The sequence below is a fragment of the Veillonella sp. S13053-19 genome (assembly GCF_002959835.1).
GTDB lineage: Bacteria > Bacillota > Negativicutes > Veillonellales > Veillonellaceae > Veillonella > Veillonella rogosae.
On record NZ_PPDA01000002.1, the window covers coordinates 113,234 to 170,904 of the forward strand.

The 57,671-nt window shown below is 40.9% G+C and carries 51 protein-coding genes and 8 tRNA genes (1 of these 59 cut by a window edge); 6 read left to right on the forward strand and 53 right to left on the reverse strand.

The window, feature by feature from the left end; genetic code table 11:
• The 9 genes from rpsJ to VEHSUH06_RS00700 all read right to left on the reverse strand — a co-directional run.
• A protein-coding gene (rpsJ, locus tag VEHSUH06_RS00660; protein WP_004695100.1) for a 30S ribosomal protein S10 crosses the window boundary here: on the reverse strand, window positions 1-143 show its beginning. The gene continues 169 nt to the left of window position 1, outside the view; 143 of the gene's 312 nt are visible here — the first part of the coding sequence; it begins with the start codon at window positions 141-143; the stop codon falls past the left edge of the window.
• Between the two features lie 181 nt (window positions 144-324).
• Window positions 325-1,512: an elongation factor Tu gene (gene tuf, locus VEHSUH06_RS00665; RefSeq protein WP_009351099.1), complete on the reverse strand. Its 1,188-nt coding sequence runs from the start codon at window positions 1,510-1,512 to the stop codon at window positions 325-327.
• A 50-nt stretch (window positions 1,513-1,562) separates the two neighbouring features.
• The gene (gene fusA / locus VEHSUH06_RS00670; RefSeq protein WP_105097400.1) at window positions 1,563-3,638 is read right to left on the reverse strand and encodes an elongation factor G; all 2,076 of its coding nucleotides are present in this window, start codon (window positions 3,636-3,638) and stop codon (window positions 1,563-1,565) included.
• A gap of 15 nt (window positions 3,639-3,653) precedes the next feature.
• Window positions 3,654-4,124, reverse strand: coding sequence for a 30S ribosomal protein S7 (rpsG, locus tag VEHSUH06_RS00675; RefSeq protein WP_004693556.1), 471 nt, complete (start codon window positions 4,122-4,124; stop codon window positions 3,654-3,656).
• Between the two features lie 52 nt (window positions 4,125-4,176).
• Window positions 4,177-4,551, reverse strand: coding sequence for a 30S ribosomal protein S12 (gene rpsL / locus VEHSUH06_RS00680; RefSeq protein WP_004693554.1), 375 nt, complete (start codon window positions 4,549-4,551; stop codon window positions 4,177-4,179).
• Window positions 4,552-4,627: 76 nt separating this feature from the next.
• Window positions 4,628-4,873 (reverse strand): ribosomal L7Ae/L30e/S12e/Gadd45 family protein, encoded by a 246-nt coding sequence (locus VEHSUH06_RS00685; protein ID WP_105097401.1) that lies wholly within the window; start codon window positions 4,871-4,873, stop codon window positions 4,628-4,630.
• A gap of 401 nt (window positions 4,874-5,274) precedes the next feature.
• Window positions 5,275-9,477, reverse strand: coding sequence for a DNA-directed RNA polymerase subunit beta' (rpoC, locus tag VEHSUH06_RS00690; RefSeq protein WP_105097402.1), 4,203 nt, complete (start codon window positions 9,475-9,477; stop codon window positions 5,275-5,277).
• 29 nt (window positions 9,478-9,506) lie between these two features.
• Window positions 9,507-13,661, reverse strand: coding sequence for a DNA-directed RNA polymerase subunit beta (rpoB, locus tag VEHSUH06_RS00695; protein WP_105097403.1), 4,155 nt, complete (start codon window positions 13,659-13,661; stop codon window positions 9,507-9,509).
• A gap of 330 nt (window positions 13,662-13,991) precedes the next feature.
• Entirely contained in the window at window positions 13,992-15,407 is a 1,416-nt protein-coding gene (locus VEHSUH06_RS00700) for an aspartate ammonia-lyase (protein WP_043005780.1), read from the reverse strand.
• A 239-nt stretch (window positions 15,408-15,646) separates the two neighbouring features.
• On the opposite strand from VEHSUH06_RS00700, the gene VEHSUH06_RS00705 reads away from it, so the two are divergent.
• Window positions 15,647-17,284, forward strand: a complete 1,638-nt coding sequence (locus VEHSUH06_RS00705) for a glycosyltransferase family 39 protein (RefSeq protein WP_105097404.1) — start codon at window positions 15,647-15,649, stop codon at window positions 17,282-17,284.
• Between the two features lie 67 nt (window positions 17,285-17,351).
• On the opposite strand, the gene rplL is transcribed toward VEHSUH06_RS00705, so the two are convergent.
• The 24 genes from rplL to hcp form a co-directional block, all read right to left on the reverse strand.
• The gene (gene rplL / locus VEHSUH06_RS00710) at window positions 17,352-17,720 is read right to left on the reverse strand and encodes a 50S ribosomal protein L7/L12 (protein ID WP_009351212.1); all 369 of its coding nucleotides are present in this window, start codon (window positions 17,718-17,720) and stop codon (window positions 17,352-17,354) included.
• Between the two features lie 70 nt (window positions 17,721-17,790).
• Window positions 17,791-18,288, reverse strand: coding sequence for a 50S ribosomal protein L10 (gene rplJ, locus VEHSUH06_RS00715; protein ID WP_009351171.1), 498 nt, complete (start codon window positions 18,286-18,288; stop codon window positions 17,791-17,793).
• Window positions 18,289-18,462: 174 nt separating this feature from the next.
• The gene (rplA, locus tag VEHSUH06_RS00720; protein ID WP_005377180.1) at window positions 18,463-19,173 is read right to left on the reverse strand and encodes a 50S ribosomal protein L1; all 711 of its coding nucleotides are present in this window, start codon (window positions 19,171-19,173) and stop codon (window positions 18,463-18,465) included.
• 76 nt (window positions 19,174-19,249) lie between these two features.
• Complete coding sequence (rplK, locus tag VEHSUH06_RS00725) at window positions 19,250-19,675, reverse strand: 50S ribosomal protein L11 (protein WP_004693535.1); 426 nt, start codon at window positions 19,673-19,675, stop codon at window positions 19,250-19,252.
• A 101-nt stretch (window positions 19,676-19,776) separates the two neighbouring features.
• Window positions 19,777-20,313, reverse strand: a complete 537-nt coding sequence (gene nusG / locus VEHSUH06_RS00730; protein WP_009351135.1) for a transcription termination/antitermination protein NusG — start codon at window positions 20,311-20,313, stop codon at window positions 19,777-19,779.
• A 12-nt stretch (window positions 20,314-20,325) separates the two neighbouring features.
• Window positions 20,326-20,547: a preprotein translocase subunit SecE gene (gene secE / locus VEHSUH06_RS00735; RefSeq protein ID WP_105097405.1), complete on the reverse strand. Its 222-nt coding sequence runs from the start codon at window positions 20,545-20,547 to the stop codon at window positions 20,326-20,328.
• 41 nt (window positions 20,548-20,588) lie between these two features.
• A complete protein-coding gene (gene rpmG, locus VEHSUH06_RS00740; RefSeq protein ID WP_004693530.1) occupies window positions 20,589-20,738 on the reverse strand; it encodes a 50S ribosomal protein L33 in 150 nt (49 codons plus the stop codon).
• A 318-nt stretch (window positions 20,739-21,056) separates the two neighbouring features.
• A complete protein-coding gene (locus tag VEHSUH06_RS00745) occupies window positions 21,057-23,294 on the reverse strand; it encodes a nitric-oxide reductase large subunit (RefSeq protein ID WP_105097406.1) in 2,238 nt (745 codons plus the stop codon).
• Window positions 23,295-23,469: 175 nt separating this feature from the next.
• On the reverse strand, window positions 23,470-24,657 hold the full coding sequence (gene tuf, locus VEHSUH06_RS00750; RefSeq protein ID WP_105097407.1) for an elongation factor Tu: 1,188 nt from the start codon (window positions 24,655-24,657) through the stop codon (window positions 23,470-23,472).
• Window positions 24,658-24,870: 213 nt separating this feature from the next.
• A tRNA-Met gene (locus VEHSUH06_RS00755) sits at window positions 24,871-24,947 on the reverse strand.
• A 5-nt stretch (window positions 24,948-24,952) separates the two neighbouring features.
• Window positions 24,953-25,028: transfer RNA gene (locus tag VEHSUH06_RS00760), tRNA-Thr, on the reverse strand.
• Between the two features lie 32 nt (window positions 25,029-25,060).
• A tRNA-Met gene (locus VEHSUH06_RS00765) sits at window positions 25,061-25,136 on the reverse strand.
• Between the two features lie 5 nt (window positions 25,137-25,141).
• Window positions 25,142-25,226, reverse strand: a tRNA-Tyr gene (locus VEHSUH06_RS00770).
• Between the two features lie 10 nt (window positions 25,227-25,236).
• Window positions 25,237-25,312, reverse strand: a tRNA-Thr gene (locus VEHSUH06_RS00775).
• 311 nt (window positions 25,313-25,623) lie between these two features.
• Window positions 25,624-26,088, reverse strand: a complete 465-nt coding sequence (gene brxF, locus VEHSUH06_RS00780; protein WP_105097408.1) for a BREX-3 system P-loop-containing protein BrxF — start codon at window positions 26,086-26,088, stop codon at window positions 25,624-25,626.
• Between the two features lie 28 nt (window positions 26,089-26,116).
• Window positions 26,117-27,535: a hypothetical protein gene (locus VEHSUH06_RS00785; RefSeq protein WP_105097409.1), complete on the reverse strand. Its 1,419-nt coding sequence runs from the start codon at window positions 27,533-27,535 to the stop codon at window positions 26,117-26,119.
• Entirely contained in the window at window positions 27,532-28,185 is a 654-nt protein-coding gene (hypB, locus tag VEHSUH06_RS00790) for a hydrogenase nickel incorporation protein HypB (RefSeq protein WP_105097410.1), read from the reverse strand. Before hypB ends, VEHSUH06_RS00785 begins: the two co-directional genes overlap by 4 nt.
• 15 nt (window positions 28,186-28,200) lie before the next feature.
• Window positions 28,201-28,542 (reverse strand): hydrogenase maturation nickel metallochaperone HypA, encoded by a 342-nt coding sequence (gene hypA, locus VEHSUH06_RS00795; RefSeq protein ID WP_005385455.1) that lies wholly within the window; start codon window positions 28,540-28,542, stop codon window positions 28,201-28,203.
• The gene (locus VEHSUH06_RS00800) at window positions 28,535-29,362 is read right to left on the reverse strand and encodes a bifunctional 5,10-methylenetetrahydrofolate dehydrogenase/5,10-methenyltetrahydrofolate cyclohydrolase (protein WP_105097411.1); all 828 of its coding nucleotides are present in this window, start codon (window positions 29,360-29,362) and stop codon (window positions 28,535-28,537) included. The genes hypA and VEHSUH06_RS00800 overlap by 8 nt, the downstream gene beginning before the upstream one ends.
• Window positions 29,363-29,480: 118 nt before the next feature.
• Complete coding sequence (locus VEHSUH06_RS00805) at window positions 29,481-31,448, reverse strand: penicillin-binding transpeptidase domain-containing protein (RefSeq protein WP_199179702.1); 1,968 nt, start codon at window positions 31,446-31,448, stop codon at window positions 29,481-29,483.
• Window positions 31,448-32,866 carry a CCA tRNA nucleotidyltransferase gene (locus VEHSUH06_RS00810; RefSeq protein ID WP_105097413.1) on the reverse strand — a complete coding sequence of 473 codons (1,419 nt, stop codon included), beginning with the start codon at window positions 32,864-32,866 and terminating at the stop codon, window positions 31,448-31,450. Before VEHSUH06_RS00810 ends, VEHSUH06_RS00805 begins: the two co-directional genes overlap by 1 nt.
• A gap of 70 nt (window positions 32,867-32,936) precedes the next feature.
• Window positions 32,937-33,809 (reverse strand): L-serine ammonia-lyase, iron-sulfur-dependent, subunit alpha, encoded by an 873-nt coding sequence (gene sdaAA / locus VEHSUH06_RS00815; protein WP_105097414.1) that lies wholly within the window; start codon window positions 33,807-33,809, stop codon window positions 32,937-32,939.
• Between the two features lie 11 nt (window positions 33,810-33,820).
• On the reverse strand, window positions 33,821-34,483 hold the full coding sequence (sdaAB, locus tag VEHSUH06_RS00820; RefSeq protein WP_105097415.1) for an L-serine ammonia-lyase, iron-sulfur-dependent subunit beta: 663 nt from the start codon (window positions 34,481-34,483) through the stop codon (window positions 33,821-33,823).
• Between the two features lie 239 nt (window positions 34,484-34,722).
• The gene (gene hcp, locus VEHSUH06_RS00825) at window positions 34,723-36,288 is read right to left on the reverse strand and encodes a hydroxylamine reductase (RefSeq protein WP_105097416.1); all 1,566 of its coding nucleotides are present in this window, start codon (window positions 36,286-36,288) and stop codon (window positions 34,723-34,725) included.
• A gap of 270 nt (window positions 36,289-36,558) precedes the next feature.
• On the opposite strand from hcp, the gene VEHSUH06_RS00830 reads away from it, so the two are divergent.
• On the forward strand, window positions 36,559-37,284 hold the full coding sequence (locus tag VEHSUH06_RS00830) for a Crp/Fnr family transcriptional regulator (RefSeq protein ID WP_105097417.1): 726 nt from the start codon (window positions 36,559-36,561) through the stop codon (window positions 37,282-37,284).
• 99 nt (window positions 37,285-37,383) lie between these two features.
• Here the strand turns inward: VEHSUH06_RS00830 and VEHSUH06_RS00835 are convergent, their stop codons facing one another.
• From VEHSUH06_RS00835 to VEHSUH06_RS00850, 4 genes are all read right to left on the reverse strand, one after another.
• Entirely contained in the window at window positions 37,384-39,282 is a 1,899-nt protein-coding gene (locus VEHSUH06_RS00835) for an LPO_1073/Vpar_1526 family protein (RefSeq protein ID WP_105097418.1), read from the reverse strand.
• A 9-nt stretch (window positions 39,283-39,291) separates the two neighbouring features.
• Entirely contained in the window at window positions 39,292-39,843 is a 552-nt protein-coding gene (locus VEHSUH06_RS00840; protein ID WP_105097419.1) for a TIGR01440 family protein, read from the reverse strand.
• A 224-nt stretch (window positions 39,844-40,067) separates the two neighbouring features.
• Window positions 40,068-40,628, reverse strand: a complete 561-nt coding sequence (locus VEHSUH06_RS00845) for a Fe-S-containing hydro-lyase (RefSeq protein ID WP_009352515.1) — start codon at window positions 40,626-40,628, stop codon at window positions 40,068-40,070.
• 19 nt (window positions 40,629-40,647) lie between these two features.
• Complete coding sequence (locus tag VEHSUH06_RS00850) at window positions 40,648-41,490, reverse strand: fumarate hydratase (RefSeq protein WP_105097420.1); 843 nt, start codon at window positions 41,488-41,490, stop codon at window positions 40,648-40,650.
• A gap of 738 nt (window positions 41,491-42,228) precedes the next feature.
• On the opposite strand from VEHSUH06_RS00850, the gene VEHSUH06_RS00855 reads away from it, so the two are divergent.
• The 4 genes from VEHSUH06_RS00855 (at window position 42,229) to VEHSUH06_RS00870 (ending at window position 43,501) form a co-directional block, all read left to right on the forward strand.
• Window positions 42,229-42,304, forward strand: a tRNA-Asn gene (locus VEHSUH06_RS00855).
• 4 nt (window positions 42,305-42,308) lie between these two features.
• Window positions 42,309-42,383: transfer RNA gene (locus tag VEHSUH06_RS00860), tRNA-Glu, on the forward strand.
• Window positions 42,384-42,386: 3 nt separating this feature from the next.
• Window positions 42,387-42,462 (forward strand) — tRNA-Val (locus VEHSUH06_RS00865).
• Window positions 42,463-42,583: 121 nt separating this feature from the next.
• Complete coding sequence (locus tag VEHSUH06_RS00870; RefSeq protein ID WP_105097421.1) at window positions 42,584-43,501, forward strand: hypothetical protein; 918 nt, start codon at window positions 42,584-42,586, stop codon at window positions 43,499-43,501.
• 46 nt (window positions 43,502-43,547) lie between these two features.
• Here VEHSUH06_RS00870 and atpC read toward each other — a convergent pair whose 3' ends face one another.
• The 16 genes from atpC to VEHSUH06_RS00950 form a co-directional block, all read right to left on the reverse strand.
• Window positions 43,548-43,955 (reverse strand): ATP synthase F1 subunit epsilon, encoded by a 408-nt coding sequence (gene atpC / locus VEHSUH06_RS00875; RefSeq protein WP_105097422.1) that lies wholly within the window; start codon window positions 43,953-43,955, stop codon window positions 43,548-43,550.
• Between the two features lie 3 nt (window positions 43,956-43,958).
• Window positions 43,959-45,383 carry a F0F1 ATP synthase subunit beta gene (atpD, locus tag VEHSUH06_RS00880; protein WP_105097423.1) on the reverse strand — a complete coding sequence of 475 codons (1,425 nt, stop codon included), beginning with the start codon at window positions 45,381-45,383 and terminating at the stop codon, window positions 43,959-43,961.
• An 18-nt stretch (window positions 45,384-45,401) separates the two neighbouring features.
• On the reverse strand, window positions 45,402-46,256 hold the full coding sequence (gene atpG / locus VEHSUH06_RS00885) for an ATP synthase F1 subunit gamma (protein WP_009352465.1): 855 nt from the start codon (window positions 46,254-46,256) through the stop codon (window positions 45,402-45,404).
• A gap of 3 nt (window positions 46,257-46,259) precedes the next feature.
• Window positions 46,260-47,798, reverse strand: a complete 1,539-nt coding sequence (gene atpA, locus VEHSUH06_RS00890; protein WP_105097424.1) for a F0F1 ATP synthase subunit alpha — start codon at window positions 47,796-47,798, stop codon at window positions 46,260-46,262.
• A 16-nt stretch (window positions 47,799-47,814) separates the two neighbouring features.
• Complete coding sequence (atpH, locus tag VEHSUH06_RS00895; RefSeq protein WP_009352269.1) at window positions 47,815-48,366, reverse strand: ATP synthase F1 subunit delta; 552 nt, start codon at window positions 48,364-48,366, stop codon at window positions 47,815-47,817.
• A gap of 4 nt (window positions 48,367-48,370) precedes the next feature.
• On the reverse strand, window positions 48,371-48,868 hold the full coding sequence (gene atpF, locus VEHSUH06_RS00900) for a F0F1 ATP synthase subunit B (protein ID WP_009352521.1): 498 nt from the start codon (window positions 48,866-48,868) through the stop codon (window positions 48,371-48,373).
• Window positions 48,869-48,886: 18 nt separating this feature from the next.
• Entirely contained in the window at window positions 48,887-49,114 is a 228-nt protein-coding gene (atpE, locus tag VEHSUH06_RS00905; protein ID WP_004695064.1) for a F0F1 ATP synthase subunit C, read from the reverse strand.
• Window positions 49,115-49,134: 20 nt separating this feature from the next.
• Complete coding sequence (gene atpB / locus VEHSUH06_RS00910; protein ID WP_105097425.1) at window positions 49,135-49,833, reverse strand: F0F1 ATP synthase subunit A; 699 nt, start codon at window positions 49,831-49,833, stop codon at window positions 49,135-49,137.
• A gap of 170 nt (window positions 49,834-50,003) precedes the next feature.
• Window positions 50,004-50,372, reverse strand: a complete 369-nt coding sequence (locus tag VEHSUH06_RS00915; protein ID WP_105097426.1) for a Tat pathway signal protein — start codon at window positions 50,370-50,372, stop codon at window positions 50,004-50,006.
• Between the two features lie 10 nt (window positions 50,373-50,382).
• On the reverse strand, window positions 50,383-50,577 hold the full coding sequence (locus VEHSUH06_RS00920) for an AtpZ/AtpI family protein (protein WP_105097427.1): 195 nt from the start codon (window positions 50,575-50,577) through the stop codon (window positions 50,383-50,385).
• A gap of 1 nt (window position 50,578) precedes the next feature.
• Window positions 50,579-51,721 carry a non-hydrolyzing UDP-N-acetylglucosamine 2-epimerase gene (gene wecB / locus VEHSUH06_RS00925; protein ID WP_009352506.1) on the reverse strand — a complete coding sequence of 381 codons (1,143 nt, stop codon included), beginning with the start codon at window positions 51,719-51,721 and terminating at the stop codon, window positions 50,579-50,581.
• A gap of 57 nt (window positions 51,722-51,778) precedes the next feature.
• Window positions 51,779-52,930 carry a glycosyltransferase family 4 protein gene (locus VEHSUH06_RS00930; protein WP_105097428.1) on the reverse strand — a complete coding sequence of 384 codons (1,152 nt, stop codon included), beginning with the start codon at window positions 52,928-52,930 and terminating at the stop codon, window positions 51,779-51,781.
• Between the two features lie 34 nt (window positions 52,931-52,964).
• Window positions 52,965-54,323: a PFL family protein gene (locus VEHSUH06_RS00935; protein WP_009352253.1), complete on the reverse strand. Its 1,359-nt coding sequence runs from the start codon at window positions 54,321-54,323 to the stop codon at window positions 52,965-52,967.
• An 8-nt stretch (window positions 54,324-54,331) separates the two neighbouring features.
• Window positions 54,332-54,607 carry an ACT domain-containing protein gene (locus VEHSUH06_RS00940; protein WP_105097429.1) on the reverse strand — a complete coding sequence of 92 codons (276 nt, stop codon included), beginning with the start codon at window positions 54,605-54,607 and terminating at the stop codon, window positions 54,332-54,334.
• A gap of 186 nt (window positions 54,608-54,793) precedes the next feature.
• Entirely contained in the window at window positions 54,794-56,431 is a 1,638-nt protein-coding gene (locus VEHSUH06_RS00945) for a phosphoglucomutase (protein WP_105097430.1), read from the reverse strand.
• A 203-nt stretch (window positions 56,432-56,634) separates the two neighbouring features.
• A complete protein-coding gene (locus VEHSUH06_RS00950; RefSeq protein WP_105097431.1) occupies window positions 56,635-57,567 on the reverse strand; it encodes a YitT family protein in 933 nt (310 codons plus the stop codon).
• Between the last annotated feature and the right edge of the window lie 104 nt (window positions 57,568-57,671).

Here is a 57,671-nt window from a genome sequence, read left to right on the forward strand (position 1 = left end):
TTCTTTTCTGTTGGCAATGGAATCGGACCAGAAACCATAGCGCCATTTCTTTTTGCAGTGTCTACGATCTTAGCAGCGCTTTGATCGAGAGCTTTGTGGTCGTATGCCTTAAGGCGAATACGGATTTTTTGCTGTTTAGCCATTATTAATAATTCCTCCTGTCGTCCATTTCGTGAATGGGCTGCTCCATAGAAATTCTCCTCCGCAGAGGCAACCTTCTACTTCATAGTTTAAAAACACAACACGAGAGCGGCATTAGCTGCCGCTCTGAGTGCTGCATGTATTGTGCTCAACGCATCACTACGATGAGCATAAAAGGTTAAATTAACCTTCGATTGCTGTTACTACGCCAGCGCCTACTGTGTGGCCACCTTCGCGAATCGCGAAACGAAGACCTTCTTCAATAGCGATTGGTGTAATCAATTCGATGTTCATTGTTACGTTATCGCCAGGCATACACATTTCTACACCTTCAGGAAGGTTTACAACACCTGTTACGTCTGTTGTACGGAAGTAGAATTGTGGACGGTAGTTGGAGAAGAATGGAGTATGACGGCCACCTTCTTCTTTAGTCAATACGTAAACTTCTGCTTTGAATTTTGTGTGTGGTTTGATGGAACCTGGTTTAGCCAATACTTGACCACGTTCGATGTCTTTACGGTCAACACCACGAAGCAATGCACCTACGTTGTCACCTGCTACTGCAGAATCCAACACTTTACGGAACATTTCAAGACCAGTTACTACGTATTGTTCAGCTTTTTCTTTCAAGCCTACTACTTCGATAGTATCGCCAACGTTTACTTGACCACGTTCAACACGGCCAGTTGCTACTGTACCACGACCAGTGATTGTGAAAACGTCCTCTACAGGCATCAAGAAAGGTTTGTCAGTATCACGAACTGGTGTTGGGATGTAGGAGTCTACAGCGTCCATCAAGTCGTCGATTTTAGCTACATATTGAGCGTCGCCTTCCAAAGCTTTCAAAGCGGAACCTACAACGATAGGTACTTCGTCGCCAGGGAATTCGTAGGAGGAAAGAAGTTCTCGAACTTCCATTTCTACTAATTCGATCAATTCTTCGTCGTCAACCATGTCAGCTTTGTTCAAGAATACTACGATTGCAGGAACACCAACTTGGCGAGCCAACAAGATGTGTTCGCGAGTTTGAGGCATAGGGCCGTCAGCTGCGGAACATACCAAGATAGCGCCGTCCATTTGAGCCGCACCAGTGATCATGTTTTTAACATAGTCAGCATGGCCTGGGCAGTCAACGTGTGCATAGTGACGGTTAGCAGTTTCATACTCAACGTGTGCAGTGTTGATTGTGATACCGCGTTCACGTTCTTCTGGAGCTTTATCGATCATGCTGTAATCTTGGAAGTCAGCTTGGCCTTTTTCAGCCAATACTTTTGTGATTGCAGCAGTCAAAGTAGTTTTACCATGGTCAACGTGACCGATTGTACCGATGTTAACATGCGGTTTCGTACGTTCAAATTTTTCTTTAGCCATTTTAAATTATCCTCCGAGGAAAATAGTAATTCTATTAATCTAATGTAAGATTAACCGTTTTTCTTTGCTTGAATTTCTTCAGCAATTTTCTTAGGAACTTCTTCGTAATGATCGAATGTCATGGAGTAGTTACCGCGACCTTGAGTTTTAGAACGAAGGTCTGTTGCGTAACCGAACATTTCGCTCAATGGAACATATGCTTTGATATGTTGGTTGCCATTACGAGCTTCCATGCCGTCCATGCGACCACGACGGGAGTTCAAGTCACCGATAACGTCGCCCATGTATTCTTCAGGAACGTCTACTTCTACGGACATGTATGGTTCAAGCAATGCAGGATCTGCTTTGCGAGCACCTTCTTTAAAGCCCATGGAACCAGCGATTTTGAAGGCCATTTCGTTGGAGTCAACGTCATGGTAGGAGCCGTCAAATACGATAACTTTGATGTCAACCATTGGATAACCAGCGATAACACCAGATTCCATAGCTTCTTTAACACCGTTTTCTACAGGTCCAATGTATTCACGAGGAATTGCACCACCTACGACCTTATTTTCAAATTCGAAGCCAGCGCCTGGTTCTTGTGGAATCAATTCCAACCAGCAGTGACCATATTGACCACGACCACCAGACTGACGTACGAATTTACCTTCAGCTTTAACAGCTTTACGGATAGTTTCGCGATATGCTACTTGAGGTTTACCTACGTTACAATCTACTTTGAACTCACGGTTCATACGGTCAACGATGATATCCAAGTGAAGTTCGCCCATACCGGAGATAATAGTTTGACCTGTTTCTTCATCAGTACGAACTTTGAAAGTAGGATCTTCTTCTGCCAAACGAGCAAGAGCTGTACCCATTTTTTCTTGGTCAGCTTTTGTTTTAGGTTCAACAGCAACGGAGATAACTGGTTCAGGGAATTCCATGGATTCAAGGATTACAGGATTCTTTTCATCACACAATGTGTCGCCTGTAGTAGTATCCTTCAAGCCAACCGCCGCAGCGATGTCACCAGAGTATACGCGTTCGATTTCTTTACGGGAGTTAGCGTGCATTTGAAGAATACGGCCGATACGTTCTTTTTTACCTTTAGTGGAGTTGAAAACGTAGGAACCGGATTCCAATGTACCGGAGTACACACGGAAGAACGCTAATTTACCAACATAAGGGTCAGCCATGATTTTGAATGCCAATGCGGAGAATGGCTCTTCATCGGAAGAAGGACGAGTTGTTTCTTCTTCAGAACCAGGAATTACACCTTTAATAGCTGGGATGTCGATTGGAGCTGGCATGTAATCGATTACAGCGTCCAACAACATTTGTACACCTTTGTTTTTGTAGGAAGAACCACAAAGAACTGGGAACAATTGGTTAGCAATAACTGCTTTACGCAATGCTGCTTTCAATTCTTCTTCAGTGATTTCTTCGCCTTCCAAGTATTTCATCATGATATCGTCATCTGTTTCAGCGATAGCATCGATCATCATTTCGCGACGAGCTTCTGCTACTTCTTGATATTCAGCTGGGATATCAGTGATTTCAAATTCTTTACCGTCATCGGATAAGTAAATTTCAGCTTTCATAGTCATCAAGTCGATGATACCTTTGAAAGTATCTTCAGAACCGATTGGCACTTGAATAGCTACGGAATTTGCACCTAAACGGGATTTCATCATGTCAACTACGTTGAAGAAGTCAGCACCTACAGTATCCATCTTATTTACATAAGCGATACGAGGTACGCCGTAGTTAGAAGCTTGACGCCATACTGTTTCGGATTGAGGTTCAACGCCACCTTTAGCACTGAATACCGCAACAGAACCGTCAAGTACACGTAGAGAACGTTCTACTTCTACAGTAAAGTCAACGTGACCAGGAGTATCGATGATGTTGATACGATGTTCTTTCCATTGACAAGTTGTCGCAGCAGAAGTGATTGTGATACCACGTTCTTGTTCTTGCTCCATCCAGTCCATCGTAGCAGCGCCTTCATGTACTTCGCCGTTCTTATGAACGATACCTGTATAGTAGAGGATACGTTCTGTAGTTGTTGTCTTACCAGCATCGATGTGGGCCATGATACCGATATTACGAGTTTTTGCTAAGGAAAACTCTCTTGCCACAGTTGTCACCTCTTATTACCAACGATAATGAGCAAATGCTTTATTAGCTTCTGCCATTTTATGAGTATCTTCTTTTTTCTTGATTGCAGCGCCTGCATTGTTGAAAGCGTCCATCAATTCGCCTGCTAAGCGTTCTTTCATAGTGCGTTCACCACGAAGACGAGCGTAGTTTACAACCCAACGAATACCGAGGGTTTGACGGCGATCAGCACGAACTTCAACTGGAACTTGGTAGTTCGCACCACCGATACGGCGAGCACGTACTTCAAGTACAGGCATAACATTTTTCAATGCTTGATCAAAAACTTCCATTGGGTCTTGACCCATTTTGGAACGAATAATTTCGAATGCATCATATACGATAGTTTCAGCAATGCCTTTTTTGCCATCGTACATAACTTTGTTAATGAAACGTGTTACTAATTTGCTGTTGTACACCGGATCTGGAAGTACATCACGTTTCGGAACAGGGCCTTTTCTTGGCATGTTCAATTCCTCCTTTATACTGATGTGTGTTAGTTTCGTTTAATGGCTAAAATTATTTTTTAGCTTTTTTCGCGCCGTATTTGGAACGACTTTGCATACGATTTTGTACGCCAGCTGTATCCAATGCACCACGAACGATGTGATAACGCACACCTGGAAGGTCTTTTACACGACCGCCTCTGATAAGTACAACACTGTGTTCTTGTAAATTGTGACCAATGCCTGGGATGTAAGCAGTTACTTCAATAGCGTTTGTCAAACGTACACGGGCAACTTTACGAAGCGCGGAGTTTGGTTTCTTTGGAGTAGCTGTGTACACACGAGTACATACACCACGTTTTTGTGGAGATTCTTGAAGCGCTGGAGCTGTAGATTTTTTAGTCAAGCTCATGCGACCTTTGCGTACTAGCTGATTAATTGTTGGCATTTGGGCACCTCCTTTCCAAATTTGAGATTTATAATTGATCCGTCATAACAAAGTGTTACATCGGATATTACCGAAATTAACGAAGGATACCTACCGCTGTGGCCCGCACCTTAATGCGACACGCACGACCGAGGTCATCCATAGTGTGCTTATCATTCACAGGTATGCCCTGTGCTTCACAAGCAGTTCGTATAGGTTCAACTACACTTTCATCACTATCATGTCCAACGAACACATAGTTTACAGTTCCTTTAGCAATGTTTTTCAACGTTTGCTTGGCACCGATTGTTTTGTTCATCGACTTCAGATGGGCAATGTCCATAGTAAAATTCTCCTTACGAAACTATGCTACTTAGGCATACTAGCCCCTGAGCACTATGTAAGTATATCAATTACACTAGCCATTGTCAAACGTTTTTCAAGGGTTAACACCGCTATACAACTGCATTTTATATGTACACGTTTCCGTGTGTTTCATAATGTCGAATCATATAAATCTATTTCTAATTTTTATACAATATTCCGTGATTTTAACTCATTTTTATACATAATATTAATATTATGTCTATTAATCACATTTCATGTATGCATAATTGATATAACACAAGTATAAGTAACCGAATTTTATATGTATTTTATTTAAAGTGCAACTATTATAAGTGAATTGTAATTATATATAAAAAGAGCGCGCCCTAAGGCACGCTCTTTTAATACCCCTATAGATTATTCTTCTACAGCTGGTTCTTCAGTAATATCAATAATTTCAGGTGTGTTTTTCACAACCTCAATTTTGCGGTAACGGCTCATGCCAGTACCTGCAGGAATCAATTTACCGATAATTACATTTTCTTTTAAGCCCAATAATGGATCGATTTTACCTTTGATTGCAGCGTCGGTAAGAACACGTGTTGTTTCTTGGAAGGACGCAGCAGACAAGAAGGAATCCGTTGCCAAAGCGGCTTTTGTAATACCCAATAACGTGCGTTTGCCTGTAGCAGTTTCACGACCATTAAGAGTAAGACGACGGTTTTCTTCGTCAAAGGTATTAACGTCGACCATATCCCCTGGAAGCATATCTGCATCGCCAGCTGTTTCAATTTTAACTTTATGAAGCATTTGACGAACGATAACTTCGATATGTTTATCGTTAATTTCTACACCTTGAGATTTATATACTTTTTGTACTTCGTATACGAGGTAACGTTGAGTAGCTTCAGTACCCATTACGCGCATAATATCGTGAGGGTTGATAGAACCTTCAGTCAAACGAGCACCCAAGGATACAACATCACCGTCTTTAACGATAATGCGGAAACCATAAGGGATGAGGTAATCAAGTTCAATACCGTCTTCACCAGTAATAAAGATTGTATTTGTACCTTTTTTACCTTCGTTAGGTACAACGCGAACTGTACCTTCGTTTTCTGCGATGATCGCATTACGTTTTGGTTTACGCGCTTCGAACAATTCTTCGACACGTGGCAAACCTTGCGTAATATCGTCACCTGCGACACCACCAGTATGGAATGTACGCATTGTTAACTGTGTACCAGGTTCACCGATGGATTGGGCTGCAATAATACCTACTGCTTCACCAACTTGAACTTGGTTACCAGTACCTAAATCGCGACCATAACACTTGCGACATACACCATACGGGCTGCGGCAAGTCAATACGGAACGGATTTTAACTGTTTCATAGTGTTTTACAACTTCATCAGCCAATGGTTCTGTGATTTCACCGTTAAGAGGAACGATAACTTCACCAGTTTCCTTATTAACTAATTCTTCAGCTGCAATACGACCTACGATACGATCTTTTAACGGCTCAATAACACCAGTACCTTCAACAATTGCTTCCACTTCGATACCGTGGATTTCATTGTTGCGTACTTGTACTTCTTTTACATCGGAGTTAAGAATCGCTTCGATGCCTTCTTCAGTGAGGCGTGTATCAGCAGGGAAGATTTCTACGCCTTCGCTATCAACGATGGCATGTACAGTATCCTTGTTCAACATATTTTGAACCATAGTTTCTTTTAATGTTGCACGGATGCGTTCATCGCTTTCACCAAGAATAATTTTTTGAACCAAATTAGTATGGTTGATATCACTATCAGAACCTAGATGCGCACCACGCAATGCAACAGATGTTACACCGGATTCTGCAATATCTGCCAAGCATTGTTCGTCTAAGATAGTTTCAGCAGGAACAACAAGTTCGCCTGTTTCTACGTTCACTACATCTTTATCTAGAACACGACCAATGAGTTTGTCTTTCAACAATTCCAAAGCTTGACGCGGAGATGTAGCCAAACGAGCACGTTCACGAACGAGATCGATACCTACAACATCACAATCGTCCTCACGAACGATAACATCTTGAGATACGTCAACAAGACGACGAGTCAAGTAACCGGAGTCAGCTGTACGAAGAGCTGTATCGGCCAAACCTTTACGAGCACCGTGAGAGGAAGTAAAGTAATCCAATACAGTCAAGCCTTCTTTAAAGTTTGCTTTGATTGGTAAGTCGATGATACGACCAGATGGATCGGCCATCAAACCACGCATACCAGCAAGCTGACGGATCTGTTGTTTGTTACCACGGGCACCAGAGATAGCCATCATGTAAACAGGGTTGAAGCCATCTTTGTCGCGCGCCATATTATCCATCATGGCATCAGTAACATCATCTGTTGCTTTTGTCCATAATTGGATTGTTTTGCGGTAACGTTCTTCTTCTGTAATAAGACCACGACGGTACATACGAGATACTTTTTCTACCTCTTGTTCCGCTGTGTCTAATAAGCCAGTTTTAACTTCTGGTACTTTAATATCAGCAATAGCTACGGTCATACCTGCGCGACGAGCGAAGGAGTAACCTAAGGATTTAATACGGTCCAAAAGTTCTGCAGTTTTTTCATTGCCAAACAATTGGAAGCATTGGTCAACCAATTTACCAACTGTTTTCTTATCCATAACCTTACCTAATGTGTAAGTGCCATCTTCGTTTTGTGCATATTGCCATAATTCAGGGAACAATGCATTGTTAAAGATCAAGCGACCTGCAGTCGTTTCAACGCGACCGTAGCCAGGCATACGGATATAGAGAACATCTTGCAAGCCGATGACACCTGCTTCATAAGCAAGCATTACTTCATCATAAGTAGCAAATGTTTTAGCATTATCTTTAGTATTTTCACGTACTACTGTTAAGTAGTATGTACCCAAGATCATATCCTGAGATGGTACCGCTACTGGTTTACCATCTTTAGTGGACAAGATATTGTGGCTAGAAAGCATCAATGTACGAGCTTCTGCTTGTGCTTCTACGGACAATGGTAAGTGACACGCCATTTGGTCACCGTCAAAGTCGGCGTTGAAGGCTGTACATACTAATGGATGCAATTTGATAGCACGGCCTTCCCAAAGAATTGGTTCGAAGGCTTGGATACCAAGTCTATGCAATGTAGGGGCACGGTTCAAGAGAACTGGATGTTCTTTGATTACCTCTTCCAAGGATTCCCATACGCCAGGGCCAATTCTTTCAACTTGGCGTTTAGCAGCCTTGATGTTGGATGCTTGACCGCGTTCTACCAAACGTTTCATAACGAATGGTTTGAACAATTCCAATGCCATTTCTTTTGGCAAACCACATTGGTGCATTTTAAGTTCAGGACCTACTACGATTACGGAACGACCGGAGTAGTCAACACGTTTACCGAGCAAGTTTTGACGGAAACGACCTTGTTTACCTTTAAGCATATCGGACAAGGATTTTAACGGACGGTTACCAGGACCTGTTACAGGACGACCGCGACGACCATTATCGATCAATGCGTCAACAGCTTCTTGAAGCATACGTTTTTCGTTGCGCACGATAATATCAGGAGCACCTAAGTCTAACAAACGTTTCAAACGATTGTTACGGTTGATAACACGACGGTATAAATCATTGAGGTCAGATGTAGCAAAACGACCACCATCTAATTGAACCATTGGGCGCAATTCAGGCGGGATTACAGGTACGATGTCCATAATCATCCACTCAGGGCGGTTGCCAGATTGACGGAATGCTTCTACTACTTCTAAGCGACGAACTGCACGAATTTTACGTTGACCACTAGCAGTGTTCAATTCTTCACGCAATTCAGCATTCAATGCTTCAAGATCAAGTTCTGCTAAGAGAGCTTTTACAGCCTCAGCACCCATGTCGATACATACGAAGAGAACCTCTTCTGCAGCACCTAATTCATAGCGCTCTTCACGAGTTAATTCTTCGTATTCTTTATCTGCTTCTGGGATTGTTGCATCATCGCGAAGAGCTGCATTGTAGCGCTCTTTGCGTTGTGCTTCACGAACAATAGCTAAACGTTCATTGCGTTGAGCTACGGTTTCGATTACGACGGATTTACCACCGATAGTGTAACCGTCTTCGTTAAATTGAGCTTCATATTCGCGGTATTCTTGCTCGGACAATAATTGACGTTTTGTCAACGGAGTACCAGCCGGATCTACTACGATGTAGGAAGCAAAGTATAATACGCGTTCCAAGGAACGTGGGGATACGTCAAGGATAAGGCCCATACGGGATGGGATACCTTTGAAGTACCAAATGTGAGATACAGGAGTGGCCAATTCAATATGACCCATACGTTCACGACGTACTTTCGCACGTGTAACCTCTACACCACATTTGTCGCAGACTACGCCTTTATGGCGAATGCGTTTATATTTGCCGCAGTGACATTCCCAGTCTTTTGTTGGTCCAAAAATGCGCTCGCAGAATAGACCATCACGTTCTGGCTTCAACGTACGGTAGTTAATAGTTTCAGGTTTCTTAACTTCCCCATGAGACCAAGCTAAGATCTGCTCTGGAGAGGCTAAACCGATTCGCATGGAATCGAATTCATTTACGTCTAGCACTACTATCGCTCCCTTCCTTATAGATAGTTTTAGTCTTCATCGTTAGAGGAGTCGCCCATTGGGAACGCCAATTGGCTAAGGATATCATCTTCACCGCCGTTGTCAGCTGGTGCTTCTTCCTCTACTTCTGGTTCTACTACAGTTACTTCGTCAGTTTCTACTGCACTGCCTTCCATAACTTCTTCAATACCAGTTTCTACCACTTCATCTTCGTCATCAAGTTCTTTCATAACAACTTCTTCTTGATCTTCATTCAAGATTTTTACATCAAGACCAATACTTTGAAGTTCTTTGAGCAATACCTTGAAGGACTCAGGTACACCTGGTTCAGGGATGTTTTCGCCTTTAACGATTTTTTCGTATGCTTTCACACGACCAACAACGTCGTCAGACTTAACAGTTAATAGCTCTTGAAGTGTATAAGCTGCGCCATAGGCTTCGAGAGCCCAAACTTCCATTTCCCCGAAACGTTGACCACCGAACTGAGCTTTACCGCCCAATGGTTGTTGTGTAACAAGGGAGTACGGACCTGTGGAACGAGCATGGATTTTGTCGTCAACCAAGTGATGGAGTTTAAGCATGTAAACGTAACCAACAGTTACGTGGTTATCCATAGGTTCACCAGTACGACCATCGTACAATACTGTTTTACCATTTTCAGGACGACCAGCAATTTCTAATGTTTCGAATACGTCTTTTTCGTGTGCACCGTCAAATACAGGTGTAGCGATATGAATACCTGCTACATCTGGTGTTGGCATGCCATATTTTTCGAAGTCATAGCCAAGACCTTCCAACTCTTTGCGGATTTCAATGCGTTTTTCTTCAGCAGAGTGAATATTGTTAAGAGTAGTCTTAACTTTATTGATTGCTTCTAATTCCTCTACAAGTACAGGATCCATTTCTGGAGCATCCTCTTCAGAGTCAAAGAATTCTACATGAAGTGCATTGTATTTTGCTTCAATAGCTTTAAGTTCTTGGTAACGAGCTTCGCCGCCCATAGCATCCAATTTCTTTTGTGCTGCTTTTTCTACATGTTTAAGAATTTCAGTTTTCAAAGTAATGATTTGTTCATTCTCTTCGAAATGGCTTACTGTTACATCTTCTGCAATTTTTGCTTCCAATGCTTCGATTTGAGCATAAAGATCGCGGATTGCATCAATTTGTTCCCAGTAAGATGCATCAGTGCGAGCTTCTTTCAACACATTTTTAATGTGAAGGTCTGTAGCTTTAATTTTCATACCTAAGCCTTGAACAGCCCAACCCAAGTGAGTTTCAAGAACCTGACCGATATTCATACGAGAAGGTACGCCCAATGGGTTCAATACGATTTGTACTGGAGTACCATCTGGAAGGAATGGCATATCTTCTTTTCTCATAACGCGAGAAACGACACCTTTGTTACCATGACGGCCCGCCATTTTATCGCCTTCGTGAATCTTACGTTTTTGAGCGATGTATACGCGAACAAGTTTATTTACACCTGGTTGTAGTTCGTCGCCGTTTTCACGAGTGAAGACTTTAACGTCTACTACTTTACCAGATTCGCCATGAGGTACGCGCAAGGATGTGTCGCGAACTTCACGTTCTTTGTCGCCAAAGATAGCGCGCAATAAACGTTCTTCTGGAGTAAGTTCAGTTTCGCCTTTTGGTGTAGCTTTACCTACTAGGATATCGCCAGGATGTACTTCTGCACCAATGCAGATAATACCTTCTTCATCTAAGTTTTTAAGTGTGTCGTCACCAGTATTAGGCAATTCACGAGTAATTTCTTCAGCACCTAATTTAGTGTCGCGCGCATCACATTCGTACTCTTCAATATGAATGGATGTGTAAATATCTTCTTTGCAAAGTTCTTCACTAAGCAAGATAGCATCCTCGTAGTTATAACCTTCCCAAGGCATGAACGCTACAAGAACGTTATAACCTAACGCCAATTCACCGCCATCAGTAGCAGGACCGTCAGCCAATACTTGGCCTTTTACAACATGGTCGCCACGATTAACGATTGGTTTTTGGTTAAAGCATGTGGATTGGTTAGAACGAAGGAATTTATTTAAGCGGTATGTATCAACACGACCATCGCTATCGCGAAGTACGTGGATTTCATTACCCCAGCAACGTACAACTTTACCAGCTTCACGTGCAAGTACGCAAACGCCGGAGTCAGTCGCTGCTGTATATTCCATACCTGTACCAACAAGTGGAGCTTGTGCACGCAAGAGTGGTACCGCCTGACGTTGCATGTTCGCACCCATCAAGGCACGGTTAGCATCGTCATTTTCAAGGAATGGAATCATAGCTGTACCAATGGATACAACTTCTTTTGGACTTACGTCCATATAGTCAACCTTATCAGGTGTAACTTCTAATACGTCATGACCACGACGACAAGCTACATGTTCAGTTGTGAAGTAACCTTCCTCATCAAGTGGAGAGTTCGCTTGGGCAATTGTCATGCCTTCTTCTTCATCTGCTGTCATGTATACTACGCTGTCAGATACGCGTACTTTAACTACTTTATCAGCATCAGCACCTTTGCCATATACTTTTTCTACTTTACGGTAAGGAGCTTCGATGAAACCGAACTCGTTTACTTTCGCGTAGTTAGACAAGGAGTTGATCAAACCGATGTTTGGACCCTCTGGAGTCTCGATTGGACACATACGGCCATAGTGAGAATGATGCACGTCACGAACTTCGAAGCCTGCACGCTCACGAGATAAACCGCCAGGACCAAGGGCAGATAAACGACGTTTGTGAGTTAATTCTGCTAATGGGTTTGTTTGGTCCATGAACTGGGACAACTGGGAGGAACCAAAGAATTCTTTGATTGCAGCCACTACAGGACGAATGTTAATCAAAGCTTGAGGCGTAATAGATTCGATTTCTTGAATTGTCATACGTTCACGAACAACACGTTCCATACGAGTCAAACCAATACGGAATTGGTTTTGCAACAATTCACCTACGCAACGAAGACGACGGTTACCCAAGTGGTCAATATCATCTGTGTGACCTGCACCATCCATAAGGTTGAGCAAGTAAGAGATGTTAGCGATCATATCTTCCCGTGTTACTGTGCGGTGATCGAATGGCAAGTTGCAGTTGTTACAAATTACTTTAGACTCTACACCATCGTTATTTACGATGTAGAATTCAGCAAAACCTTCGCCATCAAATACATGGCTATTTGCTACGATATCAAGTTGTTCTTCCCCAACTTGTACGCCTGCATCAAGGATTACTTCGCCAGTTTCAGGATCTACGATAGGTTGAGCCAATGTGTGACCTAACATACGTTGACGCCAGCCAAGTTTTTTGTTCAATTTATAACGACCAACGCGCGCCAAGTCATAACGGCGTGCATCGAAGAACAAGTTATCGAACAAGTTACGAGCAGACTCTACTGTTGGAGGCTCGCCTGGACGCAATTTTTTATAGATCTCAACTAATGCTTCATCAGCGGATTGAGTTGTATCTTTTTCTAATGTACGAACGATGCGCTCATCATAAATTGGCAAACCATCTTCATCAGTTTTACCGTTCCAGAAGAGGTCAAGGATGCTTTCATTAGTATCCCAACCTAATGCACGTACCAATACTGTAGCTGGTAACTTACGGTTACGGTCAATACGAACCGCTACGATTTCGCTCGCATCTGTTTCAAGCTCGATCCATGCGCCACGGTTAGGAATCACTGTGGAATCGTATAAACGGTTACCCATTGTATCGATTTCTTTATTATAGTAAACACCTGGAGAACGTACCAATTGAGATACGATAACACGTTCTGCACCATTGATGATGAAAGTGCCTGTATCAGTCATCAATGGGAAGTCGCCCATGAATACTTCTTGTTCTTTAATGTCCATGTTTTCTGGATCATTATTTACCAAGCGAATGTTTACACGAAGTGGTGCTGCGTATGTAGCATCACGGTTTTTACATTCATTAATATCATACTTAGGCTCACCTAAGCTAAAACCTTCAAAAGAAAGTACTAAATTACCTGAATTGTCTTTAATCGGAGAAATATCGTTGAAAATATTTTGTAAACCACTCTCCAAGAACCATTCATACGATTTACGTTGAATGTCCAATAAATGCGGCATTTTAATAACTTCGTTAATTTTTGCATATGTATAACGAGTTCGTTTGCCTACCTGTTCAGGTTTGAACATATTTGCTTTCACCCCTATCAAACACACTGGTCTACCATTTTCTATAACGGCATGGAAAAGACATCTTTCAGGTCTCAGTTTTCCTGCTCAGGCAACGTCAAATAAAGCAAGGTCCATTTCATTTTTTAAAATAACCTTGCTTCCCATTAACCAAGCACAACCTTGGAAGAAAACCTCATCACTATTAAAGTTATAGTTTTTACATCCAAAAGCAGAAAACGCTACTTTTGCAATATATAATTTTATCAGTAATAAAAAAGACTGTCAACCAAAAGGGTTGACAGTCTTTCATTTTCATGCTTTGTTCATCTATTAACAAAGGGTAATGTATTAGTTACCTTTTTGTTTTAACAATTTCGCACCAGCAATACCAGGGCGAGTCATTTCTTTAGGGGAAAGAATATGATTGATTTCATCTTCAGTCAATAAACCTTGATCTAAGATGATATCGCGGATAGCACGACCTGTTTCATATGCTTCTTTAGCCAATGCAGATGCAGTTTCGTAACCAAGGTGTGGTAACAATGCTGTTACGATACCTACGGAACGGTTCAACCAGTATTCGCATTGTTCGCGGTCTACTTCAAGATCTACGAGCAATTTATCAACGAATGTATTTACACCGTTTTTGAGGTAGCAAAGGTTATTGAACAAGTTATACGCTAATACAGGTTCCATTACGTTCAATTCAAATTGACCATTTTCTACAGCCAATGTAATAGTAGTATCATTACCGATAACTTGGTAACATACTTGGTTCAATACTTCGGCGATAACAGGGTTAACTTTACCAGGCATGATGGAAGAACCAGGTTGGCGTGCAGGTAATTTTAATTCCCCAATACCACAACGAGGGCCAGATGCCATCAAGCGGAAGTCATTTGCCATTTTAATCAATACAAGTGCAGTTACTTTCAAACCACTGGAGATATCTGCAAATACGTCTGTATTGTTTGTAGCGTCGATCAAGTTTTCCGCAGTGTAGAATGGTTCACCTACTACTTCGCTAAGTTCATAAGCTACATCATGAATGTAGTTAGGTTCAGCATTAAGACCTGTACCAACTGCAGTGGCACCCATGTTGATTACATGTGCACCTTCAACGGCAGATTTAATACGTTTAATACCACGGCGAATACCAGATGCATAAGCACCCATTTCTTGGCCCAATGTAATTGGCACCGCGTCTTGTAAATGAGTACGACCCATTTTCAAGATTTCGCTGTATTCTTCAGCCTTTTTCTCGAGCTCATCAACGAGGCGTTGCAATGCGTCAAGTAAAGGTTTGGATTTAATAATAGCACATACTTTAATTGCTGTAGGGAACGCATCGTTTGTGGATTGCGCCATGTTACAGTGGTTGTTAGGGCTTACGATATCGTAGCTACCTTTTGGATGACCTAAAATTTCACAAGCGCGGTTAGCCAATACTTCGTTCATGTTCATGTTTACAGAAGTACCTGCACCACCTTGAATTGGGTCAACTGGGAATTGATCGGCAAATTGACCTTCAATTACTTCGTCCGCAGCTTGAACAATTGCTTTACCAATAGATACATTGAGACGACCAGTTTTCATATTAGCCAAAGCAGATGCTTTTTTAACCATCGCCAAAGCTTTAATAAAGTCTTGGTCTAAATGTTTTCCTGTAATATGGAAGTTTTCTAAGGCACGAATAGTTTGTACGCCATAATATAGCTCATCAGCTACTTCTAACTCACCTAGGAAATCATGTTCTTTTCTCATATTAGATCCTCTTTCCACTATTTCATATATTTAATGACATTTTGATGAAATAATTTTATCTTATGCGCTCATTATAGCATGTATCTTGTATACATAAAAGTCATTTCATGTATCCTGAACAAACAATATTCTATACAATATTTATTTCGGTAATTAAATATACTATATCAAGACAGGTTTTGAATATAACTATCCCTATAGTACAATAGTATAAACTATGTAAGTAAGGAGTATTGACTATGAATTATCACGCTCTGCGTATAGGCGCTTTATTTTTATTGACTGTCCTGAGTTATGGTTTCTACAACGCCTATTTGCCTATCACCGATCCAGTCGAATCAAACTATGTACTCTCTGCCATTACCATGCTAAAACACAACTCCTGGATATCGCCTATGATATATGACCAAGTGTGGTATGACAAACCACCTCTCACCTATTGGGCCCTTATGATAACATACAAACTATTCGGCATATCTGACTTTACATCGCGGATACCGAATACACTCGTGGCGGGAGCTAGTGTGGCCTTTATGTATCACATGGTCTACCGCATGTCTAAGAATGTCTCTATCAGTGTACTTTGTGCAATTCTATTAATGAGTACACTACAGTTTTGGTATATATCACATGCCGTTATAACCGATGGCTTCCTATTCCTTTTCACCTTAGCCATATTTGGATATAGCTATTTAGCTTTTCACAATAATGACAAGGCATCAATAATAAAAGCTTACATTGCTGCTGCCTTAGCCGTAATCACAAAAGGGCCTGTAGGAATTCTCTTACCAGGACTCATATTAGTCATTTACGTATGCGCACGCTATGTAGTACATAGGAACGATGAAAACTACGAGCTTTCAAAAGATGTTAAGCTACTATTTAATCCTTTAGGTCTATTGGCCTTTATATGTATAGCTGGTCCTTGGTATATTGCTATGTATTCAATACATGGTGAACAATTTATTTCTGGATTCTTGGGCCTACACAATGTAGATCGAGCCCTCGTGTCTGAACATCCTAAATTTAATGTATGGTATTATTATCTCTTGATTGTACCGCTTTCACTATTACCTTGGACACCGGTAATATGTTATCAATTAAAAAGCATCAACTGGAAAGACGATTTTGATTTATTCGGTATTATATGGTTTGTAGTTATAGTTCTATTCTACTCATTAGTAGCTACGAAATATATAACCTATACGCTACCTGCTATTATTCCATGTATACTATGGGCAGCAGTTAAAATAGGTGAGTTAATTACGGATAAAGAGACTGGTGAATTCACCACATCACTGAAAAGATTTAATTATTGGGTTACTTTGCCATTAGGTATTTATTATATAATTTTCACGTTTGCTACAGCCTTTGATAAAACCCTTGATAGCATACCATTAGTAGTAGGCTCCTTTATCATAGTATGTACAATTTATATTGGCGGTCAATACATAACATCGTCTTTCAGACTTGCCATATATGCTATTGTTCCATTACTTACGTTATACTCTGCTATTACTATTACAGTACCACCAGTATTATTGAGTCAATCTGGATTACAATTCAAAACCTTCATTGAGGATACATCAAAACCAATATATGTATATGGTAGTTACTATACTTCTATCGTATATTATATGGACACAACACCTACTCAAGTTTTTGTGGATACAACTGATAATCCTAGATGGACTGAAGGTAAAGCATTAATGCCTACCATAACAAAAGAAACTTTTTTACAACAAAGAAGTCAGAATCATGGTGCTTATGTAATAGTGCTAAATAAATATGATAAAGACTTTACAAATACCTTCCCATACCCAAAAGCAAAGTTAGTGAACAAAACAAAAAATGCATTAATTTATAAGCTTCAATAACAAACAAAAGCTTCAATAGCAAACAAAAAAGGCGTACCCAAGGGTACGCCTTTTAATATGGCTAGAATTATTTCAATTCTACAGTTGCGCCAGCTTCTTCCAATTGAGCTTTCAAAGCTTCAGCTGCTTCAGTAGCTACGCCTTCTTTTACAGGTGCAGGAGCGCCGTCAACGATAGCTTTAGCTTCTTTCAAGCCAAGACCAGTTGCTTCACGAACAACTTTGATTACGTTGATTTTGGATGCGCCAGCATCTTTCAAGATTACGTCGAAGGAATCTTTAGCTGCGCCAGCACCAGCGTCGCCAGCTGCTGCTACAGCTACAGGAGCTGCTGCAGTTACGCCAAATTCTTCTTCAATTGCTTTTACAAGATCATTAAGTTCAAGAATAGTTGCTTCTTTTAATTCAGCAACGATGTTTTCAATGTTCAATGCCATTTTAAGTATCCTCCATAAATTAGTTTATAGTGCCAGCCTCATGCGGCCGACGAATAATTCTTTGTAATTATTATTCTGCAGGTTTTGCTTCTGCAACAGCTTTGACAGCGTATGCAACGTTGCGAACAGGAGCTTGCAATACGGAAAGCAACATGGAAAGCATACCTTCGCGGTTTGGAAGATTTGCAATTGCTTTGATGCCAGCAGCGTCCATAACTTCGCCTTCAACGATACCAGCTTTAACTGTAACAACTTCTTTATCAGTTGTTTTGATGAATTGTTCGATTACACGAGCAGGTGCAACAGCATCCTCTTTAGAAGTAGCCAATGCAGTTGGACCTTCTAAGTGCTCAGAGAAACCTTCAAGATTCAATTCGTTTGCAGCGATACGAGTCAAAGTATTTTTGATTACTTTGTATTCAACACCTTCAGCCAACATTTTGCGACGAAGTTCAGTTGCTTGAGCAACTGTCAAACCAGAGTAACCAATCAATACAGCACCTTTTGCTTCAGAAAGAGTTTCTTTCATTTGAGCAACAATTGCTTTTTTTGATTCAGTGACAGCCATTAGATTACCTCCTTATAGATTTTTTGGTGCTCTATGTACTATCTTAGCGTAAAAAACGACCCCATCGCACGCGATGAGGTCGAACTAGTACTAGGTTGTTCTAGTGTCAGCCTCAGCGGGCGGATTTTCATCCATTATACATACCAGCCGTCTACAGCTAAGAGACATATTTAATTATTGCTCTTTTGTAACGTTGCTCAATTTGAACACGTTCAAAGGCACACCAGGGCCCATTGTAGCGGACAAGGTTACAGATTTAATGTATTGACCTTTAGCTGCTACAGGTTTAGCCTTGATAATAGTATCAACGATTGTACGGTAGTTGTCAAGTAATTTTTCATCATCGAAAGACGCTTTACCGATGGAGCAAGAGATAATACCTGCTTTATCAGTACGGTATTCGATTTTACCAGCTTTGATTTCATTTACTGCACGAGCAACGTCTGGAGTTACTGTACCAACTTTAGGGTTTGGCATCAAGCCTTTAGGACCCAAGATTTTACCAAGACGGCCAACTTGACCCATCATGTCTGGTGTAGCAACTACTACGTCGAAGTCGCTCCAACCACCTTGGATTTTAGCTACTAACTCTTCAGAACCTACGAAATCTGCACCAGCTTCTTCAGCTGCTTTAATGTTGTCGCCTTTTGCGAATACAAGAACGCGTTTAGTTTTGCCAGTACCATGAGGCAATACTACTGCACCACGAACTTGTTGATCAGCGTATTTAGGGTCGACATTCAAGTTGAAAGCGATTTCAACTGTTTCATCGAAATTTGCAGTTGCAGTTTTCTTTACCAACTCAATTGCTTCTACTGGTTCGTAGAACTTACCAGCTTCAATAAGTTTTACTGCCTCAGCGTATTTCTTACCTACTTTTGCCATTATAATATCCTCCTTATGTGGTCAAACGGGAATTCCCTCCCACCGATTTGCGCCTTATGCGCAAGTCGTACGCTTATTAGTCAACGATTTCAATGCCCATGCTGCGAGCAGTACCTTCTACCATGCGCATACCTTGTTCTACGGTATTAGCATTCAAGTCAGGCATTTTCAATTCAGCAATTTCACGAACTTTATCGCGACCTACTTTTGCTACTTTATCACGGTTAGGTACACCAGAACCTTTTGGAATACCTGCAGCTTTTTTCAATAATACTGCAGCTGGTGGAGTCTTAGTGATGAAGTCGAAGCTACGATCTTCATATACGTTAATAACTACTGGGATAATTAAGCCAGCTTGTTTAGCAGTACGTTCGTTGAATTCTTTTGTGAAAGCAACGATGTTAACACCTGCTTGACCTAGTGCAGGACCAACTGGTGGTGCTGGAGTAGCTTTAGCGGCTTCAATTTGTAGTTTTACTTGTTTAACTAATTTCTTAGCCATGGGTAATTAAACCTCCTATGCTTATACTGTGGTGGTAACGGATATACATCCTCCCACTGGCAACCAAAATCGATTGCTCTTTTTAGAGTTATATTTATATATTAAAGAGCTTTCTCAATTTGAGAGAACTCTACCTCTACCTCGGTATCTCGGTTGAACATTTCCACGTTAAGTTTTAATGTTCCTTTTTCAGGGTTAAGTTCGGTAATAACACCTAGTTTATCTTCAAAGGCCCCGGACGTAATGCGCACCGTTTCACCAACTTCGACGTCGACGTTGATGGTTGGTTTCTTATCCAAGCCCTGAGACTTAAGTATATGTTCTACTTCGGAATCAGAAAGTGGAACTGGTTTAGTGGCAGAACCAACGAAACCTGTTACACCTGGCGTGTTGCGCACAACATACCAAGAGCGGTCGTTAACTTCCATTTCAACCAATACGTACCCAGGAAATATCTTACGTTTTACTACTTTTTTAACCCCATCTTTTTCATCTATTTCGTCCTCAAGAGGTACCAAAATACGGCTAATCACATCTTGTAGGCCCATAGATTGAACTTTAAGTTCAAGAGTGGTTTTAACTTTATTTTCGTAGCCTGAATAGGTATGAATTACATACCACTTCTTATCTGCTTCCATGTAATGGCCCCCTTATCCAACAAAGTGCAACAACGTATTAAAAAGTTGGGCGAAGAGTCCATCAAGCACAGCAATAACCAAAGCGATGAATACAGTCACTAAGAATACTACTATTGTGTAATTGATAAGCTCTTTTCTTGTTGGCCAGACTACTTTTTTTAGTTCAGCTTTCACACCGCGGAAGAATTTTCCAAATCCACCACGCTGCTGCACTGCTGAGTTAGACTTTGCCATTTTTTCACATCCTCAAATCAACAGGTAATGAATGATAAGAATTATTTTGTTTCACGGTGTAATGTATGTTTACCGCAGAATTTGCAATATTTCATCATTTCAATACGATCAGGATTATTCTTTTTGTTCTTGTTCGTTTGATAGTTGCGTTGTTTGCAATCTGTGCAAGCTAAAGTAATGGCATTACGCATCCGGATACACCTCGCTTTATATTTACTAAATCTGTCTCTTGTACTCGAAAACGCTCGACTACATACTAAAGAAATATATCATACGTAGCAAGCAATGTCAAGATTTTTGAGCAACTCAAAAAAGCCAGGCACATGTACCTGACAGAGATAGTATAACAAAAAATGGCGTTCCTTGTCTAGAAAGGAACGCCATTAATAGAGCACTTTAAGGTCATATATTTTTCATACATTGTATGCCATTTACGCATACAATTATATGAACGAATATATGGTAATGATTAATGCTATTTAATATATGTCAAACAGCTTATTTGGAGATTAGGATTTCTTCGGAAATAGAACTTTCACAATTTGCCAGAAAAATGCTACTGCACCAACGATTAAGATAGTATCGCCAATTAGACGAGCCCAACGCAAGTTTTGTAACAATGGTTGTTGCATGAATTCTTCGCTACGTGCAAACCACAAACCAGTTGTAACACTTGCCCATGATTGAATAAGACCTATTGGCAGCAAGCTAATGAGTACCATTAAGGCAAGGCCTATATTGAGAGCCCAGAAGCCAAACTTCATCAATTTATCATTGAATTCTACTTCAGGTCGAATGTAACGAGCAATAAGGAATACAAAGCCTAAGCTTAAGAAACCATATACGCCGAACAACGCTGTATGCGCATGTACTGCAGTCGTATTAAGACCTTGAATGTAGAATAAGGATACAGGCATATTAATCAAGAAGCCAAAGATCCCTGCACCTACTAGATTCCAGAAGGATACCGCAATAAAGCAGTACACAGGCCATTTTAGACGATGCATCCAAGGTGCGCTATGGAGACGCGTATAGTTTTCAAAAGCTTCGTAACCTAATAGTACGAGCGGTACAACTTCTAATGCAGAGAAAGATGCGCCTGTTGCCACAATAGTAGATGTAACACCAGTAAAGTATAGATGATGGAATGTACCAGGAATACCACCAATGAGATAAATAGCCCCAGAAGAAATCGCCGCTACTGTACCAGCTCGATACGACACAAGGCCTAGTGTAACAAAGATAAATGCCATCAATGTTGTGGAGAACACTTCGAAGAAGCCTTCTACCCAAAGGTGAATTACCCACCAGCGCCAGTATTCCATAATTGCCAAGTGGCTATGTTCGCCATAGAACAACCCAGGACCATAGAAGATACCTACCATGATCACGGAGAATATGAAGGCTGCAATGAGGTTTTTATCACCTTTCTGTTTGAAAGCACCAATAATGCTACGTATCATAAGTACAAGCCAGAATAAAATACCAATGTATTCAATCCATTGCCAAATACGTCCTAGTTCTATATATTCGTACCCTTGATGCCCAAGAAGGAAATTCCACGCTGCTGGAATTTGATGTGCTACACCTAAATATGTGCCAGCGAAGGAACCAACTACAAGAACTACAAGAGCCCAAAATAAAATATCCACACCAAGCTTTTGATATTTAGGATCCTTACCACCATTAATTATTGGTGCCAAGAATAGACCAGCACTTAAGAATGCCATAGCAATCCAGAACAAGGATGCTTGAATATGCCATGTACGAGCAATAGAGTAAGGGAAATATTGAGCCAATGGAATACCATAGAACGCTTGACCTTCTACAGTATAGTGAGCAATAATACCACCCATCCCCAATTGGAATAAGAACAATGCTAAGATTGTAAATAAATATTTACCTAATGCACGTTGAGATGGAGTTAAAGTAATCTTGCTAATCGGATCTTCTGTTGGTGGAACCAATGCATGTTCATCATCCTTTTTACCAAAGGCCCATAACCATACAACTACACCAATACCACATAATAAAATAATAACACTCACAACAGACCAGACAACACTTTCAGGTGTTGGATTATGATCCAATAAAGGTTCATGTGGCCAGTTGTTTGTATATGTTGCATCTGTCCCTGGACGTTGTGTAGATGCCATCCATGTAGTCCAGAAGAAGAAACGCGCCATATCAATGCGGTCTTGTAACTCAGGTAGTGTGTTATCCTTCATCGCAAAATGGTCACGAGTCAAAGTCAATTCAGGATTATCACCGTACAGCTCAACAAAATAACGTCCTGTTGCATTCATAGCTGCAATTCGTTCTGGAGAAAGCACTACAGTTCCATCTTCGCGGACTGCACTCCCCAAGTACTCTTCTTTTACAACTTCTTTTACTGCAGCTTGTTGTGCAGTTCCCAATTGGTTATAAAGAACACCAAAGGCCTCTTGAGCCTTAATGTCTAACATTAAGGATACTTCCTTATGTAACCAATCTGCTGTCCAGTCAGGTGCTTGATAAGCGCCATGACCTAAAACTGTACCTACAGATTGACCACCTGTAGATTGCCATGCCGATTGACCATGTAAAATATCGTCCTTAGTGAACAATACTTGTCCATCTTGAGATACATACGCAGTCGGAACTGGCGGTGCTTGATGATACACATCAGTACCTAGATAACCAAGAATTGAAAAACCAATAATAAGAACGGCTACTACAGCTATCCAATACTTTTTGTATTCACCCATCACATTACCTCCTTTTCTATAAAAACACAAAAGGAGAGCCTTTGCTCTCCTTAAGTCTATAATAACACTAACCAAAGAATATTTCTGTATCTTTAGTTACAATATACAATAAATAATATATAAACTAATAAAAAATAGGACCCTTCTCAGGGTCCTATTTTAATAAAAGCTTAAATTAACCTTCGATTGCTGTTACTACGCCAGCGCCTACTGTATGGCCACCTTCGCGGATCGCGAAACGAAGACCTTCTTCAATAGCGATTGGTGTAATCAATTCGATGTGCATTGTTACGTTATCGCCAGGCATACACATTTCTACACCTTCAGGAAGGTTTACAACACCTGTTACGTCTGTTGTACGGAAGTAGAATTGTGGACGGTAGTTGGAGAAGAATGGAGTATGACGGCCACCTTCTTCTTTAGTCAATACGTAAACTTCTGCTTTGAATTTAGTGTGTGGTTTGATGGAACCTGGTTTAGCCAATACTTGACCACGTTCGATGTCTTTACGGTCAACACCACGAAGCAATGCACCTACGTTGTCACCTGCTACTGCAGAATCCAACACTTTACGGAACATTTCAAGACCAGTTACTACGTATTGTTCAGCTTTTTCTTTCAAGCCTACTACTTCGATAGTATCACCTACGTTTACTTGACCACGTTCAACACGGCCAGTTGCTACTGTACCACGACCAGTGATTGTGAAAACGTCCTCTACAGGCATCAAGAATGGTTTGTCAGTATCACGAACTGGAGTTGGGATGTAGGAGTCTACAGCATCCATCAATTCGTCGATTTTAGCTACGTATTGAGCATCGCCTTCCAAAGCTTTCAACGCAGAACCTACAACGATAGGTACTTCGTCGCCAGGGAATTCGTAGGAGGAAAGAAGTTCACGAACTTCCATTTCTACTAATTCAATCAACTCAGCGTCGTCAACCATGTCAGCTTTGTTCAAGAATACTACGATTGCAGGAACACCAACTTGGCGAGCCAACAAGATGTGTTCACGAGTTTGTGGCATAGGGCCGTCAGCTGCGGAACATACCAAGATAGCACCGTCCATTTGAGCTGCACCAGTAATCATGTTTTTAACATAGTCAGCATGGCCTGGGCAGTCAACGTGTGCATAGTGACGGTTAGCAGTTTCATACTCAACGTGTGCAGTGTTGATTGTGATACCACGTTCACGTTCTTCTGGAGCTTTATCGATCATGCTGTAATCTTGGAAGTCAGCTTGGCCTTTTTCAGCCAATACTTTAGTGATTGCAGCAGTCAAAGTAGTTTTACCATGGTCAACGTGACCGATTGTACCGATGTTAACATGCGGTTTCGTACGTTCAAATTTTTCTTTTGCCATTAGGATTGTATCCTCCTTCACAAAAACAAATTACATTCTAGTATTAATATAATATATTAAACCTAATTTATCAATGGAATATAACATTCCCCCTACAAATTATTATACCATATATACAAATGTACAAAAAAGTCGATAGATACGAAGCACTCCTATCTATCGACTTTATTTTATAGGCAGAAATAAAAAAAGCCTCACCAACGTGAGGTTTAATGGTGGCGGCACACGGACTTGAACCGCGGACACACCGGGTATGAACCGATTGCTCTAGCCAACTGAGCTATGCCGCCATGTATGGAGCTAGTGACCGGGATTGAACCGGTGACCTTATCCTTACCAAGGATACGCTCTGCCGACTGAGCTACACCAGCACAATGAACGATCATTTCACTGCGAATATTTGTGGTTGCGGGGACAGGACTTGAACCTGCGACCTTCGGGTTATGAGCCCGACGAGCTACCAACTGCTCCACCCCGCTATAGATGGTGGAGGGAGAAGGATTCGAACCTTCGAAGTCGAAGACGGCAGATTTACAGTCTGCTCCCTTTGGCCGCTCGGGAATCCCTCCATAAATAAAATGGAGCTGGCGATAGGAATTGAACCCACAACCTGCTGATTACAAGTCAGCTGCTCTACCTATTGAGCTACGCCAGCATCATTACGACAAGATGAATTGTATCATCTGCCACACTAAGTGTCAAGAACTTTTTTGAAAACTTTTTTGGAGTTTTTCTTCGTTCACTGCGGTATCCCTTAGTGCTTAATCATAATAACATGAAACGATACCCTATGCAAGTATTTTGTCAAAAAAAATTTACATTTCATTAAACCCACATAAAGCACCGTAGTTTCAAGGTTTTATAGAGTTGTTACTAAAAAAGCAATCAAAAAAGGAGATAGTGATCTATCTCCTTTTATACATTTATAGTTTTCCCTATATTTTACCAATATGTTCAATGTTGCAATTAGTCGATTACAACAACATGATCTGGATGCGCAATAGTAACTACAGCATGTTTTGGATCATTGTTATGTTCTAAGTACAACTGATCTCCTTCAAGATGACCACGCCAGCCAACGACAATAGGATACTTCTTACTAATGGTTTTTAGTAATTCAAATGGTTGTAAATTTAAGATAGGTGCAAAGAATACATTAATGCCATCGAGCAATACTACTTCCGTATCACTACGGCTAAGAGCACGACAAATAACTTCCTCTGCTAATTGAGGACGTTCATCACGAGGCACAAGCAGGAATTCTTCCTCGATAAGCTGTTTCGCTTCCAAGTATTTCCAACCTTTTTGCTCAGATAATTCACGAATTAGCAAACTTTTACCAGAACCTGGACCACCAACGATAAACAATATGCGTTCATCATCATCTTGAATTTGTTCCCAACGTTCTTTTACATCTTGTACTGTAACCATATCCTTTGCCTCCTCGCTGCGACCTATCCTACTTAACCGGACGGTCAGATAACATAACGGATTTGATATATTGATTTTTATCATCTAGGGCAAACTGTAAATAAGAATTGTTTGCCGCTGGATTTTTATATTCATATACAGTAGACGTACCCGAATTTGTTGTAGATTCAACAATACGCGTCGGCATACCATACACAAAGAGCAATAAATACTTAGTGTCACCCATTGCAATACCACGACGTGTAGGCGTGTAAATATTTAACAACACACGATCGATAAGATTGCTTTTGTCTACGCTCACACCGTATTCGTTATAGCCAATGAACGTCGACCCAAAGAGCATGCCTTGATGCTTCCAATCATTATTAGGATCATTGATAAAGTGATCATTTAGCTGCAAGCCACGCAAAACGAAATCATCAGCAGTTAATTTACCTGCTTCAAAATCATATACCGGTGCTTTCGGCAAACCAAATCTAGGCCATACTTGACCACTAATCATATCAACAGCCTCTACATTGCTTTGTTTGATGGTGAAAGCAATATATTCTTTTTGTTCACCAAGCATAGATTGTTGTTGACTATTATTATTTGTATTCTCTATAGGACTCTTAAAATCCTTTTTTTGTGGCCATGAATTTTCGGAATGACCTTCATAGAGAAAAATATAGGTCTCATTTTTTTGATCGCGCCACATCGCATTAGGACTGCCATAAGCAAATACCAATTCCATGCGAGTGCTACCAGGACCAATATCGCGTACAGTATGAACGCCTTTTTTCGTACTATGAATATTGGTAATAGTATTTGGCTCAAAGAAATACGTCGCCCCTTGGCCACGCAACGGATCATTTACCAATCGCTCTACTGAAGGACCCGTATATACCGTAACGGCAAGATCTTTCATATGATACGTAGTAAAGTTCTCGCGCACCTCGGTCTTTTCTACATCTTTAGGCATTACAAATTTGTCGCCTAAGCGATAGGTAGCAATAGCGTAGTCATCTTCAGAACCTAAGGTTGGCAAATTATTAGCTGTATAGGACTTACCAATATCTGCTAGATTATTTTGAGTAATACTCGGCAACGGACCTTCATTTTCGCTAGCTGCTTGCCAAAACTGTATAGAGTCACCAAATTCAGTGACTGCCATTTGTTCCGCTAGCCAACCAGTTTTGGTGCTCTCCTTTTTAGACGTTGCATCAGATTTGACGACTTTTATTGGTGCATTGTCAAGATAAGCTAAACCATCAGCTTCGCTAGATGCCTCTGCGTCACCTTGACCAATTGCAGCAGCATCTCGGGCCGCGTCCTTCGTTTCATCAGTAGTTTCTACTGCCAAAGGGTTAACTGCAGAAATTGCAGGCTCAGCTGCATATCCTATAGTAGTAGCAGATAAACCTACAAGGAGGGCCGCTACAATACGACTCTTCATAGAATAGTTCATCGATTAGTCTCCAATTGTGCACGCAACCATGTCAACCATGGCTCTAGTCCATTATGGGCCGTGCAACTTACTTCAAAAATCTCTCCTGTTGGATTCAAATTACGTATATCTTGTATGGCCTTATCTTTTTTGAAAGGTACATACGGCAATAAATCTATCTTATTAATGAGGATAGCCTTTGACTCTTTAAAGATTAATGGGTATTTAAGAGGCTTATCCTCACCTTCAGTAACAGATAATACAGTTACCTTCATGCTTTCACCAATCTCAAATTCTGCAGGGCATACAAGGTTACCTACATTCTCGATAATGATCATATCCAGTTCATCAAGATTTAAATCACCTAGTGCATCTTGAATCATTTGTGCATCAAGATGGCAACCTCCCACTGTATTGATTTGAATAACAGGAACGCCTAATTCATGAATCCGTTCCGCATCCTTAGCAGTAAACAAATCACCTTCAATAACAGCAAGGCGGTAATCTTTTTTCAAATCATGTAAAGTTGCCTCTAACAGAGATGTTTTACCAGCCCCTGGAGAACCTAATAGATTAAATACAAAAATATTTTTTTCCTTAAACAACTGTTGTAAGGACTCTGCAATGGCATCATTTTTTGCCAATACATTAGTTTTAACTTGAACTTGCATGTCCTAACCTTTCTATCAATCGATATCCATGGAGGTCACTTGTAGTTCGCGGCCACCAATGGTTTGTACGAAATGACTGTCACAATAGGGACAGATAAACTTATAATTTTCTACAGGAAATGTTTTATCACAATCCAAGCACTTTCCTTCAATAGGAATTGTGTTAATTTCTATGCGAGAACCTTCTGCGGCAGTCCCCTTTGTAACGGCTTCCCAGCAAAATAGGAGAGAATCTGGCTCTACTCCACTCATAAGGCCCAAATCGAGTTGAACGGAATGGATCACAGATGCATCGTGTTGGCGTAACGTATCGAGGGCTACATCAAGTATGCCTTCTGCTATAGACATCTCATGCATGGTATGCCTCATATACAGCTTCAAGCATCATAGTAGTCGTTACAGAGCCTACACCACCAGGCACTGGAGTAATTGCAGATGCAATATCTTTTACCGCTTCATAATCAACATCGCCTACCGTCTTACCTTCTAGTTCATTAATGCCTACATCGATAACAACAGCACCTGGCTTAATCATATCTGCTGTAATCATATGAGCACGACCCGCTGCAGCAATAACAATATCGCCACGTTTTACTTGATCTCCTAAATCAGGAGTTCTGGAATGACAAATTGTAACCGTACCATTTGCACCGAGAGTCATAAGAGCTACTGGTTTACCAATAACTTGGCTACGACCAACTACAACCACATGTTTGCCTTCCACAGGAATATCATAGTGATTTAAAATTGCCATGCACGCCTTGGCAGTACAAGGGGCAAAGCCACCTTTACCGGCAGTTACAAGACCAATATTATACGTAGTTAGACCATCGATATCTTTTTTAGGATCTAGCATATCGATAAGAGCCTCTGTATCAATGTGTTTAGGCATCGGCATTAACGGTAAAATCCCATGAACAGCCGCATCATTATTTAATTCTTGCAATGCTGTAACTACTTCATCCTGTGTAGCCGTTTCAGGTAATTGTTTTAACACAAAGCCATAGCCAAAGTTCTTGGCTGTCTTTTCCATAAATGTAGCGTACATATGAGCACCGTGGTCTTCACCAACGAGTAATACTGCCATAGTAATTACAGAGTCGCCAACTGCTGCAACTTTTTCTTGTAAAATCGCCTTGTGAGCGTCTGCTACTGCTTTACCGCGTAATTCGATCATAAGTATCTCCATTCATTCAAACTATCTATAAAATAAGGTGCCTCCGGAGAGGCACCTAAGTCTCTTATTCTATTATATAACGAACTGTCTATAATTTCTAATTATGACCGAATTCGTTTTATCTACGGAAATGAACAGTAATTGCTGTACCAGCCTGAACAGTTGTACCGCTACTTTCATCTTGAGATGTAGCCGTACCAGTTCCATCCGGTTTAAAGGCAAGTCCCGCCTTATGTAACCAATCACGCACTTCACCATAGGTAAAACCAGTAAAGTTAGGCAATGTAACAGAACCATCACTTCCCGGTTTTGGTTCAGGTAATGTATTAGCAGCTTTAACAGCTACTGGTGTACTTTCTTTAACATACGGACTCATTTGGTAATACCGTACAAGTTGAGATACGATGTCCTTAAATACAGGGGCTACAATTTGACTACCATAATAAGAACCCTTTTGTGGGTCATCAATAACGACAAGAACTACAAATTTTGGATCCTCTACAGGGCCAAAGCCAATAAAGGACGCAATGTATTGTCCGTCGAGATAACCGCCATGTTTGGTATCTAGTTTTTGCGCCGTACCAGTTTTACCGCCGAAGTGATAACCTTCTACCATCGCTTTTGTACCGCCACCTTCGGATACTTCTTTTTCTAGAATATCTACAATGGTTTTAACGGTTTCCGCCGGAACTGGTTGTCCCACAACAGATGTTTCAGTCGTACTTGTTACATCGCCTTGAGAGTTACTATAAGACTTGATGATATGTGGTTTCATCATAGCCCCACCATTAGAAAGTGCACCAAAGGCGCGAACCATTTGTAATGGTGTAACCGCAATACCTTGACCGATGGACATAGTCGCAACGTCTAGCTTACTCATATCCTCTGGATTATACAAGATACCTGCTCCTTCACCAGGCAATTCAATACCTGTTTCAGAGCCAAAGCCATAATCACGTACATATTTCGAGAGAATATCTGCACCTGTTAATGTACCAATTTCAGCCATACCAGTATTAATAGAGTACTTCAAAATATCTAGCAAACGAACAGGACCATATCCCTCACCATTCCAGTTTCTAATGATATGTCCATTGGCAGCGAAGGCCCCTTTATCGTTATACACAGTGTCTAACTTCCATTTGCCTGCTGCAAGAGCTGCAGATGCAATGATAGGTTTGAATGTAGAGCCTGGTTCATATAAATTGGTAACCGCAATATTTTTGAAAGCCTCTTCACCACTTTGGTTGTAGTTATTAGGATCGTAACTTGGACGATTGGCCATCGCTAATATTTCACCGTTCTTTGGATCCATAACGATAACGCTGGCATGCTTAGCTCCTGTATCAACCATTGCCTTATCAAGAGCGCGTTCTGCAATAAATTGAATTGTTGCATCGATGGTTAAGGTTACACTTTTACCCTTATCTGGTAAAAATTTAGATAGTACGGAACCAAAGATGGCATTCCCTTTATTATCAGTAGCTACAATTTCTTGTTGTACGCCCCCCTTTAATTCGTCATCAAGAACCATTTCTAGACCATCAAGACCTTTATCATCAGTACCGACAAAGCCTAATACTTGTGCCGCTAAGACACCATTTGGATAATAGCGCTTAGATTCTTCAACGAAATTAAGGCCTGCAATATTATTATCCTTAATAACTTGTTGTACCCCTTTTGATTTATCTGCATCCATCATACGATTCAACCAGACAAAGGCGGTATCCTCTTGCAAAGCTTTCACAATATTCTCTTTTGACATCGTTACATACGGTGAGATGAGATCCGCAATCTCTTGAGGAGACTGTTTAATCATCTTTGGATCCGCATATAAAGATTTTGTAACTACACTCATCGCCAAAGGCTTGCCATTACGGTCATAGATTGTACCACGCGGCGATTGTAATTTTCTATCTACTTGAACTTGTAATAAGTTTTTCTTCTCTAGGTCAAAGGTATCAAAGACCTGTAACTGTGCTAAACGCCCGATAAGGACGAAGGCAACGGTCATGAGTATGGCAAGGCACCACGTAGTGCGACTCCAATCACTCATGCGTAATAACGCTTTATTTAATAACTTCATCATTTCTCCACTGGACGGCGTAACTTATGGTCTAATGCATCATATAATGCATCTGGTTCATTGGGAATCACCCCATTTTGTACCTGACCTAATAAATACTGCAATCCTTCCCCCACTTTTTTCCCTGCAAGCTTAATAACTCGTTCGTCATAATTTAAATCCTTTGTATGGATAGGCATCTCTAGGCTAAGATCTGCCATACATTCACCAAAGGCTAAGGTGCCATCAGTCGATGCATAAGGCTTCCCACAGCCTAATACATCGGCAGCACAAACCTTAGATAATTGTTCCCATGCAATTCGCATAATTTGACTATCTCGAAACTCACCGCTGCGAGCCTCTTTACGGATCCACTTTTTCTCATTAGCTTCTCCATTTTGTACAAAATAGTGAAAGCGCATATGATTTTTTACAATCCAAGCTACACGGCGCACAAAACTCTTAGGGTAACCTAAACGAGTAAGTAATGTTTCTGTCATTTCAGCCCCTAAGGTATCATGGCCACGATCCGTTAAACGTCCGTTAATAACAGCTCGTACTGCCGGCATCCCCTTTGCTACATCGTGTAACAGTGCACCCCAACGTAATGTTAAATCTGGTTCTGTATGAGATACAACGGCTAATGTATGATACCAACCATCAAATTCGTGAAAGTCTTTTTCTTGTGGTAAATTCACAAGATGGTATAGCTCTGGTAAAATAGGCACTTCACGAGCGATGCCATTTTCTACAACGCGACAAGAGCACTCGGCCAAGCGAGATTGTACTAATACATCAAGGCCCTTAGCCACAGCAGGCTCTAACATGAGTCGGTCCAGTTCACTACGAACTCTCTCGAGAGATAACCCAGGCACACGATGAAATGCCTTTGGCATGGCCTCTAATAAATCTTTACTTGGTAAAAAATCTAGCTTCGCTACAAAGCGACAGGCTCTAAATAATCGCAATGCATCCTCTTCAAAACGTTTCTGCGGATCGCCGATAGTGCGCAATGTTTTATGCTTGATATCTCGGCGTCCCCCTACTAAGTCTATGACCTCACCATAGCGGTTCATAGCCATGCCATTAACCGTGAAGTCACGGCGTAGTACATCTTCCTCTAAGGTATCGGCATAGGCTATTTCTTCGGGCCGATGACTATCCGCTCCATATCGCTCTGTTCTATACGTAGCGATTTCATACTGCTTACCTTCTAATGTTGCCACCACAACACCAAAGGATTTGCCCACAAGGTCTGTGGTTTGAATATCATGACTGCGGAGAACATCAATGACCGTATCGGGACGTGCAGACGTCACAATATCGAAATCATGAGGCTTTTGATGCATTAATATATCCCGTACAGCTCCGCCTATAATATACGCTTCATAGCCAGCCTCTTCTAGTACTGTCAATATTCGATTTGCTTGTTCCATCATGCACACCCCCTTTTCTAAACTAGTCTAATCTTTATTTTACTACAAATGAAAGCATGAAAAAAGTGCAATCCTATAAGGATTGCACTCGTTCTGCAATAGCTGTACCTGTCGGTGTTACCGCAAGGCCACCATCACTTGTTTCACGCAATGCGGCTGGCATAGCGCGACCAATATTATTCATCGCTTCAATAACTTCATCTGGTGGAATTTGGCTTTCAATATTCATCAAAGCCAGCTCAGATGCAGTAATAGCGTGAACTGCATAGAAACCATTACGCTTAACGCACGGCACCTCTACGAGACCCGCCACAGGATCACAAGCAAGACCTAATAAGTTTTTCATACACAACGCAATAGCATGGCCCACCTGACGCGGTGTACCACCCATCATTTCTACGATAGCCCCTGCAGCCATACATGCAGCTGTACCAATTTCAGCTTGGCAACCACCCACTGCACCAGCAACGCAAGCGCGATTAGCCACCACATTACCAATACCGGAAGCGGCTAAGAACCCCTTCACTACAGTAGCTCTATCTAGTTTATAGTGATCAGCCACGGCTTTCACAGCACCAGGCATAACACCGCAAGACCCAGCTGTTGGACAGGCAACAATGCGGAACATTTTTGCATTTGCCTCGTTTACAGCAATAGCATAAGTCATCGCGTTGTACGCGATTTCGCTCATAAAACGTGGGGATTGACCGTCAAGCTGTGCCGCCTGACCACCGGACATACCAGATGCAGTTTTATCAGTATAGGCAATACCATCTTGGATAGACATTTCAAAAATATCTAAACGATGCTCAATTTCTCGAATAACTGCCTCTTCATTGCGGTCATAATTTTCTAATTCATAACGCAGCACTACATCGCCAAAGGAAATATTATTTTCCTCAGCTAGGCGAATAATATCTGCAATTGTATCATATGCATAGCTCATTATTCACCCTCCTATAACGCTTCAAAGGTCATTACATCTTGAATGCCTGGACACTCGCGCATAAACTGAACTGTAATGGGATTTACCACCGAATCGGTAGTAATGACCATCACTGCATCCTTGTGCTTGCCCTTACGGAATACACGCATCGTAGCAATATTAATATCGGACTCACTCAAGGCTTGACTGATAAGAGAAATTGCACCAGGGCGATCCTCGTGGAATACGACAAGCGTGAACTCATCACCTGTGATCGACATGTCATTACCATCCACTTCGGTAATCATAATTTGACCACCGCCGAGAGATCGACCGATAACAGTCATATAACGATTATGGTCATCATACATATCAAAACGAACCACGTTAGGATGACCAACATCTAATGGAGACTCGATAAATGAATACTCCATCCCCTCTTTTTTTGCCAAATCATGAGCGATACGAATATTCGTATCATCCTCTTTATAACCTAATAAACCGCCTATCAAAGCACGATCTGTACCATGACCTTTATAGGTCTTAGCGAAAGAACCATACAAGGTTAAATCCACCTTTTTAGGAGTGGATCGGAAAATACACCGCGCCATCTTACCTAGCCGCGCAGCTCCCGCTGTATGCGAACTAGACGGACCAATCATAACAGGCCCTATAATATCAAAAATACTATTCATACACGCCTCTATATACACATAAATAATGTGAGAAAATTCTTACTTTACCTATAGTATAACAATCAATATTAACCAATGTCTATATGCACATTAGAGGCATCTTTGTTTGTCTACAGAGGACTAATAGTGCAGTAAAAAACGCACCTAAGGCAAACCCTAGGTGCGTTATTTATAACAACAGTCCTAAATCATAAAAGAGAGGGGAAGTAGGACTGTGGTTAACAAGTTAACAGATCCTATTAACCCAAGATAGCTTTCATGTCAGCTTCTGGAGTTGTAATTGGATGTAAGTTGAATTTCTCTACCAAAATGTTCAATACATTGCTGGAGAAGAATTTAGGCAAGGATGGGCCGATGTAGATGTTGCGGATACCCAATGCCAACAATGTTAATAAGATACATACCGCTTTTTGTTCGTACCAGGACAATACCAATGTTAATGGCAAGTCGTTTACGTCACATTCAAATGCACCAGCCAAAGCTACTGCTACTTGAATAGCGGAGTAAGCATCGTTACATTGACCCATATCAAGGATACGAGGGATACCACCGATTTCGCCGATGTTAAGGTCGTTGAAACGGAATTTACCACAAGCCAATGTCAATACTACTGTATCTTCTGGAGTTTGTTTTACGAATTCTGTGTAGTAGTTACGGCCTACTTTAGCACCGTCACAACCACCTACTAAGAAGAAGTGTTTGATTGCGCCAGCTTTTACAGCGTCGATTACTTTATCAGCAATGCTCAATACTGTACCATGACCAAAACCAGTAGTTACTTCGTGACCACCGTTGATACCAGTGAATTCTTGAGCTTCTTTATAGCCGCCCAATTCGATTGCACGGTTGATAACTGCGGAGAAGTCTTTAGTACCGTCTTCTTTTTCTTCGATGTGTGCACAGCCGTCGAAACCTACCATATCTGTAGTGAAGATATTTTCTCTGTAGTTTTCTTTTGGTGGCATAATGCAGTTTGTAGTGAACAAGAATGCGCCAGGAACGTCAACGAATTCTTTTTGTTGGTTTTGCCATGCAGTACCAAAGTTACCTTTTAATTGAGGATGTTTTTTCAATTCAGGGTAAGCGTGGCAAGGCAACATTTCACCATGAGTATAGATGTTTACACCTTTACCATCAGTTTGGATCAACAATTGTTTCAAGTCGTGAAGGTCATGACCAGTTACAACGATGAAAGGACCTGGTTCTACAGTCAAAGGTACTGTAGTTGGTACTGGTGTACCGTAAGATTCTGTATTAGCTTTATCAAGAACAGCCATACATTTTAAGTTGATTTCGCCAAATTCCATCAAAAGACCAAGCCATTCTTCAGCGCTGTGATCTTTCGCCATTTCTACTAAACCTTTAACGAACCAAGCGTCAACGTCAGCATCATGGAAACCAAGGCGAGCAGCATGCCATGCGTATGCAGCCATACCACGCATACCTAACAACAATGTGGAACGAAGAGATACGATATCTTCTTCACCTTTCCACAATTGTTCCCAATCGAAGTTTTGTTGAGTGCTGTCCACTTGTGCATGGTAAGCGTTTACTTCGTCGATGAACGCTTGAACGCGATCTTCAGAGAAGTTAACGTTTGTTACACACATGAACAAACCACGCATTAAATAATCGATACCTTCTTTAGTGTGGCCTTTTACGTCTAAAGCGCGAGCCAAGCCAACTAAAGCAGCAGTTAATTCGTCTTGTAAGTTAGCAACTGGTGCAGTTTTACCACATACACCTTGTACAGTACAGCCGCCTGGTGCTGCAGATTGTTCGCATTGATAACAGAACATGCTCATTTAAAATCCTCCTTTGCGAGACTTCCTCGCATTCAAGCTAGATAATATAAAACCTATACATTACACTGATGAATTATCAGGTGTCTGATTGATTACATTTGAAAGTATAACGTAAAGGTGATACAATTTCTGTAGCTTGAGCAACAAATAAAAACTTTTTCAAATTTTTCCTGACTCCCCTTGTGGAACAGGTAGACCATTTGGCCCTATTATACTATTATACAATAATCATTATAAATTGCTATAGATTTTGTCACACCGGAGGTGCTTATGAAGCAAATACTTTCAGAAGATATTATCAATCAATATATGCCTACCCTCACGAACTGCCCTCTATTCAATAAATTGGGAGAAAACGAGTTACGTGGCTATTTGCAAAATGCGCAAGTTCTTGTTCACAGTTATAAGAAAAACGACTTTATCGCCCTCTCTGGAGATCCTATGGAAGGTATAGGCGTTATCTTAGAAGGTAGCGCTCTTTTAACTCGGGAAAATATAATGGGCCAACGTGTTATCATGGCTAATCTAGAGGAATCCGATATATTTGGCGAGGCTTTGCTGTTTAGTAAGCAACCTTTATGGCCTGCTACGATCAAAGCAATAAAAGCTACAAAAATCATGTTCATACCTCTTGAAACATTTATCGATACCTTACCAGATTGCCAACAATGCCAAACTAAAATCTTATCGAATCTATTAGAAGACTTATCGGAAAAAGCAATTCTCTTAACAAGAAAAGTACATTATCTTACATTAAAAGGAATGCGCGAGAAGATTTTTGCATACTTAACAGATATTTATAAACGCCAACAATCTAAAACAATCCAATTGCCGCACAACCGCGAGCAAATGGCAGAGGTGCTCAACGTATCTCGCACAGCGCTTAGCCGTGAATTAGGCCGCTTGCGTGATGAAGGCATTATCGACATTACAGGTCGCACCGTAAAATTACAAAATATTGATGAAATTGAAGAATTTGGTTTTAATAGCTTTTAGTACCATCTAAATTATTCTACAAATTAAACACAAAAGGTCTCCCTAAATTTTAGGGAGACCTTTTTATTACCTATATTACCTATTGTAAAGTTATGTCGCTTAGAACCAATGAGATAGATCAAACTCCTCGCCAATTGTAGCTTTCACATGAGCTCGGCCTAAGTAAAGACCTAGCAAGGTCAAGCTAATTTTAGACATCGGCGTTTTATCAAACACATCCGCCAAATCCAAAAGAACTGGAGAAATATCATCCATAATATCACGCGCCTCTTGCCCTCTGAAAGCAGTTGGTTTGCTCTTCATCAGTGCCAATAGATCTCGTTGAACCATGGAGTCAGAAATACGAGTTTGTCTAAAGAAGCGTGGCGCCAAGGATTCATCAACTAAAGCCAATTTATATAAATTGGAGTTTAAGCTGCGTACCACATAGCGTGGATCTACACCGCGACCATCGGTAGCACGGAATAGCTCTTCCTTAGAGAAGCCACGGTAGTTAAATACAAAGGGATAAGAATTGGATAATACTTGTGCCAATGTGATGGGTTCACGTTCCTCTTGAGTACAGCGCAAGTAATCAAGCTGACGATAGAAGGAAGCATTTTGAGGCAAATCAGAAATAAATGGCTCAATGTATTTTTCTACATAATGTTGGAAATGAATCAATCCATAGTTATTGGAGTTTCTAGAATATTGCAATAACAAAGTTAACGCCATAACTTGGAAGTGACCTAGTGTTAAATGTGGTAATACGCGCAATGCATCAAAGGCTACTAAATAAGGCGTACTTGATTTAGGAGATTGCACAACATCGAGGAAGGCCCCTAATGCAGCGGACTTCATCCACTCCGTATTTGTTGCAGCATACGCCTTTTGCATGCTCATCAAAGCTTCTTGAATAACAATATTATCTAGCAATGCATTTATTTCAGCTAGCTTTGTAATATTAAGTGCTGCTAAAGCATCTCTTGTAATATCTTCTACATAATATTGTGTATCCCCATGCAACACACCAAAAGCATGTACAAATGGAGCAATAGCTAATTCAATGCATTTATCTTCATGCGCCGCTCTAGCCCATTGACCAGTAGGAACCTCTTCATCAACTAAGCTTGCTGCCGCTAATTGTGCCTCAATTTCAGATGCATCAAATAGGCGAGTTTCATCTAATACAGATGGTCCGTCCGCAGTTTGTACATCATCAGCACCGCCAATCATTTGAGTGACTTCCATATTTTCAGCTTCATCAGCAGCTAAAACCTCTACAGATTCGCCCATAGCAATGGTGTCCTCTACAGAACTTACTCGATTACGAAGCTCATCAGTTACCTTGTCTAAGACAATAGTCTTATCCATTAATGGAGTACCTTGATTGCCATTAGAATGCTTGATATCGGAAACAGCAGTCATCACAATAGTTTCATCTGAAACAGAAGGGGTTACCACGTTCTCATCTTCAACGACAGCAGGTTTAACTTGTAACACTTCACCTGTTGTATCATCAGCTACAGGCTCAGGCCTTGTAGATTGAGAATTGCTGCTTTCACCAGCAGTAGACTCTGTACTAGTCACAGCAGCATTGTGATCATCTAAGGCTAAGGAGTAACTAGTAGATGTATTTTCTACATGTGTATGCTTACCATCTCTTCGATTGAAAGATGTATCTGTAGAATCAACTAAAGCTTCTGTAGAATCATTATGTAAAGCCTCTGCAGGTTTATCATGTAAAACTTTGCCAGATTGACCTTCAGTGGAATCAGCAATCGATGCAGTATATACATTAGTACCACCTGCATGGGTTATCGTTACATCACCATGCTTAGATTCCGTTGCAGTTGGAGTATCCTGTTGCTCATCAATATGATTATCAACATTTACACTTTTATGTGACTTTTGTTTCGGCTGACTTTCACCATCACTACGACTAAAAACGGCGTAGCAAATAGCAAAGAAGCCCAATGCCACGACGACTAATACAAAATATGGTATTACGTTTGACATATTATCCCCCTACATCAACGCTTCATTATATGCAGCACGTTCCCCGCCGATGCTCTTTGGACGAACACGACAAGCAGTTATATGGGCTTCCCCAATTTCTTTTAAACTAAGACGTACTGGTACTGTAACATGTTTCATATGCATGCCTATGAAAGTGTCCCCAATATCGATGCCTACATCAGCTTGAATAAATTCAACCATTACAGGATCATCAAAACGTTCATACGCCGTTACAGCCATAGCGCCACCTGCATGACGTTGAGGTACTACATTTACCTCTTCCTCCCAGGTCATTGCACTACGCTCCATAACAAGAGCACGATTAATATGTTCACAGCATTGAACTGCCAAATTAAGGCCTCTCGCCTTAACAGCCGTATATATTTCATCAAATACGACCTGAGCCACATCTAGATGGGAATCAGTGCCGATTTTTTTACCTACAATTTCGCTAGTGGAGCAGCCCACAACGAATAGTTGACCTTCTCGAACCTTTGCCAAATCAAGTAGTTCAGCCATCGCTGTGCGAACTGACTGACGAATAGTTTCTACAGAAGTCATGTTATCGCCTCACTCACTTTGAATGTATAAAATCTATATGTATATTATCATAAAATGGACAGAATCGGTAGACTTTACTCTACACATCTGTGGTGAACATCTCATGATACTAACTTATAAACTGTAAAAGTATATCCTTATACTATTATCATACTATTAAAGAATGAAGACAACCAAAAAGAGGCTTGCATTTGCAAGCCTCTTTTAATCACTCAGCGGTGATATTAGATTTTTCTGTAAGGTTTTTGGCCTTCTTCGTAGAAGTTGTTACCTTCAGTATCGCCAACTACGATGCAAGGGAAGTCTTCAACTGTCAATTCAGCCAAAGCTTCTGGACCAAGTTCACCATAAGCAAGTACTTCGTATTTTTTGATGGATTTTGCAATCAATGCTGCAGCGCCACCAACTGCTGCGAAGTATGTGCAACCATTTTTCTTCATGGATTCAACTACTGCTGGTTTACGGGAACCTTTACCGATCATGCCTTTGATACCTTGATCAAGCATTGTTGGTGTGTAAGCGTCCATACGACCAGAAGTTGTAGGACCAGCGGAACCAATTGGATCACCAGGTTTAGCAGGTGTTGGGCCAAGGTAGTAAACGAATTTGTTAGTCCAATCGATTGGTAATTTTTCGCCACGTGCTAAAGCTTCAGTCATAACTTTATGAGCAGCGTCACGAGCGGAGTAAATTTTGCCAGTGATAAGAACGCTATCACCAACTTTTAATTTACGGGAAAACTCTTCATTATATTCTTCAGTGTTAATGCGAATTGTTTCAGCCATTGTAATTACCTCCTATCGATTAAAGTTCTGCGTGAGCATGACGAGCAGCATGGCACATGATAGTAACTGCAACAGGAAGACCAGCGATATGAGTTGCACCCCACTCGATGTTTACACCGAGACAAGTTGTAGTGCCGCCCAATTGTGGACCGATACCAGTTTTGTTAACCATTTCCATGATTTCTTCTTCTAATTTTGCATAGTCAGCATCTTTATGAGGAGTACTAATATCGCGAAGCAAAGCTTTTTTGGACAAAACAGCTGCTTGGTCCATAGTGCCACCGATACCTACGCCAAGTACGATTGGAGGGCATGGGTTAGGGCCAGCTTTTTTAACGATTTCAAGAACTGCATTTTTAACGCCTTCAACGCCGTCAGCAGGAACAAGCATAGCTACACCAGATTTGTTTTCAGAACCGAAACCTTTAAGCTCTACTTGGATATCTACTTTATCGCCAGGAACGATGTCAGTGTAGATAATAGCTGGAGTGTTGTTTTGAGTGTTCTTACGGTTGAACAATGGTTCACCTACAACGGATTTACGAAGGTAACCTTCGATGTAACCAGCTGCAACGCCTTCATTGATAGCTTCAGTAAGGTCGCCACCAACGAAATGAACGTCTTGACCTACTTTTAAGAATACCATTGTCATACCAGTATCTTGGCAGTATGGGCGATCTTCAGCATCAGCGATTTCAGCGTTTTCGATGAGTTGATCAAGAACGATACGACCTACTGGAGACTCTTCTGTTTCACGACCTTTTTTCAAGCCTTCATAGATGTCTTTTGGCAAGTGGTAAGCTGCATCCATACATAATTGACGGATAGTTTTTGTAATTTCAGATACTTGGATCTCGCGCAAGATAATCCCTCCTCAGGAAAAATTGAATATTAATTCTAATACCGTGAGATAACTTTTAATTCTCAAGCGTATAAGATATGTACAACTTATACACATTGAGATTTACTCTATGCATCAATCGTAACACACAATATACAGCCTTTCAACGCCTCAACTATACAGTTTTCTCAATGCTTTTCAGGTTTATGAGAATTATTTTCACGAATATTCTTGTATAAATTTCGGTAATTCAATAGACTATATATACCATGTTTTATAATGATGAAAACTCTTTCATAATGTGATAAAAGTCATAGTTTATCATACGTTAATCCTATTTTTACGCCCCTTATCTATAGGGGCTTTCTAATATATAGATTTAGTTTATAATTACTCACAAACCCAGACTATATCTAATAAGATAAATACACTTTTCTATTAACTGATATTACTTTTCAAATAAATCTTTTAAACTTTTCTACAATGCATGTGTATACCGATTATCTTCAATATACTTATATTGCTAACTCTCGTTCATATTCTGTCATTTAACACCTCAAAAACTCAGTAACTACCTATATTTTTAAAACTCTATAGAGTTTATTAATTTTAGTGACTTTCTTATCAATATTTTTAATAACTAATTTTACGTATAAAGTTATGTGTTTTAGTCATACTTAAGAAGGTTTAATTTATAGTAATTTTAAAAAAAAGGCTTGCTTTTATAATTAATCTAACATATAATAACAATCGTACCATTCCTCGATAGCTCAGTCGGTAGAGCAATCGGCTGTTAACCGATCGGTCGTAGGTTCGAGTCCTACTCGAGGAGCCATTCTGGCCCGTTGGTCAAGCGGTTAAGACACCGCCCTTTCACGGCGGTATCCCGGGTTCGATTCCCGGACGGGTCACCACATGGACGATTAGCTCAGCTGGGAGAGCGCCTGCCTTACAAGCAGGATGTCGGCAGTTCGATCCTGTCATCGTCCACCAGAACAAAGGAGCAAGCAGACTGCTTGCTTCTTTTTTTTGTATATGTGATATAATAGTACCAGTTGTTTTGTTTGTAATTTTAAATTGTGATTTTAAAAGAGTTTTATTAAGAGGAGGAATTATGTTTCGTAACTTCGAATTCTGTAAACGTCCCCTACTTGCAGTACTAGGTGTACTACTTGCATCTACATTAGCAACAGCTAATGCTGCTACCATTGATATGAGTCAATTAACTTCTAACGGAGCTAAACCTGTAGTAATTAGTTCTATGGCAGCCAACCAAAATAGTGCTGCGCCTATCGTTAATATTGAAACCAATACACAACCTACTACAAAGGTAGCAAACACACCTGTATCTACACCAATTTCTGGCACTCCAGAAAAGGCAACTATTAGTACATCTAACGCTAATTACGATGGCCATTTAGAGAACTTCCCTAGCCGTAAAGTAACAATCGTTGTACCAGCTAAATTACGCAATGAAAATACAGCGCAATTTGGTCGTTATATGACAGATCGCTTGTCTAATACGCTTAAATATCCTTATTATGATACTGCTATTGTAAGTACTAATACACCAACTGCACAAATCAGAGCGGTTGACCTTGCTCAAATTGCAGCGGCACAAAATTCTGAAATCGTAATTATGCCAGTACCATTACAAGACATCTATGTACAAGTTAATGGTGTTAATGGTATTAATAGTCCATATGCATATAACGATGAAGATCGTGAAATCTACATTACTGCAAAAGTAAATGCATTATTGTACTACTACGATGTAAACGACAAAGTTGTTCACACTGTTCGTACAGGCTTCAACCAAACTGATGATTCTTTGACTATGCCAACACATAAAGCTGTTTGGAATAAAGTTATGAATGTGTTACTTGATAAATTGCCATACAAACGCATTCCTACAGACCGTGACCGCTACCAAGCGCCCGGTATTAACTCTGAAACACCAGTTGTACTTGATTTCCAAGTAGAGCAACCAAGAAATACAGCGTACTCCTTAAAAGGCGTTAGCGTATTATAATGAACAAATGAAAAGAAAAGGCTAGCCCCTCGGCTAGCCTTTTATCTTATAGTTGTTTAGTTACATGCAAACGTAACAAAGCACGTTGCAATGCCGCTTCTGCTCGCTCTACATCAATATCAGGTGTAGGATTAGCCAAACGGCCTTCAGCACGCTCTTTCGCACGCTGAGCACGCTCCACATCAATAGATTCTGGATCTTGGCAATCTGGTGTTACAATACTCACCTTATTATGTTCGATTTCACAGAAGCCACCAAATACAGCAAGTTCACGAGATGTTCCATCTGGTTGATCAATGCGTAAAGGTGCTAAGTCTAATGCAATAATCATAGGTGCATGATTTGGCAAGATACCAAAAGCACCGTCGATAGCCTTACCTACGAAAAAAGTAGATTGCCCTTCGAAGACAATTGCATCAGGTGTGATTATTTGTAGGGTCATAGGTTCCGCCACGGATTATTCCCCCTTCTCTTGCATTTCCTTTGCTTTTTGAACGGCTTCATCGATGGTACCAACCATGTAGAATGCGCCTTCAGGCAATTCATCATGTTTACCATCTAAGATTTCTCTAAAGCCTCTCAATGTTTCGGACAATGGTACGTATTTACCAGGAGAGCCTGTAAATACTTCGGCTACGAAGAACGGTTGACTCAAGAAACGTTGAATCTTACGTGCACGAGATACAGTCAATTTATCTTCGTCAGACAATTCTTCCATACCAAGGATTGCAATAATATCTTGAAGATCTTTATATTTTTGCAATACTTCTTGCACGCCACGCGCTACAGCATAGTGTTCTTCACCAAGTACATGTGGGTCCAAAATACGGCTTGTAGAATCTAACGGATCCACCGCTGGATAGATACCAAGTTCCGCAATGGAACGAGACAATACTGTTGTTGCATCCAAGTGAGCGAATGTCGCCGCTGGAGCAGGGTCAGTTAAGTCATCGGCAGGTACATATACAGCTTGTACAGAAGTAATAGAGCCTTCTTTTGTAGATGTAATACGTTCTTGCAATGCCCCTACGTCATTAGCCAATGTAGGTTGGTAACCTACGGCAGATGGCATACGACCTAAGAGGGCAGATACTTCAGAGCCCGCTTGGATAAAGCGGAAGATGTTATCGATAAACAAGAGCACGTCTTGTTTCTTCACATCACGGAAATATTCAGCCATTGTAAGGCCAGTAAGACCTACGCGCATACGAGCCCCTGGTGGCTCATTCATTTGGCCATATACGAGGGCTGTTTTGTTGATAACGCCGGACTCTTTCATTTCGTTCCACAAGTCGTTACCTTCACGAGTACGTTCGCCTACACCGGAGAATACGGAGTAACCACCGTGCTCTGTAGCGACATTATGAATCAATTCCATGATTAATACGGTTTTACCTACACCGGCACCACCGAAAAGGCCGATTTTACCACCTTTTACGTATGGAGCGATAAGGTCAACGACCTTAATACCTGTTTCCAAGATTTGTGTATCTGGAGAAAGGTCATCAAATTTAGGTGCTGGACGGTGAATCGGCCATTTTTCATCAGCTGTAACTGGAGCTGGATCATGGTCTACCGTTTCACCAAGTACGTTAAAGATACGGCCCAATACGCCTTCCCCTACAGGGACGGAAATAGGATTGCCAGTATCTTCCGCGTCCATATTACGTGTCATACCATCAGTAGAGCTCATCGCAACGCAACGAACTGTGTCGTCACCTAAGTGTTGCATAACCTCTACTACGATTTTTTGTCTATCGTGTGCTTTATGGTCATGGTAGATGTGGATGGCGTTGTAGATGGCTGGCAAATGACCAGCATCGAAGCGCACGTCTACAACTGGGCCGATGACCTGCACAACTTTACCAATATTATTACTCATCGACAGATGTCTCCTTATTTATTGCAAGGCATTAGCGCCACCAACGATTTCAGAAATTTCGTTTGTAATACTAGATTGACGCAACTTGTTGTATTCAAGGCCTAAGGACTCAATGAGTTCCCCTGCATTATCTGTAGCAGATGTCATGGCGGTCATACGAGCACCCAATTCACTTGCTGCAGACTGCAACAATCCATTATAAACAGTAATCTCTAAATATTTTGGTAGCAACGCCTCCAAGACAGATACAGCAGATGGCATGAAATCATACTCTTCGCCCTTTACCTCATCTTGTGGTTGCTCTATCGGCAACAAGCGCTCAGCCTGTGCAATTTGCGTCATAGAATTTACAAAACGTGTATAGATCATGATGACTTCGTCAACTTCATGACGTTCGTATAGTGAAAGTGCTTCATGCATGATGGCACGAGCATGTTCATAGGAAGGTTTATCGGAGAAGCCCGCATAAGACTTATCGATATGAATCCCTCTGGATTTCATGCTGTCTCTAGGTTTTCTACCCGCCGTGATTACACGGTATGTACTAGGATCTTTGCCTTTTAATTCTTCCATAGCAAACTTAAGTACATTAGACGAGAATGCCCCAGCAAGACCTTTATCCGCACCGACTACAATGTAGCAAGTACGTTCAACAGGTCGAACATCTAAAAGAGGACTTTCAAAGCCTTCTAAATCACTATTAGACATATGACGCAAGATTTGCCCAATCTTTTCTGCGTAAGGACGCGTAGCTTCCGCTTTAGTTTGTGCCCTACGAAGACGAGCAGAGGCTACCATCTTCATCGCTTTAGTAATTTGTTGCGTATTGGTAACACTTTTTATGCGTTTTCGCAAATCTTGTGCACTAGCCATACATTACGCCTCCTTACGAGACACTAATGTATGAGTAGAACCAAATGCTTCTACACATTCTGGGATTGCTTGTTTCAATAGATTTTCAGTTTCGTCCTCGATTTTCTTGGACTTTTCAATGTTTGTGATAATTTCAGGATAGTTAGCTTTTACATAACGTAACAGTTCTGCTTCGAATGCCAATACATCCTCAACTTGAATATCTGCCAAATATCCTTTTGTACCAGCATAAAGGTTAATAACCATTTCAGCTACGCTCATTGGCTCATATTGACCTTGTTTCAACATTTCAGTTAAACGTTGACCACGATCAAGTTGAGCACGTGTAGCCGCATCAAGGTCGGAACCGAATTGAGCAAAGGCAGCTAACTCACGATATTGAGCAAGGTCCAAACGCAATTGGCCCGCTACTTGTTTCATCGCTTTAGTTTGCGCACTACCACCTACACGGGATACGGACAAACCTACGTCAACAGCTGGACGAATACCAGAGTAGAACATATCTGTACCCAAGAAAATTTGGCCATCCGTAATAGAAATAACGTTTGTTGGGATGTATGCAGATACGTCACCTGCTTGCGTTTCGATAATAGGCAACGCTGTAATGGAACCGCCACCAAGTTCAGGTGAAAGTTTTGCAGCGCGCTCTAATAGACGGCTGTGTAAGTAGAATACATCGCCTGGATACGCTTCACGCCCTGGTGGACGGCGTAACAATAGGGACATAGCACGGTATGCAGCCGCTTGTTTTGTTAAGTCATCATATACGCACAATACGTGTTTGCCTTGGTACATGAAGTATTCACCCATGGCAACACCAGCGTAAGGAGCGATATATTGAAGAGGAGCACCAGTAGAAGCACTAGCAGATACTACGATTGTATACTCCATAGCGCCTGCTTCTTCAAGCTTTTGTACTACGCGAGCTACAGTAGATTCTTTTTGACCAATGGCTACATAAATACAAATAACATCTTTGCCTTTTTGATTCAAAATAGTATCTAATGCAATCGCAGTTTTACCAGTACCACGGTCACCGATGATAAGCTCACGTTGACCACGACCGATCGGTACCATCGCATCAATCGCTTTAAGACCTGTTTGTAAAGGTTCGTGTACAGATTGACGATCCGCAATACCAGGTGCTGGATGTTCGATAGGACGACGTTCTGTAGCTTGGATAGCACCCTTACCATCAAGAGGTTGACCAAGAGGGTTCACTACGCGGCCAATCAAGGCATCCCCTGCAGGAACGTCCATAATTTTGCCAGTACGGCGTACTTGGTCACCTTCTTTAATCAAGAAGTCATCACCTAATAGTACGGCACCAACATTATCTAATTCTAAGTTCAAAACCAAGCCATATACGCCGTGAGGCAATTCTAACAACTCACCGGCCATGGCTCTTTCAAGACCATAAATATGGGCGATGCCATCCCCTACGTCGAGAACAGTACCCACGTCATCGACATTGAGGTCAACATCATAGTCCTGAATCTGCTGTTTGATTATAGCAGTGATTTCTTCAGGCTTCATTTTCATATATACCCATTCACCCCTATCTAATAGAGTTCGTTCTTAATAAAGATTTTTCTAATTCTTCTAAACGGCGAGCTACAGAGCCATCGATGCGTTTATCCCCTACTTGGATAATGATACCACCCATAATAGATGGATCTTGACGTACGGATAAGATGACATCTTTTCCTGTAACCTCTCTTAGTTTAGCTTGTACAGATGCTTCTACATCAGCTGTGATTGGTTCTGCCACAGTTACAGTAGCTTCCAAAATACCACGAGCTTCACGTGATTTTTGAATAAACGCTGCAATAGCTTCCGCTATATAACGATGACGTCCACGTTTAATCATCACATAGATAAAGTGTAGAGCTACTTTGTCGATACTAGATTCAAAGATTCTACCAACAAGTTTAATCTTCGCATCTTCAGTAACGATTGGATTTTCAAGGAATGAACGAAGTTCAGGCTGTTCTGCCATAACGGAAGCTACATAGCCTAATTGCTCCTCCATGAGTTCCAAATTATTTTGTTCTTGAGCTAATTCAAACATAGCCGAACCATATTTATCTGCTACAATTTCTATGCTCATCGTATCACAACCCTATCGTTTTACTATCAAGTTGACGAATAGCGTCTTCGATCAATTTTGTATTAGTTTCGCTGTTCATATCTTTAGCAACAACTTTACCAGCCATAGCTACAGATAAGGAAACAACTTCATTGCGCAAGCTGTTCATAGCGCGATCGCGTTCAATAGCGATATCTTGACGAGCACGATTTTTTTCTTGTTCAATTTGTTCACGTGCTGTCGCTAATTGTTCGCGTGTTGTATGTTCTGCTTCTTGAACTGCTTTTTCAACAATTTGTTGTGCTTCTTGACGTGCTTTAGCAATTTGAGCAGCATAATCAGCTTTAAAGCCCTCTGCCTCTACACGAGCTTTTTCTGCAGCTTCTAAGTCTTTAGCAATTCGTTCTTTACGTTCTGTCATCATAGCCAATAATGGTTTATATGCAAAACGAGCTAATAGCCAAACTAATATAAAAAAGTTCAACATTTGAGCAAGAATCGTTCCAAGGCTTAAGTCAACCAAGGTTATTCCTCCTCGTTATTATCTGAATAACAAAATAAATGCTACTACTACACCGATGATAGGCATCGCTTCGATCAAACCAATCGCTACGAACATAGTAGACATCAATTGACCACGCAATTCAGGTTGACGCGTAATACCTTCAATTACTTTGCTAGATACAAGACCGTCACCGATACCTGCACCAATGGCACCACAACCTACTGCGATTGCTGCTGCTAATGCGAATAAACCTTGAGCTTCCATAATATACCCTCCATAAAAAATTAATGATCCTCACTAAGAGCCATCCCCAAGTAGGAGGCAGTAAGAACGGTAAAAATAAAGGCTTGAATAATACCAATGAATAAACTAAAAGCAATCCATATCCATGGTACCGGTACAAACCAAGGCAAATTGTACAATACTTCTAACAGAATTTCACCAGCTACGATATTGCCGAATAGACGGAAAGCAAGTGTAACTGGTTTTGCAATTTCTTCAAAGATATTAAGGATTAACAAAGCCTTATATGGTTGAACAAAATGATTGAAATAGGATAAGCCTTTAACTTTAATCCCCATAACCCATACCACTAATGTGCTACATAGAGCTAATGCAATTGTAGTATTAATATCGGATGTTGGTGATGTTAAAGCCTTAAACGTTGGCAGTAAGCCCAGTTCGTTTCCTACAAAAATAAATAAGAAAAACGTAAATAACAAGGAACTCACCATTGGCCAATGACGACCTAAGTTCGGAGCTAATTGCCCCTCTAAGCCTTCCAATATAGATTCAACTATATTTTGCAAGCCTACAGGCACCAATTTTCGTCCCCGGGTGGCTAGTACTGTTATCAGTATTACAATAGCCATAGTAACCCATGTAGCAATTAAAGTATCCAAATTAAATGTCAACCCTAACCACTGCACGACTTCATGGTGTCCCGCATGTAATTCCACGTTCTCAACCCCTTCCATAGACATAATAAAGAACTAATATATTTACAATAAATATAAATATAATATATATGTATCATCATACATCGTTATAGATATATAATCAACAGTTGAAAGGTAAACAATTCTAATTACTCATAAATGTATTGTGTATAATGCATTATTGGAATATATCTATAATTTAACACATCATTAGATTAGAAATGTCGACTAAGCCACCAGTAAACAACATATAATGCGGGCTGAATAAGTGCCACACCAACAAACATGCTAATAGCCTCTATACCGGGAATCTTTAATCCTAAGACTACTAATGAACCTACTAACATAAGACGCCATATCATCTGTCTACGAGCTTTACGAACGACTTTGTAAGGATCCCCGGATACAATGGATTGACCATGCAAAGCTAAACTTAGCAAGTAGAGTACCATTATAAAAATCCCCCAAAACCATCCCCATAGATACTGTTCTAGGCCACATAAAACTTGTATTATACCGCCTAAAAAGGCAATAAAAAAACAAGTCAGCAGCACACGCACTATGAATTTTACATATTGATTCATATATACCTCACTACTTAACTTGTTTGTATAACATATAAAAACCTACTATAGCTCCAATAAGACCAAATACAATCATACATAACGGTTCAGTTCTAAACCAACTATCCAGTGTATATCCAATCCAAATGAAACCACCTATACAGAAAACGAGTGTGAGCCCCGCTGATGTTGCCATAGCGAGGGCTTTCACAAGATCCTTATCCATATTATTTACCAAATCGTTCAGGACGATTAGGATCGCCTAAGAACTCATGGCGCAACGCTTGGATGATGCGTTCAGATGCTTTGCCGTCACCGTAAGGGTTAACGGAGTTAGACATCAATTTATAAGCTGCTGTATTGCTCAACAATTCATGAGCCGCTGCATGTACTGCATCTTTATCAGTACCTACTAGGCGAACCGTACCAGCTTCAACAGCTTCAGGGCGTTCTGTTGTATCGCGCAATACGAGAACCGGTTTACCAAGGGCTGGCGCTTCCTCTTGAATCCCACCAGAATCAGTAAGAATCAAATAAGATTTAGCCATTAAGTTCGCAAATGGTTCATAATCAAGTGGATCAATTAAGGTAACACGTTCTACAGAACCAAGTTCCTCTTGCACCACTTGGCGAACCTTAGGATTCTTATGTACAGGGAACACAACTTGAATATCTTCAAATTCATTAATTAAATCGCGAATAGCTTGATATACGTGGCGCATAGGCTCACCCAAGTTTTCACGGCGATGTGTAGTAACAAGAACTGTGCGTTTTTCAGGATCTAGACCATTAATAGCCGCATCGTCGAATACATAATTATCTTGTACGGTTGTATCAAGGGCATCGATAACTGTATTACCTGTTACATATAGATGATCTGTATTGATATTTTCTTTCTTAAGATTGCTTTCAGAGCTAGAAGTCGGTGCAAAGTGATAGGTCGCAATAGAACCCGTCAATTTACGGTTCATTTCTTCTGGGAACGGAGAGTAAATATCACCAGTACGAAGGCCCGCTTCTACATGGCCTACAGGAATCTCTTGATAGAAAGATGCCAAAGCACCTGCAAAGGTAGTTGTAGTATCACCATGAACGAGTACTACATCAGGTTTTGCTTCTTCTAGTACATCCTTAAGACCTAACAAGGCACGATTTGTCACATCGTACAAGGTTTGGCCTTGGCTCATAATATTTAAGTCGTAATCAGGGGTAATATTAAACAAGTTTAGTACTTGGTCGAGCATATCGCGATGTTGTGCCGTAACGGTTACAATCGGCTCCATATCTGGTGCTGCTTCTAGTGCTTTTACAAGAGGAGCCATCTTGATAGCCTCAGGTCTTGTACCAAAGATTGTCATAACTTTTAACATAGTTGCCTCCAACATAGTAGGATAGAAAAAATGGGGCGCCAAGCGCCCCACATATGGTTATTCCTTATGGGAACCCTCTGATTCCTCTAAAGCTTTTGCCAATTCTTCACGATCAAAGGAAATAGTTTCATCTGAATCGCTGCGTTCAATTGTAGGACGTGGTAATGGATGTCCAGCCGCATCACTATGGGTAATAACCCCAAGGCGACGAGCCACAAAAATACTGCCTAAGAAGATAACGAGTACCAATGCAATACCAATCCAAGCATTGACCTCTGCTACGATGACGGACACGCCACCAAACAGAGCTGTTACGGCATACATCATTAGCACCGCTTGTTTTTGAGATAAACCTTGAGCTAACAAACGATGATGCACATGGCCTTTATCAGGCTTAAAAATTGGACGACCGCTAATTTTACGGCGTACGATAGCAAATAATGTATCCAGAATTGGTAAGCCAAGTACGATTGCAGGAACTACTAATGCAATAGTAGCTGCTGTTTTAACAGCACCCATTACAGAAATAGCTGCTAAAGTATAACCGAGGAGCATAGAACCCGTATCACCCATGAAAATTTTCGCTGGGTTAAAGTTATACCGCAAGAACCCTACTGTTGCACCTGCAAGTGCAAGAGATATACATGCTAAGTCAGTTTGACCAAGTTGTAATGTCATCGCACATACAGCAATGCATGCTATAAAGGAAATACCTGCTGCCAACCCATCAAGGCCATCGATGAGGTTTACGATATTCGTAAAGCCTACAATCCAGAAGATCGTCAATGGAGCTGCCCAATATTTAAGGTATACTACACCACCCCAAGGAAGGTTGATGAAATCTACACGAATATCATAAGCCACCAAAATAGCAGCTGCTATGATTTGGCCCATTAACTTAGTTTTTGGCTCAATCTGTTTAATATCATCCCAAATGCCAACAAGCACAAGAATAACAGTACCAAGTACAAAGCCAAATAATTTATGATCATGCGGGATAGATCCATTAAAGAGGACCGACCCGACATAACCGAGAAAGATTGCTAATCCACCAAGTCGTGGAATCGCACCATGATGCACCTTACGGGCATCTGGTTTATCTATTGCCCCGACGGCAATGGCAAAGCGTTTCACCAAAGGGGTTAGTGCAAAGGTTATGATGAGCGCTAGAGCAAAGGCCCATACATAATCGAGCACATAATCACTCATAAGACACCTCCAACAACTAGGTTGAAAAACGGGATTAGTTCGTTAAGCTACGAATAGGTGCAGGAATACGACCACCACGAGCGATGAACTCAGCTGCACTATACGGACTCACTTCAATAATTGGGGCATAACCTAATAGCCCACCAAACTCAACAACCTCTCCAACAGTTTTACCTGGTACAGGAATTACCCGAACTGCAGTTGTCTTATTATTAATCATACCAATAGCTGACTCATCTGCAATAATGGCAGAAATTGTATCAGCCGTTGTATCGCCAGGAATCGCAATCATATCAAGGCCTACAGAACATACACATGTCATAGCCTCTAATTTATCAAGTGTTAAACTGCCACAAGATACGGCATCAATCATGCCCGCATCTTCAGATACAGGGATAAATGCACCACTGAGACCACCAACGTGAGAGGATGCCATAAGGCCACCCTTTTTCACTGCATCATTCAATAATGCAAGTGCTGCCGTAGTACCATGACAACCACACGAGGACAAGCCCATTTCCTCAAGAACATGAGCTACCGAGTCACCTACAGCTGGCGTTGGAGCCAAAGATAAATCGATAATACCAAATGGTTTACCAAGACGGCGAGATGCCTCTTGTGCTACCAATTGGCCTACACGAGTAATTTTGAAAGCAGTACGTTTAATAGTTTCTGCTACAACGTCAAAGGATTGACCACGAACGGATTCAAGAGCATGTTTAACAACACCTGGGCCAGATACGCCTACAGAAATGGCGCTATCCCCTTCAGTGACACCGAAGAAGGCACCCGCCATAAATGGATTATCCTCAACAGGATTACAGAAAATAACTAGCTTAGCACAGCCAAGAGCATCATTATCCTTTGTAAGTTCAGCAGTTTTCTTAACGATGATACCCATGTCGCGCACGGCGTCCATATTAATACCAGTTTTAGTGGAACCTACCGCAACGGAGCTACATACGATATCCGTAGTTGCTAATGCTTCAGGAATAGAGTCAATCAAAATGCGGTCAGCTCGAGTAGCCCCCTTTGTTACAAGGGCAGAGAAACCGCCGATAAAGTTAACCCCTACGGCCTTCGCAGCGCGATCCATAGCTTCTGCTACAGGTACATAAGATGTTAAATCACTACCACCAGCCACTAGAGAAATTGGCGTTACAGAGATACGCTTGTTGATGATAGGAATACCGAACTCGCGCTCAATATCTTCACCTGTAGATACAAGGTGTTCTGCTTCTTTTGTAATGCGATCATAAATGCGATCACATAGCTCTTTACCAGAGCTAGATGCGCATTCTAACAAGCTAATCCCCATCGTAATGGTACGAACATCAAGCTTGTTATCATGAATCATCTGATTCGTTTCTAAAATATTGTCGATAGATAACATAGTGCCTCCTATCCTACACGGTGCATGCTCAAGAAAATATCTGCATGCTGTGCACGGATTTCAACACCAAGTTCTTTACCTTGTGTATTCAAAGCCTCTTGGATAGATGTAAGGTTTTTCATATCTTCAGACTTTGTTTCACACATCATAATCATATTGAAAACGCCATCAAGAATGGTTTGATTAATAGACATAATATTTACACCGTGGTCAGCAAGTACTGTACTAACCCCAGCTATGATACCAACGCGGTCAACGCCGACAACGGTAACAACTAATTTCATAACATCACCTTTTCTAAGCACTACAAACTATATAGCCAATATAGGGCATTCAATAAACTATATTAATATATTATATCACATTTATTACTTTTAGACGGTGAAATCTTTATGAGTTTTCATGTAAAATCAGTAGGTTCCACCTCTTCAAACACAGCAGCAGTTATACTGCAGCAGCCCATGTGGCTATTACACTTCGTCAGACAATGCGGCTGTAACAATTTCTTCACCCGCCGTTAAGAGTGCGATAAGACCTTTATCCCCTTTATAGCTTTCACCATAAATTTTATATAAGTCTTCCGTGCCAGAAGGACGAGCCACAAACCAACCGGTTTCGGTTTCTACACGAACACCATCAATAGGCATATCCTTGTACAAGGACGTAGTGCGTACATTCGTAATAGCATCTCCATCGACCTCTGTAGCCGTAATAGAGCTTGCATTTAACTGTTTCAACTTAGCCTTAGCTGCCTTCGTACAAGCCGCATCAATACGACCAAAACGAGGGTCTCCACAACCTTCGACAATATTGTTATACAGTCTATCTACAGTAGCGCCCATTACAGCGTACATTTCCATGGCCAATAGAGCCATTACCATACCATCTTTATCGGTAGTCCATACGGTACCGTCTTTTTTGAGGAATGATGCACCAGCAGATTCTTCGCCACCGATTCCAATTTCGCCATCAAATAATAAAGAGCTGAAATATTTAAAACCTACAGGTACTTCATAAACAGGAATATCTTTTACGGCCGCCCATTTATCAATCATTGTAGTACAAACAACGGTTTTACCTACCCCTTTATCCTTCCAACCACGCGTTGTAAATAGATAATCCGCAGCAGTTACAAGGAATGCATTTGGAGAGGTAAGACCATCCGCACTAACGATACCATAGCGGTCATAGTCAGGATCATTACCTACGGCCAAATCATAGTTACCGATTTGCTTGATAACGTCGGCCATGGCATATTCAGAGGAGCAATCCATGCGAACCTTGCCATCATGGTCATACGTCATAAAGCTAAAGGTTGGATCGTACTCATCATTGATAATATCCATATTGAGATTATAACGCTCTTTAATAGCGCGCCAATAACCAAAACCACTACCGCCGAGAGCGTTTACAAGAACCTTCGGTTTAGCACTTTGAATAGCTTCCATATTGATGATAGAAGATAATTCTTCAACATATAAACCTTTATAATCATATGGAACTTGTCGGTCTGGTTCAATATTATCGATACTAATCCGTTTGAACCCTTCTAATTCACAGTATGCACGTACATACTCATTAGCGCGAGTTTCAATCCACTTTGTAACAAGGGTATCCGCAGGACCACCATTCGTCGTATTGTACTTGATACCACCATTATCTGGAGGATTATGAGATGGTGTAATCACAATGCCATCCGCCATATGATCGTGGCTTTCATTATAGCGAATAATCGCGCGAGACACAGATGGTGTGGGTACGAAATCCATATTCGCATCAACCATAGCCATCACGCCATTACCAGCGAGCACCTCTAGCACAGTTATTAGGGCAGGCTGAGACAATGCATGTGTATCTTGCCCAACAAAGAGCGGACCAGTAGCGCCAAATTGCCCACGGCCATCACAGATAGCCTGCGTAATAGCCGCTACATGTAAATCTGTGAAAGTACCATTTAAGGATGTACCACGATGGCCAGATGTACCAAAGGATACTAGTTGTGTCGGATCTGTAATATCCGGTGCATTATCAAAATAAGCATCCACAAGGGTTTGCACATCAATAATATCTTGTTCTTGTACAGGCGTACCTGCTAATTTGTGAGCCATAGGAACCTCCTAACCTCATCATGAGAGAATCTCTCTCGAATTATTAATTTTATATTTTTACAATCAGATACAAGTAATCTACAAAATGTATATAACATTCACCAAAACATTATATTTACACATAATTAATATAAGATGACAAAGAACAACAATTTCCATAAAAATATTATTTATATTTGTTATTTTTTATTTCTATAGCTGTTTTATTTGTTATCAGTTACAACAGCAGTGGCATCTTGAGCTATTGTGCCTTGTGCTTTCAACTGATTGGTTACCTCAGTAGGCAAAATAGGACGAGTAAAACCTTGACCGATAACCTCTTGAGCATCGGTAATCAAGATAAATACATTTGGATCTGCTTCTTCAATAACCTCTTTCAATTTGTTAACTTGTAACAGGTTAACCGCTACCATAACAATATTTTTTGGCGTTCGAGTATAGGCCCCAACACCTTCGATGATCGTTGCGCCACGACCTACCTTGTTGATGATACATTCGCAAACATCATCGGTACGATAGGTGATGATGAAAGCAACCTTTCGTTGGTTGAAACCGATAACAACCTTATTGGTTATAATAGTATATACATACACACTAATAAGTGTTACCGCTACTGCTTCAAGACCGACAACGCCTACAGCAGCTAATAGAATGGCACAGTTGATGGCACTATTAATAGATCCCATTTGAAGGCCATAATATTTTCGAACGATAAGAGCAATTGGATCAAGACCACCCGTATTACCGCCTACACGGTAGACAATACCAAGACCCACACCAGTCGTAATACCAGCCATCATGGAACTCAGCAAAGGATCCTTAATAATCATGTCATACTGCAGGAAATCAAAGAGATCGATCATCCAAGATAACATGAGTGTCCCGTATAGCGTCTTTACTACGACACGCGTACCAAGCCATTTCCAAGCAGCCCAGAATATAGGAATATTTAAAATCATATTCCAAGAACCAACGGATAAGCCCGTTACATAGTATAAAATCAAACCGACCCCACTAATACCAGTACTAACTAGTTTATGAGGCAATACAAAAGCATCAATACCGGCACCAAATATGGCACATCCAACGGCGACCATAAGGCATTGATACACAACATCTTTATACTTGGCGAACATAGCTCCCTCCAAATTGCTATTTCACTATAAATATTCTATAATGAACTAACTAAACTATACGCTATTTACAATACTGTTAAGAATTGAACAACATGTGTATACAA

Bases quoted from the DNA above. Each gene is read 5' to 3' on its own strand.
- tuf (WP_009351099.1), bottom strand. From the start codon at position 1,512: ATGGCTAAAGAAAAATTTGAACGTACGAAACCGCATGTTAACATCGGT.
- rpsG (WP_004693556.1), bottom strand. From the start codon at position 4,124: ATGCCAAGAAAAGGCCCTGTTCCGAAACGTGATGTACTTCCAGATCCG.
- rpsL (WP_004693554.1), bottom strand. From the start codon at position 4,551: ATGCCAACAATTAATCAGCTAGTACGCAAAGGTCGCATGAGCTTGACT.
- VEHSUH06_RS00685 (WP_105097401.1), bottom strand. From the start codon at position 4,873: ATGGACATTGCCCATCTGAAGTCGATGAACAAAACAATCGGTGCCAAG.
- rpoB (WP_105097403.1), bottom strand. From the start codon at position 13,661: ATGTTCAAACCTGAACAGGTAGGCAAACGAACTCGTTATACATATGCA.
- VEHSUH06_RS00700 (WP_043005780.1), bottom strand. From the start codon at position 15,407: ATGAGAAAAGAACATGATTTCCTAGGTGAGTTAGAAGTAGCTGATGAG.
- VEHSUH06_RS00705 (WP_105097404.1), top strand. From the start codon at position 15,647: ATGAATTATCACGCTCTGCGTATAGGCGCTTTATTTTTATTGACTGTC.
- rplL (WP_009351212.1), bottom strand. From the start codon at position 17,720: ATGGCATTGAACATTGAAAACATCGTTGCTGAATTAAAAGAAGCAACT.
- rplJ (WP_009351171.1), bottom strand. From the start codon at position 18,288: ATGGCTGTCACTGAATCAAAAAAAGCAATTGTTGCTCAAATGAAAGAA.
- rplA (WP_005377180.1), bottom strand. From the start codon at position 19,173: ATGGCAAAAGTAGGTAAGAAATACGCTGAGGCAGTAAAACTTATTGAA.
- rplK (WP_004693535.1), bottom strand. From the start codon at position 19,675: ATGGCTAAGAAATTAGTTAAACAAGTAAAACTACAAATTGAAGCCGCT.
- nusG (WP_009351135.1), bottom strand. From the start codon at position 20,313: ATGGAAGCAGATAAGAAGTGGTATGTAATTCATACCTATTCAGGCTAC.
- secE (WP_105097405.1), bottom strand. From the start codon at position 20,547: ATGGCAAAGTCTAACTCAGCAGTGCAGCAGCGTGGTGGATTTGGAAAA.
- rpmG (WP_004693530.1), bottom strand. From the start codon at position 20,738: ATGCGTAATGCCATTACTTTAGCTTGCACAGATTGCAAACAACGCAAC.
- VEHSUH06_RS00745 (WP_105097406.1), bottom strand. From the start codon at position 23,294: ATGGGTGAATACAAAAAGTATTGGATAGCTGTAGTAGCCGTTCTTATT.
- tuf (WP_105097407.1), bottom strand. From the start codon at position 24,657: ATGGCAAAAGAAAAATTTGAACGTACGAAACCGCATGTTAACATCGGT.
- brxF (WP_105097408.1), bottom strand. From the start codon at position 26,088: ATGGTTACAGTACAAGATGTAAAAGAACGTTGGGAACAAATTCAAGAT.
- VEHSUH06_RS00785 (WP_105097409.1), bottom strand. From the start codon at position 27,535: ATGAACTATTCTATGAAGAGTCGTATTGTAGCGGCCCTCCTTGTAGGT.
- hypB (WP_105097410.1), bottom strand. From the start codon at position 28,185: ATGCAAGTTCAAGTTAAAACTAATGTATTGGCAAAAAATGATGCCATT.
- hypA (WP_005385455.1), bottom strand. From the start codon at position 28,542: ATGCATGAGATGTCTATAGCAGAAGGCATACTTGATGTAGCCCTCGAT.
- VEHSUH06_RS00800 (WP_105097411.1), bottom strand. From the start codon at position 29,362: ATGATCGAATTACGCGGTAAAGCAGTAGCAGACGCTCACAAGGCGATT.
- VEHSUH06_RS00805 (WP_199179702.1), bottom strand. From the start codon at position 31,448: ATGAAGTTATTAAATAAAGCGTTATTACGCATGAGTGATTGGAGTCGC.
- VEHSUH06_RS00810 (WP_105097413.1), bottom strand. From the start codon at position 32,866: ATGATGGAACAAGCAAATCGAATATTGACAGTACTAGAAGAGGCTGGC.
- sdaAA (WP_105097414.1), bottom strand. From the start codon at position 33,809: ATGAGCTATGCATATGATACAATTGCAGATATTATTCGCCTAGCTGAG.
- sdaAB (WP_105097415.1), bottom strand. From the start codon at position 34,483: ATGAATAGTATTTTTGATATTATAGGGCCTGTTATGATTGGTCCGTCT.
- hcp (WP_105097416.1), bottom strand. From the start codon at position 36,288: ATGAGCATGTTCTGTTATCAATGCGAACAATCTGCAGCACCAGGCGGC.
- VEHSUH06_RS00830 (WP_105097417.1), top strand. From the start codon at position 36,559: ATGAAGCAAATACTTTCAGAAGATATTATCAATCAATATATGCCTACC.
- VEHSUH06_RS00835 (WP_105097418.1), bottom strand. From the start codon at position 39,282: ATGTCAAACGTAATACCATATTTTGTATTAGTCGTCGTGGCATTGGGC.
- VEHSUH06_RS00840 (WP_105097419.1), bottom strand. From the start codon at position 39,843: ATGACTTCTGTAGAAACTATTCGTCAGTCAGTTCGCACAGCGATGGCT.
- VEHSUH06_RS00845 (WP_009352515.1), bottom strand. From the start codon at position 40,628: ATGGCTGAAACAATTCGCATTAACACTGAAGAATATAATGAAGAGTTT.
- VEHSUH06_RS00870 (WP_105097421.1), top strand. From the start codon at position 42,584: ATGTTTCGTAACTTCGAATTCTGTAAACGTCCCCTACTTGCAGTACTA.
- atpD (WP_105097423.1), bottom strand. From the start codon at position 45,383: ATGAGTAATAATATTGGTAAAGTTGTGCAGGTCATCGGCCCAGTTGTA.
- atpG (WP_009352465.1), bottom strand. From the start codon at position 46,256: ATGGCTAGTGCACAAGATTTGCGAAAACGCATAAAAAGTGTTACCAAT.
- atpA (WP_105097424.1), bottom strand. From the start codon at position 47,798: ATGAAAATGAAGCCTGAAGAAATCACTGCTATAATCAAACAGCAGATT.
- atpH (WP_009352269.1), bottom strand. From the start codon at position 48,366: ATGAGCATAGAAATTGTAGCAGATAAATATGGTTCGGCTATGTTTGAA.
- atpE (WP_004695064.1), bottom strand. From the start codon at position 49,114: ATGGAAGCTCAAGGTTTATTCGCATTAGCAGCAGCAATCGCAGTAGGT.
- atpB (WP_105097425.1), bottom strand. From the start codon at position 49,833: ATGTCTATGGAAGGGGTTGAGAACGTGGAATTACATGCGGGACACCAT.
- VEHSUH06_RS00915 (WP_105097426.1), bottom strand. From the start codon at position 50,372: ATGAATCAATATGTAAAATTCATAGTGCGTGTGCTGCTGACTTGTTTT.
- VEHSUH06_RS00920 (WP_105097427.1), bottom strand. From the start codon at position 50,577: ATGGATAAGGATCTTGTGAAAGCCCTCGCTATGGCAACATCAGCGGGG.
- wecB (WP_009352506.1), bottom strand. From the start codon at position 51,721: ATGTTAAAAGTTATGACAATCTTTGGTACAAGACCTGAGGCTATCAAG.
- VEHSUH06_RS00930 (WP_105097428.1), bottom strand. From the start codon at position 52,930: ATGAGTGATTATGTGCTCGATTATGTATGGGCCTTTGCTCTAGCGCTC.
- VEHSUH06_RS00935 (WP_009352253.1), bottom strand. From the start codon at position 54,323: ATGTTATCTATCGACAATATTTTAGAAACGAATCAGATGATTCATGAT.
- VEHSUH06_RS00940 (WP_105097429.1), bottom strand. From the start codon at position 54,607: ATGAAATTAGTTGTTACCGTTGTCGGCGTTGACCGCGTTGGTATCATA.
- VEHSUH06_RS00945 (WP_105097430.1), bottom strand. From the start codon at position 56,431: ATGGCTCACAAATTAGCAGGTACGCCTGTACAAGAACAAGATATTATT.
- VEHSUH06_RS00950 (WP_105097431.1), bottom strand. From the start codon at position 57,567: ATGTTCGCCAAGTATAAAGATGTTGTGTATCAATGCCTTATGGTCGCC.